Here is a 55,349-nt window from a genome sequence, read left to right as displayed (position 1 = left end):
ACGCCGGGAACGGGTCGAAACGCCGACCCGGTCGGGTGCATCCGTTCGGGGTCCCGCTGTGCTGCAATGAGCAGCTATCGGGCAAATCGGAGGTTTCGTTCCGCATGCCCGTTCTGGGCACGGACCTGTACGAGGGACTCGGGCTGGGGGTTGGGTGTCATGGATCGGATCGCACAGCCGTTCGAGAAGACGCAACCGTTCGAGACAGCACGACCGTTCGGGGAGCACCCGTTCGGAGAGCAACCGTTCGAGGCGGCACGACCGCTCGGGCCCGCGCGGGAGGCCGGGCCCGCCGTGCTGCGGCCGCCCGAGGCGGACCGCGGGCCCACCCTGATCGGCTCCGTCCAGCGGGCGCTGCGGCTGCTGGAGGCCGTCGGGGGCTTCCGGCGCGGCGCGACCGCCAAGCAGCTGGCCCGGGCCGCCGAACTGCCCCTCGGCACGGCCTACCACCTGCTGCGGACCCTGGCCCACGAGGGCTACCTGCGGCGCTCCGAGGGGCGCTTCTTCCACGGGGAGGCGCTCGACGGCATAGCCCGCTCCCGCGGCCGGTGCGGCGACCCCGACCTGCGGACGCGGATGCGGTCCTTACGGGACGAGCTCGGCGCCGCGGTCTACTTCGCGCTGTACCGGGACGGCGAGGTCCACGTGGTGGACGTGGCCGAGGACCCGAACCGCCCGGCCGTCGAGCCCTGGGCGGACTTCCGGGCCACCGCCCACGCGCACGCCATCGGGCAGTGCCTGCTCGGCCAGCTGCCCGAGGAGGAGCGCCGCGACCACCTCGCCCGCCACCCGCCGGCCGGGCTCACCCCGTCGACCCTCACCGGCGAGACCGCGGTGCTGCGCCGACTCGCCTCGCTGCGGCCGACCATGCCGGTGCTGGAGCGTCAGGAGTACGCGCTCGGCACGGTCTGCGCGGCCGTCCCGATCACCATCGGCCCGGTGGTCGCCACGATGGCCCTGTCGCTCCCGGTCGAGCGGGCCGACCGGCTGGTCTCCGTCGCGTGCCAACTGCGGCGCGGGGTCGGGGCGATGAGTCCGTCGTTCATCTTCTGACACCACTTGGTCTGGACCTGCTCCGGCTCGTTCACCATTTGAAAAAGCACGCCTTGTCCACTACATCCCCAAACATGGACGATGATGATCGAACGTGGATTGGTTGCATAAACCGTCACAAAAACCGTCGAAAACATGTCCGCCGCCATCGGACCAAGCGAACCGACGGCGCGGGCAGAACGAGAGGTACTGGCGCCATGCAGCACAGCACAGTCCAGGGTCACCTGGTGATGAACCTCGTGGTCTCGCACGAGCTCTCCTTCCGCCTCCCGGTGGACCTGGCGTACGAGGCCGACGACCCGTACGCCGTCCGGCTCACCTTCCACCTGCCCGGCGACGCCCCGGTCACCTGGTACTTCGCGCGGGAGCTGCTGCTCGACGGGATCAGCGGACCGGCGGGCGAGGGCGACGTGCACATCCGCCCGGTCGGCGACGAGCTCTCGGAGGTCCGCATCGTGCTGCACTCCCCCGACGGGGACGCCTTGCTGTGCGCCTCGTCCGCGCCGCTGATCGCCTTCCTGGCGCGGACCGACCGGCTGGTGCCGATGGGGCAGGAGTTCTCCGGGCGGGACATCGACGCCCAGCTCGCGGACCTGCTCAAGGGGCGTGAGAACGCGGGGTGATCGCCCCGGCCGCGGTCGCACAGGAACGGCGAAGGGGCCCGTACCCGGTGGCAACACCCGGGTGCGGGCCCCTTTCGGCCGTCCGCACGGCACCGGTCAGTCGTCGTCCAGGGCCAGGTGCAGGCCCCACGCGACCAGGCTGATGATCAGTGAACCGACCAGCGCCGAGCCGAAGTTGGTCACGTGGAAGTCCAGGCTCAGCTTCCCGGAGGCCCAGGAGGTGAGCAGGAGCATCAGGGCGTTGATCACGAAGGTGATCAGTCCCAGCGTGAGGATGAACAGCGGGAACGAGAACAGCTTGACCACCGGCTTGATCAGCCAGTTCACCACGCCGAACACGACGGCGACGCCGAGCACCGTCAGCGCCTTGTGCTGCCAGTCGGCCTTGCCCTGGGCGAGTTGGATGCCGCTGACGATCCAGGCGGCGACCCAGATGGCCGCCGCGTTGATCAGTGTCTTGATGAGGAAACCCTTCATGCCGCCCAAGCCTGACAGGAACCACCCTCCCGGCGGAACCACCACACGGCGGGGTCGTGCTGAATGCCCCTGGTCCGGGAGGTGGACGGACGGGCCCGGGGACGGGGGAGGACGGCGGCACACTGGCCGGAGGACCGGCCGCCCCGGCGGTTAGGGTCGCGTCATGAGCACCAAGACGCTGACCGAAGAACTCTGGGCGGCCATCGAGCCGGTGTACGCCGAGATCCTCGCCCACCCCTTCCTGGCCGGGCTCACCGACGGCACCCTGCCGCGCGAGGCCTTCCGCCACTTCGTCGTCCAGGACTCGCACTACCTGCGCGACTACGCCCGCGCGCTCGCCGTCTGCGCCGCCAAGGCGCCCGGCGAGGAGGACGTCCGGGCCTTCGCCGACGACGCGGTCGGCGCGCTGGCCGCCGAGCAGGGCATGCACGCCGAGTTCCTGACCGCCTTCGGCGGCAGCGCCGAGGAGGCCGCCGCCGAGCCGGTGCTGCCCACCACCCGGGCCTACACCAGCTACCTGCTGGCCACCGTCTACGGCGGCTCCTTCGCCGAGGCGCTCGGCGCGGTGCTGCCCTGCTACTGGATCTACGCCCGGGTCGGCGAGGCGCTGCTCGCCCAGGGCTCGCCCGACCCGCTGTACGCCAAGTGGATCTCCACCTACGGCGACGAGGCCTTCCAATCGGTGGTCCGCCGGGTGCTGGCGCTCACCGACCGGCTGGGCGAGGAGCTGTCCGCGGCCGAACGCCGGAAGGTGGTCGGGCACTTCGTGACCACCTCGCGCTACGAGTGGATGTTCTGGGACGCCGCCTGGCGCGGCGAGCGCTGGCCGGTCTGAGCCGTCCGGGAACGTCCGCCCGCCGTCCGGGACGCCCCGGGCGACGGGCGGACGGTGCCTGGTCAGCCGGTGACGTAGTAGCCGTTCACGTCGGCGACGAGGTCCAGGTCGGCCCCGTGGTTGTAGACGGCGTAGGTGCCCGTGCTTTCGAGCACCTCGGCGGTCGCCGAGTTGGAGGTGGTCTGCCCCCGCACCACGTTGACGGTGGAGGTGCCCGTCTGCAGGTTCGGTTCGCGGGTCACCGCGAGGTAGCCGTCGGCGAGGACGTCGGTGGCCGTGATGTTGGCTTCGACGGCGAAGGCGTTCGGCACGGAGCCGTCGGTGGGGACGGCCTGGATCATCCGGGTGCCCGACCCCGGCACCGGTCCGCCGCCGAGCCGGGAGTCGAGGCTCCGCACCGGTGTCCTGAGCGCGCTGTACCGGCCCTTGCCGGACGGTCCGTAGTAGCCGACGATGTCGACCACGACGTGCACCGGGCCGACGTGGTTGTAGAGGTTGATCCTGCCGTCCTGGCCGACTGGCACCACGACGCGGTTCGCGACCGTCGAGCCCGCCGGGAAGTTGACGTTCGAGCCGGCGTCGGGCCGGGGTTCCCCGGCCGGGTACGCGGTCAGGAAGCCGTCCCGGTAGCCGTCGACCGCGGTGACGTTGAGGACCACCGCGGTGGCGTCCGTGGTCCCCAGCTCGGTGCGGGCGACGTGGTAGCTGCGCACCGAGTCGGTGTCGATCCGGCCGGTGGTGTCGCGGCGGCTGTCGGCGATCCGGCTCGGGTACAGCGGGCGGAACGTGTCGGTCGCCGCGGTCCGGAAGTAGCCGACCACGTCGAGGACGACGTCGGTGGTGCCCGCGTTGTTGTAGAGGGTGAGCCACGGGACGTCGTGGCTGACCGGGCCGGTCGCGACCGTGACCAGGTTCGAGACGGTCTGGCCGGGCCTGAAGTTGATGCTGGAGGTGGCGGGCTTGGTGCCCGGCGCGCCGGGGGCGGAGCCGAGCGTGACGAAGCCGTCGGCGGTCGGGTCGGTCACGGTCACGTTGACCACCACGGCCGTGGCATCGGTCGGGACGACGCCGAAGCACTCCTGCCGCGGGGGGTTGAGGCAGCCCGTGGCGATCGGGGTCGAGAAGTACTCGCCGGCCCGCAGCGGCCGCGCGGTGCGGGTCTCCGGGACCTTGCTGTCGTCGCGGGTGTCCAGGACCCGGATCGGGGACATCCCGACGTACCCGGCCGGTGCGGTGACGTCGGGTGCGGCGGTGGCGGCGGCCGGGGCGGCGACAGGTGCCGCGGCGGGTGCGGCGGTCGCCGGGACGGCGGCGAGGGCCGGGGCGGTGAGGACGAGCGCCGCCAGGGCGGCGAGGGACATGGCTGTTCTGGCCCGCATGATCGGATCCCCCCGGGGTCGACGGTGCTGGACGGGCTTGCTTCCAGTACTGGTTGGACGCATCGGGCCGCCCGGGGTTGTGTCCCTCCGGCGGAATTCCCGGCGGGGTGCCCGGACGCCGCTCGTCCCGGGCCCCGCCCGGCCCGCCGACCCGGGTGCTCCGGGGCCGGCGGGCCGGGCGGGATCGTGGCCGGCTCAGCCGGTGACGTAGTAGCCGTTCACGTCGGCGATGAGGTCCAGTCCGAACCCGTGGTTGAAGACGGAGAACCTGCCCTCGGGGGTCACCGCGGTGGTCGCCGAGTTGGAGGTGTCCCGCGCCGCCCTCACGTTGAGGGTGGAGGTGTTCGGCGCCTGGCCGGGCCCGGGGAAGACGGTGAGGTGGCCGTCCGCGAGGACGTTGGTGGCCGTCACGTTCGTCTCGACCCCCATGGCGTTCGGCACGGAGCCGTCGGTGGGGACGGCCTGGACCTGCACGGTCGACCCGGTGGCCACCGAGTAGCCGTTCCGGGTGTCCAAGGCTCGCACCGGGTTCTTGAGCGCGCTGAACAGGCCCTTTCCGGACGGTCCGTAGTAGCCGACGACGTCGACGATGACGTGCACCCAGCCGGCGTGGTTGTAGAGGTTGATCCTCCCGTCGGGCCCGACCGGCACCACGACGCGGTTCGAAACCGTCGTGCCCGCCGGGAAGTTGACGTTCGAGCCGTTGGTGGGCCGGATCGTCCCGGTCGGGTACGCGGTCAGGAAGCTGTCCCAGGTGCCCTCCGTCGCGGTGATGTTGAGGATCACCGAGGTGGCGTCCGCGGTCCCCAGCTCGGGGCGGGCGACCAGGTACGAGCGCATCTCGTCGCCGCGGAGCCGGCCGGCGGTGCCGTTGTCGCGGCTGTCGGCGATCCGGGTGGGGGTCAGCGGGCCGTACTTGTCGGTCGCCGTGGGGTTGTAGTAGCCGACCACGTCGAGCACCACGTGGGCGGTGCCCGCGTTGTTGTACAGGGTGAGCCACGGGACGAAGCGGTTGACCGGGCCGGTCGCGACCGTGACCAGGTTGGAGATGGTCTGGCCGGCCCTGAAGTTGATGCTGGAGGTGGCGGGCTTGGTGCCCGGCGTGCCGGGGGTGCCGCTGACCGTCACGAAGCTGTCGGCGGTCGGGTCGGTCACGGTCACGTTGACCACCACGGCCGTGGCGTCGGCCGGGACGACGCCGTAGCACTCCTGCGGGGGGTGGCTGTGGCAGCCGGTCGCGATCGGGGTGGAGAAGTACTGGCCCTCCTGGAGCGGCCGCGCGGTGCGGGTCTCCGGGACCTGGTTGGAGTCGCGGGTGTCCAGGACGCGCTTCGGGGCCATCCCGACGAATCCGGCCGGTGCGGTGGTGCCGGGGGCTGTGTCGGCGGCAGCGGTGGCGGCCGCCGGAGCGGCGGTCGCGGGCACCGCGGCGAGGGCCGCGACGGTGAGGCTGAGCGCCGCGAGAGCGGCGGTGGACATGGCTGTGCTGGCCCGCATGGGTCGGGTTCCCCCCTGGTAGACGGCGCCGGGAGGGCATGGTCCCGGCACTAGGTAGGACGTTCCGGAAGGCCGGGGGTTGTGCCGCGTCGGAGGAATTCTCGGGGGTCACCCGGGGGGTCGGGATCGGGGGGATCTCGGGGTTCTCTCCGGGCCGTTGGGCCTCGTTCCGGCACTCGCGCCACCGTACGATCGAAGTACCGAAAGCAAGCGGGATGCGGCACCGGACGGCGGCCGACCCGAGGGGAGAAGAGGAACCGACATGGCTGAGCTCTGGAAGTCGCTGCCCTCCTGGGTGCGCAACATCGTCATCCCGGTGCTGGTCCTGGTGCTGGCCTGGAACATCGTCGCCTTCGTGTTCGGCGTCGTCGGCGCACTGCTCTCGATCGTGATCAAGCTGCTGGTGGTGGTCGGCATCGCGGCCGCCGTGGTGGTCCTGGTGAAGAAGGCGGCCAAGAGCTGACCGGCCGCCCCGACCGCCGCCCTGAGGCCCGGCCCCCCGCGAGACGGGGAGCCGGGCCTCTGGCGTTCTCCGGTGTCCGGAGTGCTGCTACTGGTTGCGGTAGTAGCCGAAGAGGTCGGCGATGACCTGGGTGGTGCCGGCGTGGTTGGCGATGTCGAACCGGCCTCCGTCGTCGACCGGGACGGTGGTGTGGTTGGAGACGTCCAGCCCCGGGCTGGCGTTCAGGTTGCTGGTGTCGGGCTGGGGCGTCCCGGACGCCCACGCGGTGAGGTGGGTGGCCCCGGTGGTGCCGGTCGCCGTCAGGTTGACCACCGCGGCGGTCGCGCCGGAGGGCACGCCCCGGACCTGCTGGGTGGAGAACGGGGTGAAGGTGACGTTGCCCCGCGAGTCCAGCAGACGGGTCGGGGGGACCGGGGTGAACAGGCCCTTGCCGTCCGGGCCGTAGTAGCCGAAGACGTCGACCACGAGGTGCGAACTGGAGGCGTTGGTGAAGAGCTCGACGCTGCCGTCCGCGCCCAGCGGGACCACCACCTGGTTGGGGATGTTCCGGCCCGGGGCGGTGTTGAGGTTGGAACCGGCCGCGGGGCGCTGGGTTCCGCCGGGGTAGACGGTGACGAAGCCCGCCGAGGCGGACTCGGTGGCGGTCACGTTGAGCACCGCCGAGGTGGCGCCCGCCGGGACGCCGCCGGCGCCGGCCACCTGGAGCCGTCGGGGGGTGCCTCCGGTCAGCGGGGTGGCGTCGGAGCGGGTGTCGAGCAGCCGGGCCGGGGCGACGGAGGTGAAGCGGTCGGGGCTGACGGCCGTGAAGTAGCCGAGGACGTCGGCGACGGTGTGCACGTAGCCCGCGTTGTTGCGCACCACCACCCTGCCGTCCGGGCCGATCGGCACGGTCACCAGGTTGGCGACGTCCTGGCCGGGGCCGAAGTTCACGTTCGAGGTGGTCGGCCGGGCGGCGGCGGCCGGGTAGACGTCCAGGTGGCTGTCGGCGGTGCCCTCGGTGGCGGTCAGGTTGAGCACGACGGCCGTGGCGCCCGGGGGCACCAGGGTGCCGGCCGAGCCGGAGACGCGGTTGCGCAGGTCCAGGTCGATGGTCTCGCCGGGGCCGAGCCGCGGGTAGCGGCCGCCGGGCTGGCGGGAGTCCAGGATGCGGGTCGGCGCGATCGCGGTGTAGCCGGCCGGGGTGTAGTCGACCTTCCTCCACTGCACATCCGTCCGGCTGGCGCCGAACTCGTCGGTGGTCGTGAGCTGCACCCGGTAGTCGCCGGGCTTGGCGTACACGTGACGCACGGTGGGGCGGTTCGGCCCCGACGCGGTGGTGCCGTCGCCGAAGTCGTAGGAGTAGTCGGTGATCCGCGACGGGACGACGGGGTTGGCGTCGACCGTGACGGCCAGCGGGTCGGAGCCGGTCTCCGGGGTCACCTTGAGGTCGGTCTTGAAGGAGCCGACGACCTCGTACGCGCCGCGGTCGCGGAAACCGCCGTTCGGGCCGGTGTTGGGGACGTCCGGGTGGTCCGTCGCGCCGTGGCCGAGCAGGTCGACGGCCGAGACGCCGGGCACCTCGGGGCCGGCGGAGTCGATCACGCCGTTGGGCAGCCAGCCGAGGGCGGCCACCGGCATCGAGTACCCCCACAGGTCGGGGTCGAACTGCACGCTGACGTTGAGGTCGTGGCCGCCCTGGCCGGTCGCGGCCTTCAGGTTCTCGGCCCACTGGTACTTGGTGCCACCCCACTCGTAGGTGGGGATGTGGCCGAGCCCGGGGGGCTGGATGGTGTTGTAGTCGAGGACGGTGCCCTCGGTCGAGCCGGCCGACACCCGGACGACGGACATGTCGGCGAGGTTGTTCGTGATCGTCGCGTGGTGGGACGCGCCGGCCAGGTCGAAGGCGGTCGACACCGACCACTGGAACCGCACCGTGTTGTGGGTGATGACGGTGTTCGGCGCGTCGGTCAGCGACACGGCCGACCCGAACGTGGAGTTGAAGTCGTTGCCGGCGATCACTGTCCCGGAGATGCCCGGCCCGACCTTCACGCCGCCGCTGGCCAGACTGACGATCGAGCGCTCGACCCGGACGTGGTCGCTGGCGCCGGTGACGTTGACGGCCGGCCGGAGGACGTCGCCGTTCGGCTGCTCGATCAGGTTTCCGGAGAGCTCGACCCGGCTGACCCCGTCGAGTTCGAAGTGGGTCACGTCGAAGCCGGAGAAGACGACGTCGTGCTGGCCGGAAATCCTCACCGCCTGCTTCTGCGGACCGGCGATGACCGGAAGGGTCTTCTTCAGGGCGAGGCGGCCGGCGCCGCGGAAGGTGATCGGCCTGCCGGGCTCGCCGGAGCGCCGGACGGTCAGGTCCTCGGCGTAGGTGCCCGACGCGACCTCCACGGTCTGGCCCGGCAGCACCTGGTCGGCGGCGGCCTGGACGGTGCAGAACGGAACCGCCCGGGTGCCCGGACCGCTGTTCGAGCAGGCGGAGTTGGAGCCTTCGACGTACAGGACTGCGGCCGGTTCGGCCGCCACCGCGGGCAGTGGCAGGCCCACCACGGCGGAGACCACGGCGGCGCTCAGGCCGGCCGCGTGACGGATGCGCACGGAGTACTTCCCCCAAGAATCGTCAGAGCCGCGACACCCCGGGCCGGTCGCCCGCACGGAGGGGCCGTGCGCGACCCGGTGGAGTGCCTGCGGAGCATTCGTGAGCATTATGAGGGTGCGTTCGGACACTTTCGGCCACTGGGGTGCCGTCGAAGCGGACCCGCCGCCGGCCCGTGAGGCGCTCTGGACCTGCGGCGATCCGCTCGCTACGGTGTTGGGCGTCGTGTGCAGGCAACACCGCCTGCGACGCGGGAGCTCGGAGCACCGGGCTGAGAGGACGCTGACCGGGACGTCGACGGACGGACCGACGGCTGCGTCGACCGCAGGAACCTGACCGGGTAATGCCGGCGTAGGGAGTAGAGGTCAGATGACCACGTTCGAAGCACAGCCGCAGTCTGTCCGGAGCGCCCCCAGCAGCGAGCGCACCGGCTACCCGACCCCGGCCTGGCACAAGGCCTACCGCGAGGGATCGCGCCCCGACCTGCGCGTCCCGTACCGCGAGGTGCGGCTCACCAACGGCGGGACCGTCCCGCTGTACGACACCTCCGGCCCGTACACCGACCCGTCGTACGAGCCCGACGTGCGGCGCGGCCTGCCCGCGCTGCGGGACCCCTGGATCCGCCAGCGCGGCGACGTCGAGGAGTACGACGGCCGCGAGTCGCGCCCCGAGGACGACGGGATCAAGCACACCTCGCCGCGCGGCGGGAACCTGCGCAACCTGGACGCCGTCTTCCCCGGCCGCCCGCGCCGTCCGCTGCGCGGCCGCGGTGGTGCCGCCGTCACCCAACTCGCCTACGCCAAGCGGGGCGTGGTGACGCCGGAGATGGAGTTCGTGGCGCTGCGCGAGGGCCTGGCGCCCGAGTTCGTGCGGGCCGAGGTGGCCCGCGGCCGGGCCGTCATCCCGGTCAACGTGAACCACCCCGAGGTGGAGCCGGCCGTCATCGGCACCAACTTCCTGGTGAAGATCAACGCCAACATCGGCAACTCGGCCGTCACCTCCTCGATCGAGGAGGAGGTGGAGAAGATGACCTGGGCCACCCGCTGGGGCGCCGACACCGTCATGGACCTCTCCACCGGCCGCAACATCCACACCACCCGTGAGTGGATCCTGCGCAACTCCCCCGTGCCGATCGGCACCGTGCCGCTGTACCAGGCCCTGGAGAAGGTGGACGGCCGCGCCGAGGAGCTGAGTTGGGAGGTGTACCGGGACACCATCGTCGAGCAGTGCGAGCAGGGCGTCGACTACATGACCGTCCACGCCGGCGTGCTGCTGCGCTACGTCCCGCTCACCGCGCGCCGCAAGACCGGCATCGTCTCGCGCGGCGGCTCGATCATGGCGGCCTGGTGCCTGGCCCACCACCAGGAGAACTTCCTCTACACCAACTTCGAGGAGCTCTGCTCCATCCTCGCCTCCTACGACGTCACCTTCTCGCTCGGTGACGGCCTGCGTCCGGGCTCGATCGCGGACGCCAACGACGAGGCGCAGTTCGCCGAGCTGAAGACCCTCGGCGAGCTCGGCCGGATCGCCCGCGAGCGGGACGTCCAGGTGATGATCGAGGGCCCGGGCCACGTCCCGATGAACAAGATCCGGGAGAACATGGATCTCCAGAAGGAGATCTGCGACGAGGCGCCGTTCTACACCCTCGGCCCGCTGACCACGGACGTCGCCCCCGGCTACGACCACATCACCTCGGGCATCGGCGCCGCGATGATCGCCTGGTGGGGCACCGCGATGCTCTGCTACGTGACCCCCAAGGAGCACCTGGGCCTGCCCAACCGGGACGACGTCAAGACCGGCGTGATCACCTACAAGATCGCCGCCCACGCCGCCGACCTGGCCAAGGGCCACCCCGGCGCCCAGGCCTGGGACGACGCCCTCTCCGACGCCCGCTTCGAGTTCCGCTGGGAGGACCAGTTCAACCTGGCCCTCGACCCGGAGACCGCCCGCGACTTCCACGACGAGACCCTCCCCGCCGAGCCCGCCAAGACCGCGCACTTCTGCTCGATGTGCGGCCCGAAGTTCTGCTCGATGAAGATCTCCCAGAAGATCCGCGACGAGCACGGCGACGGATCCACCGCCGTCTCCAGCGAGTTCGACGCCGAGGCGCTGGCCGGCATGGCCGAGAAGTCCGCCGAGTTCGCGGCCCAGGGCAACAAGGTCTACCTCCCGCTGGTGGACTGACCCGGGACACCCGAGCGCCGCCCCGAAGTACCTCGGGGCGGCGCTTTCGCGGTCCTCCGCTACCTCCCGGCGTCGGGGCCGGCGACCGGTGCGGCGCCCTCCAGCGTGCGGCGGATCACCGCCGAACCGTGCTCGACGGACTCGGCGATCGGTGCGGCCAGGGCGTCGGGCAGGACGTCGGTGTGCCACACGAACCTCGTCCGGCCGCGGGCCTCCGGAAGGGCCTGCATGGACGCGTGGTGGTGGGACGGGTGGAGGCTGCCGCCGACGACCGTGTAGGCGACCCGCATCGCCTCGTGGTCGAGGTCGACGAGCCGTTCGAGCACGATCGTGCCGTCGGCGAAGGTGACGGTGCGCGTGTCCGAGCTCAGCACGGTGTCGGTGACGAACCCGGGCGCCAGCCGCTCGTGCACCGCGCCGTAGTCGCTGAGCACCGACCACACCGCTTCGGGGCGGGCGTCGATGACGAGTTCCTTGTGGATCGAGGCCATGGGTGGTCGACTCCTCGTCAGGCCGAAGCGATGCAGAACAGGTGGCCCTCGGGGTCGGCGAGAACGGTCCAATCGCCGTCGCCGGGCTGGAACTCCGGCCTGGTCGCCCCCGCCGCGAGCAGCTCCTGCACCGCGGCCTCGGGATCGGCGACGGCGAAGTCGAGGTGGGCGTGCTTCGCGGCGTCGGGCCAGCCGGGCCCCCGGTAGCCGGCGACCCGCTGGAAGGCCAACCGGACCGGCCCCGCGCCGAGTTGGACGAAGTCGTCGTCGGCCTGCCCCAGGTCCCAGCCGGTGACCTGGCGGTAGAACCCGGCGAGGGCCCGGGGGTCGGCGCAGTCGATGGTGATCGCGGTGAGCTCCGCGTGGACGGCCATGGATGGCTCCCTTCCTGTCGTCACGTGGGCCCCAGCATCCGGGGTGACGGCACCGGAGGTCTTGAAGATCCTTGCGGGCCGTCCTGTCGTACCCGGCGGGTACCGTCCGCGGCATGCTGTCCGCATCGACCCTCGCCGCCCGGCCGGAGTTCACCGTGACCGTGGTGGGGTGCCGCTCCGACCACACCCGGTGGTCGCGGCCGGAGAGCCGCGACGACCACCGCCTGGTGCTGGTGCGACGCGGCAGGTTCCGGCGGTCGGCCGACGGCACCGACACCGATCTGGACGCGACCACGGCCTACCTGGGCGCGCCCGGAGAGCAGGAGCGCTTCGCGCACCCGGCCGGCGGCGACGTCTGCACGTCGGTCAGGTTCGAGCCCTCCCTGCTCGGGCGCCCGCCCGCCGCGACGACGGTGTACGTCGACGCGCGCGTCGACCTCGCCCACCGCCGTCTGGTCGCCGCCGCGGGCACCGGCGACATCGACTACGCGCTGGCGGAGGAACTGCTCCGCCTCGTCGCGGCCGCGGCCGGTGAGCCGACCGTCCGCGCCCGGCGGGCAGGCCGGCCGGCCGACCGGGCGCTGGCCGCGGCGGCGCGCGAGGCGATCATCGAGGAGGCCCCGGAGGCCGGTGGGCTCTGCGCGCTGGCCGCGCTGCTGGAGGTGTCGCCCTACCGGCTGAGCCGGGTGTTCTCCAGGGAGACGGGCGTCTCGCTGACCCGCTACCGCAACCGCGTACGCGTCACCCGGGCCATGGACCGGATCGTCGAGGGCGAACCCGGCCTCGCCGCCCTGGCGGCCCAGCTCGGCTTCGCCGACCAGGCGCACCTGACCCGCGTCGTCCGCGAGCACGTGGGGCACACACCCACGGCACTGCGCCGGCTGCTCGCCCCGGGCCCGGGCCCGTCATGAGCCGGCGGGGCGGTGTCACGCGGGCACGGTGACGACCAGGTCGGTGGCGAGCAGGCCGGCGGCGCGGTCCGCGGTCAGTGCGCCGAGGATGTAGCCGTCCTCGTCGACGACGGGCCAGACCGCGAGGTGCTTGATCCGCATGGCGATCGCGGCCAGGGCCAAGCCCATGGTCGGCCAGGCGAACGGGCCTCGCTGGTGGGTGGTCGAGCTGATCGCGGTCCGCTCGGCGTACCAGGAGCGGGTGAGGAACGGATGGAGTCCGGTGCGGGTGACCAGCCCCTCGCAGCGGCCGTCGTGGCCGCGGACGAGCAGGTAGTCGAGGTGGGCGCCGCGGAGGACGTCGTCGGCCTGGTCGACGGTGCTGTCGTCGGCTATCTGGTAGTCGCAGGGGTCCATGGCATCGGCGACCGTGAGGCCGTGGCAGGGTCGTGCGGGCTGGGGCGAGTGAGTGGTCACGGCGTTCACCGCTTCCCGTCTCCGGCCGCCCGCCGGAGCGGGGCCTGCCGGGCTGTCCTTCACCCAGAACGAAGCCGGAACGGGACCGGGATGCGGGTTGCCCTGGATGTCTCCGAGGCTACTCCCCGGGCGGACGGGGCGGCGGGCGGTGCGCGGGACGGGGCGGAGAGCGGGGCGGCGGTCGGCCCGGGGGAGGCCGTGGCGGAGTAGCGTGGGAGGCAGCCAAGGACATTCCGCACACCGGCATCAGCGTCGACGTCGCCCTGGGTCATGACGGGTCCCTCGTGGACCGGACGGGCGGCCTCAGATGATGCCGATCCCCCTCCCCAACCCTTCGCCCACAGGGCCGTGGACGGTGCCCGGTGCGCCGCTGCTGCCGCGCCTGGAGCTGGAGCCGACGCAGTCGCGGGAGGGCGTCTTCGACGGGGCCTGGTGGCCCCGCTCGAACCAGGTCAGCACCGAACTGCCGGACCTGATCACCGCGCTCGGCGCCCACTTCGGGCGCATCCTCCGGGTCGGCCTCGACACCTCGGCGTGGGACGGTGTGCCCCGGTCCGTGATGGCGAACGGCCTGATGATCAGGATCAACTGGTTCCCGGGCAGCGACGCGACGATCAGCGTCACCCGGGGCCTCCAGGACCACTTCCTGCTGCTGGTGGTGCCGCCCGGCACCGACCCGACGACGGCCGCCTCGGCGATGGCCGGCGCCTCCGCGACCGGGAACCACACCCCGGCGGCGGAACTCCTGCTCGGCTGACGGCCGTCGGCGCTGCGCGGGCAGCGGGCAGCGGGCAGCGGGCAGCGGGCAGCGGGCAGCGGGCACCGGCTCCGGGTCAGGAGAGCTCGTCGGAAGAGCTCCGGAGAACTCGTCGGAAAAACTTTCGCGGGGAGCGATGAGTTCTCGGGGCGGTCCCGGTCTACCCCTGTGCAAGCGACAGACGTGACCACGGAGGAGATTCCGAGATGACCGAGAACCTGGGCGAGCTGACCATCACCCGCGAGCTGCCGGGCGCCCCCGCCGCCGCGTTCGAGGCGTACTTCGAGCCGGAGCAGTTCGTCCGCTTCTGGGGTCCGGTCGGCACCCACGTGCCGCTGGACACCGTGACCATCGAGGCGAAGGAGGGCGGGCGCTACGACAGCACCATGGTGGTCGACGAGACCGGCGACCGGTACCCGCTGAAGGCGGAGATCACCGAGATCCGGGCGGGCGAGTTCTTCGCGATGGTGGAGGAGGGCTCGGGCATGCGGTCCACCCTCACCTTCACCGGGCTCGACGAGGGCCGCACCCGGGTGGTGCTGCACCAGACCGGGGTGCCGGAGATGTACCGCGGCCCGGAGGCCGAGGCGGGGCTGAACTCCAGCTTCGACCGGCTGGTCGAGCACCTCGCCGGCCGGAGCTGACCCGGCGGCCGGCCGCGTGCCGTCCCGGCCCGGTGCACGGGCCGGGGGCGGCGCCGCTCGGCGGTCGGCGCCGCTCAGCGGTCGGCGTCCTGGGGGTACCAGCGGAGTTCGACGGTGTTGCCGTCCGGGTCCTGGACGTAGACGGAGGTCGCGGTGCCGCGGGCGCCGTAGCGGGGGACGGGGCCTTCGAGGACGGTGAAGGTGCCGGCGTCGATGACCTCCTGCCAGTCGAGGGGCTCGACGGTGAGGCAGAAGTGGTCGACGTTGGACTCGTGCCGGGGGCCGTGGACCAGGTCGATGATGGTCTCGGCGCCGACCCGGACGGACGGGAACGGCGCCCGGCCGGCCCGCCACTCGTCGACCCGGACGGGGGCCAGGCCGAGCAGGCCGGAGTAGAAGGCCAGCGAACGCTCGACGTCGGCGACGTTGAGGACCAGGTGGTCGAAGGCTACGACGCGCATGGGTGATCGGCTCCGCTCGGGTGCGACTGCTGGGGACGGGTTCCACGATCCTCCTGGCCGGAGGCCTGATCAACGCGTGATCGTCGTACGATCGTTGAGCCGCATTCAACGATCGAGGGGCGGGCGGGGCCGGGATGCTGGAGCGGCTGGAGATCGAGGTCGTCCTCGCGCTCGCCGAGGAGCTGCACTTCGGGCGGACCGCCGAGCGGCTGCACCTGACCACGGGGCGGGTCAGCCAGGTGGTGCGGAAACTGGAGCGCCGGATCGGCGCGCAGCTGTTCGACCGCACCAGCCGGTCGGTCCGACTCACCGCGGTGGGGCGGCAGTTGGCCGAGGACCTGGTGCCGGTGGCGGCGGCGACGGAGGCGGCGCTGCGCCGGGCGGAGGACGCCGCCCGGGGCGTCACCGGGGAGCTCCGGGTGGCGTTCCTCGGGGAGTGGACGGCGCCCGTGCTGCTCAAGGCGGCCGCGCTGTTCGGCGAGCGGTACCCGGACTGCCGGGTGGACGTGCGCGAGGTGCAGCTCTCCAACTCCCGGTCGAGCCTGGAGGACGGCTCGGTCGACGTCCTGATCGCCTCCTACCCGTTCGACGGCATGGCCCGCGGCCCGGTGCTGCTGACCGAGCGGCGGGTCCTCGCGGTGGCGGCCGGGCACCCGCTGGCCGCGGAGCGGTCGGTGTCGGTCGAGGTGCTCGCCGACCACCCGGTGGTGCAGTACCCGGCCGTCACCTCGGCGGGCTTCAAGCGCGACCGCACCCCCGACCGCACCCCGTCCGGCCGTCCGGTGCCCAAGGGCCCGTCCGGCGGCACCTTCTCCGAACTGCTCAGCCTGGTCGCGATGGGCCGCGGCGTCCTCCCGGTCGGCGAGCACTCCCGCCGCTACTACCCGCGCCCGGACGTCGCGTACGTGCCGATCCACGACGCGCCCCCGATCGAGCGCGGCCCGGTCTGGCTGGAGAGCAACACCACCGCCCGGGTCCGCGCCTTCGTCCGGGCGGCGACGGACGTCGTCGCGGAGCGGCCCGGGGGCGCGCCGCTCCGCGCGCCGGCGACGGACTGACCGCGCCCGCCCCGAAGCGGTTCAACTCGCCCTGCGCCGACGGTAGTAGTGCACGGTGAGCACGGCGAGGAGCGGACCCCAGGCGGCCGGCGGCAGGTAGCCGATCCAGAACACGACGGTCTGCCAGCCGTGGGTGACGACCCCGGCCACACCTCGCCCCAGCGGGCGACCAGGCCGAAGCAGAGGAGGGCCAGCGCCTCGCTGACCACGCTGAGCGCGAGGATGTACGCCCAGCCTCCGTCGAACGGGGCGGGGTCCCGCTCCGGTGGTGTCGGGCCGTGGTCGAGCAGCGGCAGGCCGACGATGAAGCCGCCGATCCGCCAGAGGCAGGAGGGGAGGACGGCCAGGGTGATCGCGTACCCGGTGCGGACCGCCCAGCGGGGCACGCCCGGTGCGGGGGTGCCGTGCAGTCGTGCCGCGATCGTCCGTGCGCCCATGGTTCCGCCTCCCGACCCGGGCGGACGCGGTCCGTCCGCCACCGGCTCCGACCCTCCCGGAGCGGGCCGGCCGGGGCGTCCTCATCCGGGCCGAACCCGCTCCCCCGGGCGAGGGAGCGGGCCGTTGCCCCGCTGGCGGGGGGTCAGGGCAGCAGCAGTCCCCAGGACAGGGCCCAGGGCAGGAACACCAGCCCGGCCAGCAGCAGGGCGCCCAGCCGCGCCCGGTCGGCCAGGGAGGCGGCGGCCAGGGCGGCCCGCTCCCGCCGGGCACCGGCCGCGGCGACGGCGGCCGCCCCGAGGGCGAACAGCGCGAGCAGCTGGACGGCCAGCCAGACCACCGGGCGGCCGAACAGGACCGGGCCGGGGAACATCGCGGCGGTGAGCATCAGGAAGAGCAGGTAGCCGAGGGCGCCCAGGAGGGCGGCCGTTCCGGCGAGGGCGGCCCAGCGGGCGGCCCGGGGCAGGGCGGCCGGGCGCGGCCGGTGGCGCAGGCGGCGGACGGCGCCGCTCAGCGCGTAGCCCGCGAAGCCGGTCAGGCAGAGCAGGGTGGCGACGACCTCGAACCAGGTGGACTCGTACCAGGGGAGCGGGTCGAGCGCGAGGCTGCGGGTGTCCTGGTGCGGGGCCGGGTCGGCGGAGGCGGCGGGGAGGCCGGTGGCGAGCCGCTGGATCCAGGCGGACTCGGTCCCTGCGTAGTCGGCGGGGAGCAGGTCGGGCCGGTCGTAGCCGTCGTCCCGGGTCAGGTGCAGGTTGTGCCGGACGTCGGGGACGGTCCGCAGCGTGTAGTGGGTGTTGCCGCCGCGGTCGAGGGCCCGGCGGATGATCGTCGCGCTCTCCTCGGGGGCGGCCTCGCGGTCGAGCGTGCCCCACTCGGCCAGGACGGGCTGCCGGACCCGCTCCCACACCGGTACCGGGTCGTAGTCGGCCTCCGGGAAGAGCCCGGCCGCCGAGAGCAGGCGGACGGAGGTGTCCGAGAGCGCGGTGACCAGCGAGCCGGAGACGCCGGCGTGGCGCAGGTAGCCCCGGTACGCCCAGGCCTGCTGGCGGGCCGGGGTGAGGCCGACGGCCCCGACGGTGACCAGGTACGCCGCCTCGGTGGTGCGGGTGGCGGCGAGCGAGGCCACCCAGGCGCCCTCGGACAGGCCCCACAGGCCGACCCGGTCCGGGGCGACCTCCGGCCGGGCGCGCAGCAGCCGGACGGCGGCCAGGGCGTCGTCGGCCAGCTGCCCGTAGTCCCGGTGGGTCGTCGAGTAGCCGTCGGTGCGCTTGTCGAAGACGAGGACGGTGACGCCGTGCCGCGCGTACGACTCGGCGGCGGCCCGCAGCTCGGCGAGCGGGCCCGGGCCGGCCCCGGGGAGCATGACCAGCCCGGGGCCGGGGGCGCCGGCCTTCGCGCCGGGCGCGGCCAGCAGCAGGCCGTGCAGGACGGTGCCGCCGGCGCCGGTGAAGTCGACCGGGCTGGGGACCGGATCGCCCGCCGCGGGCGCGTCGCCCGCCGCCTCGGCTGCGGCTGCTTCGGCTCCGACGCCGGGGAGCAGCCCCAGCAGGGCCGTCAGCAGGGCGGTGACCAGCAGCAGGGCCGGTCCGGTTCGGGCCGGTCGGACGGGTCCGGTGCGCATCGCTGGTCTCCCCCGGGTCGTGCTCCACTCGTGGGTTCCAGCCTGGCGGGCAGCGGGGCCCGGGACGATGGTGGCCGCCCCCGGACCGGGGGTGGGGATGTCCCCCGGTCCGGGGGCGCCGGCCGGGGAGCGGAGGGTTCAGCGGACCTCGTCGGGTCCGGTGAAGTCGGGTGGGGTGTACCCGGGGCCGGTGAAGTCGGGTGGGGTGAAGCTGGCCGGGCGGGGGACGCGGCCCTCGCGGTCGGTCAGTCCTTCGGCGCCGGGGCTGGTGAACGAGGGTGAGCTGTAGCCGGGGCCGGTGAAGTCCGGGCTGCTGAAGTCGGGACCGGTGCCGTCGGGGCGGCTGACGCCGGGTCGGGTCGCCGGGTCCGGCACCGGCGGCAGCGCGTCGAGCAGGTACGGGAGGAGTCCGCGCTCGCGCAGCGCGGTGCGCCATTCGCCGTGGGCGTCGCCGAGTTCGGCGGCGAGCTCCGGGTCGGTGCCGGCCGGGGCGGCGGCGGCGCCGTCGCGCAGGGCGGTGAGCAGCAGCCCGATGATGCCGATGGCCATCGCGGCGACCCCGGCGGCGAGCGCCACCCAGCCGGCCGTGACCAGGGAGCCGGCGAGGGCGAGGCCCGGCTCGGCGGCGCGCAGCAGGTAGCCGATCAGCAGCAGGAACAGGGCGGCGGCCCAGGCCAGGATCGGGGTGAGCACGGTGAGGACGGGGAACGGTCCGCCTCCGCCGCCGCCGGTGCGCAGCTGGGTGAGCAGCCCGGGGTTGGCGGGTTCGCCGCCGGGCGGTGGCGGGGGCGTGCTGTGCAGGGCCTCGCGCAGCCGGGTGTAGTGGGCGTACTCGGTGGCGGCCGCGGCGTTGACGCGGTCGGCGTCGCGCAGGGCGCGGAGGCGCAGTTCGGCGGTGGCGAGCGCGCCGGGTGCGCGCAGGGCGGTGAGGACGGTGCGGTCGCGCAGGGCTTCCGTGAGGAGGCGCTCGTACTCCGGGCGGTCCTCGGCGAGCAGGGGCGGGGGGTTGGTCATGGGGACCCCGTTCGTGCGGACCCCGTTCGCTCGGCCCCGGGGGCGCACGGCCCTCAGGACGCCGAAACGGGCGCGGAGGCGGGCCGCCGGACGGGCGGCCGGGTGTGGTGTGCCTCATGGTAGGGGCGGGCACGCCCGGGCTGACAGTCGGTTTCCGGAATTTCGCGCCCCCGGACGCGCGCGTGCGACGGTTCGGGCGCCGGGAACAACTGTTCTATGCCTGGCGTCAGTTGGCGTACGGCCGGGCGGTCGGGTGGCAGGCGGCCGGGCGGTCAGCCGATGGGCAGCCGGGCGACCAGCAGCCGTCCCTCCATGGTGACGCCGCCGTCCATCGCCACCGCGAGGTCGTCCGCGTACACGTACGGCCCGGGGATGTGCGGCGGCTGGCCGTCGTCGTTGTGCACCGCGCCGGTGAGGTACGGGATCGGGCTGTGCCCGTGCACGATCCGGCTGCCGCCGTAGGTGTCCAGCAGCTCGTGGACGGCCAGCGGCCCGGCTTCGCCGCGGAAGGCGAACCGCTTGGTGAAGCGGCGGAAGCAGTCCCACCACTCGTCCACGCTGCCGTCGGCGAGCAGGCTGTGCACCGCGTCGTTGACGTCGGGGATGGACTCGCCGTACTCCAGGTACGCGGTGGTGTCGGAGTGCAGCAGCAGGTGGCCGTCCTCCACCGCCATGGCGGGGAGCCGGGAGAGCCAGCTGATGTGGTGCGCCTCCAGGCGGTCCAGGTCGTTCTGCTGGCCGCCGTTGAGCCGCCAGGCGGCGAGGAAGGAGGCGGTGCCGGCGGTGGACTGGACGGGCTCGTCGCCGTACTTGGCGGCGCCGAGGAAGAGCAGCTCGTGGTTGCCCATCAGGGCGCGGCAGTAGCCGCCGGCCGCGGCGGCCTCGGCGGCCAGCTGCATGACCAGGTCGATGACGCCGATGCCGTCGGGGCCGCGGTCGGTGAAGTCGCCGAGGAACCAGATCCGGGCGCGGCCGGCGGACCAGTGGCCGTCGGCGTCGATCAGGCCCTGGTGGCGCAGCTCGGCGCGCAGCTCCTCCAGGTAGCCGTGGACGTCGCCGACGACGTAGACCGGGCCGGGGGGCTCGCCGGGGCCGGGGGCCGGGTACGGGTAGGTCGGCGCGGCGGGGTCGGGCAGCGGCGGGCCGAGCTCGATGGTCGGCGGGTCGTCGCGGCCGGCGAGCTGGAGCGCCGGGGAGGGCTGGTCGGGCAGGGTGGGTTCGTAGCCGCCCTGGTCCTGGCCTTCGTAGCCGCCCTGCTCCTGGCCGCCCTCGTACCCGCTCCGCTCCTGACCGTCGTACCCGCCCTGCTCCTGGCCCCCCTCGTACCCCGGTCCGTTCTCGTAGCCGCCCTGTCCCTGCTGCGCGAAGGCCGGGCTGTGGTCCATGCCGATCCCCTGGGCGTGCACGGTGTGGCCCTGGCCGTCGGCGGGCCAGTGCTGCTCCAGGTAGCGGGCTCCGCCGTAGCCGCTGTAGGTCTCCCCGTCGTGGGTCTCCCCGTCGTACGGGGCCGCGGGGTAGCCGGTGGAGGGATCGGGTTCGTAATAGGTGCCGTACGGCAGCACGTCGAGGTCCGGCTGGTGGCGGGGGCCTGAGTGGGGGTGCTCAGGCCCGGGGAAGCGGTCCTCGGGTGTCATTCGCCCATCATAGGAAGACCACTCTCCCGGCGTCGTCACCTGGTGGGTATCCAATCCTCCGGAGCGTCAGCCGGGCGGCCCCACAAGGTCCGTTTTGTCCCGGCTCGGTACGGTCTCGTCAGCTCTGCCCGGGCGCGGCGGCCCGGTCCCGGGGCCGCCGCGGCGCGGTGGTCTAAACCTCGCCAGGCGACCGGGGCGGGCTGACGGTGGTGCGCGGACTCCGGCGCTGGGAGGACGCGCGGACGATCAGTTCGGTCGGCATCAGGGTGCCCGGCGGCGGCCCGGTGCCGGCGGTGCGGAACCGGGGCGGGAAGAGCCGGGCGATGTCGACGCCCGTCCCGGAGTCCACGCCCTCGATCGCGTCGATGAGCAGGTTGACCACGGTGGTGCCGATCTTGCGCGGCTTGAGCGAGAGCGTGGTGATCGGCGGTTCGGTGGTCGCGTAGACGTCGCTCTCGCTGCAGCAGACCAGCAGCAGGTCGTCCGGCACCCGCAGGCCGTACCGGCGGGCGGCGGCCAGCAGGTCGGTGCCGTTGGGGTCGAACAGCCCGTAGACGGCGTCCGGCCGGTCGGGCCGGGCGAGCAGCCGGTCGGCGGCGACGGCGCCGGCGGCCGGGTCGTGCGCCGGGTAGGTCTCGTACACCGGCTCCTGGCCGACCTTGGCGCACCAGCCGAGGTAGGCCTCGGTGGAGAGCCGGGTGTAGGTGTCGGTGCTGGTGCCGGTGAGCAGGCCGATGCGGCGGGCGCCGGCCTCGGAGAGGTGGTCGAGGATGCCGAGCACGGCGGCCTCGTGGTCGTTGTCGACCCAGGCGGTGACCGGGCAGTTGCCGGGCTTGCCGTCGCTGACCACCGGGACGCCGGACCGGTACAGCTCGCTCACCAGGGGGTCCTGGTCGGGCGGGTCGATGACCACGGTGCCGTCCAGGGCGATGTTGCCCCAGACGTCGTGGCGGGAGGAGGCGGGCAGCACCACCAGCGCGTAGCCGCGGCCGAGGGCGGCGCTGGTGGCGGCCCGGGCCATCTCGGCGAAGTACGCGAACTCGGTGAAGGTGAACGGCTCTTCACCGTAGGTCGTGACGGTCAGGCCGATCAGGCCGGACCGTCCGGTGCGCAGGGTGCGGGCGGCCGCGGAGGGGCGGTAGCCGAGGCGCTCGGCGACCTCGCGCACCCGGCTGCGGGTCTCGTCGGGCAGGCGGCCCTTCCCGTTCAGCGCATCGGAGACAGTGGTGATCGACACTCCGGCGGCTGCTGCCACATCCCGGATGCCGGCCCGCTCCAGACGCCGTGAGGTGGTGGGACGCCGACCGCTCTGGTTGGCTGCTGCTGTCATGGCGGACCGATCGTATGGCTCCTGACAAGGGTCTGTGACCGGCGCATCGGGAGCCCGCAAAGATACGTTTCTCCACGAGTGAGCCGGGGTGCGCCCCTTCGATACCCGCCTGAAACCAGGCCTCTTACCTCTGACATGTGCCAAAGGAACCGGGCAGAATGGCTGATCTGCGCCTGTAACCCGACCGGGCATCTCACTCCTACGGGTGAGGGCGGTCGGTATCGTGCAAGGCACCCGACCGGGGTGGTCCGGACGCGTCACGAGGTCCCGGGCACGGCGGCGACCCCGTCCGTGGCGGGCGAGCGCACCGGAGAGTTCCGCAACTGGAAACGGAGTACGACCGTGAGCAGTGGTACGTCAGCGCAGGGCCCGCGGCTGCGGCCGACCCTCGACGGCATCCCCACGTACAAGCCCGGCAAGCCGGCCGGCGCCGACGCCTACAAGCTGTCCTCGAACGAGAACCCCTACGAGCCGCTGCCCGGCGTGCTGGAGACGGCGGTCAAGGCGGCCGGCTCGTTCAACCGCTACCCCGACATGGGCGTCACCGAGCTGACCTCGGTGCTGGCCGAGCGCTTCGGGGTGCCCGCCGAGCACATCGCCACCGGCACCGGCTCGGTCGGCATCGCCCAGTCGCTGGTGCTCGTCACGGCCGGCCCGGGCGACGAGGTGATCTTCGCCTGGCGCTCCTTCGAGGCGTACCCGATCGTCGCCACCGTCGCCGGGGCCACCCCCGTCCCGGTGCCGCTCAAGGCGAACGGCGACCACGACCTGGACGCGATGCTCGCCGCGATCACCCCGAACACCCGGCTGGTCTTCGTCTGCAACCCCAACAACCCCACCGGCAACGTGATCCACCGCGCCGAGCTGGAGCGCTTCCTGGACGCCGTCCCGGCCGACGTCCTGGTCGTGGTCGACGAGGCCTACATCGAGTTCATCCGCGACCCCGAGGTGCCCAACGGCATCGACCTCTACCGGGACCGCCCGAACGTCTGCGTGCTGCGCACCTTCTCCAAGGCGTACGGCCTGGCGGGCCTGCGGGTCGGCTTCGCGATCGCGCACGAGCCGGTGGCGGCCGCGCTGCGCAAGGTCGCCACCCCGTTCGGCGTGAGCCGGCTCGCCCAGGACGCGGCCGTCGCCTCGCTGCGCGCGGAGGAGGCGCTGCTGGAGCGGGTGGAGGCGCTGGTCGAGGAGCGCACCCGGGTGGTGGCCGGGCTGTGCGCCCAGGGCTGGGAGATCCCGGACTCGCAGGCCAACTTCGTCTGGCTCTGGCTCGGCGACCGCTCGCAGGAGTTCGCCGCCGCGTGCGCCGAGGCCGGTGTGATCGTGCGGCCGTTCCCGGAGGGCGTGCGGGTGTCGATCGGCGAGGCCGAGGGCAACTCGATCTTCCTGGCGGTGGCGGAGGCCTTCCGCAAGTCGCTCTGACTCTTCCCTCGGGGCCCGCAGGGGCGCGTCGGTCCTCCGGCGCGCCCCTGCGGCGTTTCCGCGCGGGTGCCGCGTGGCGCTGCGCGCTTCCCCGAAGCTCCCGGCAGCTCCTCGCGCCTCCGTGAGAACGTCCTCAGAACGCCCTCCCGGATGGCTGGAGATCGCTGGGAGCCCGCTGGGAGTTGGCCCAACGGCCGCCCACGGGACGGCCAAGGCGCCCGCGCGGGACGGGCGTTCTGTCCGCAATGCCCGGATCCGGCCGGTCAGGCTTCTCCCAGCTGCCGCCCAGCACGACGCAAGAGCCCGCCGGGAAGCTGTCCGCCATGAAGGTGCTCCCACGGCGGCGAGGCGCCGTCCTCGTCAACTCCGCGCTCGGCGTGGCCCTGCTGGGCGGCGCCGCCCTGGTGTACGCCACGGTCAGCGGCAGCTCGGGCCCGGCTTCCGCGAAGCCCGCGGCCCGTACCGCCACGGTGTCCAAGGGCACCGTCCTGGCCACCGTGTCCGGAACCGGCACCCTGGTCTCACCGACCGACGCCGCCCAGGACTTCACCACCGGCGGGAAGCTCACCGCGGTGAAGGTCTCGGTCGGGGACGCCGTGCAGAAGGGCCAGGTGCTCGCCACCGTCGACACCACGGCGGCCCAGCAGCAGGTGGACGCGGCCCAGGCCGCGCTCACCACGGCCCAGGCCAACCTCACCAAGGCCCAGGCCGGGGTCACCACCACGACCACCGAGCAGCTGCCGGGCGCCACCTCCGCCGCCACCCCCGGCGGCGGGGCCGGCAGCGGTGGACGCGGGGCGGGCGGGAGCAGTACGCCCGCCCCGCAGACCACCACCGTCACCACCACCAAGGTCGACGACGCGGCCGTGGCCCAGGCCCAGCAGCAGGTCGCCACCGCGCAGACCAACCTGGCCAACGCCCAGGCGGCGCTGACCGGCACCACCCTGACCGCCTCGGTGGACGGCACGGTCGCCTCGGTCTCCGGCAAGGTCGGCGACACCGTCGGGGCCACCGGCTCCGGCGCCTCCGCCTCGTCCTCCACCGGCAAGTCCACCGGGACCGGCACGGGTTCGGCGGCCGCCCCGAGCGGCTTCATCGTGCTCACCAACCCGACCGGGATGCAGGTCACCGCGAACTTCTCCGAGCTCGACTCGCTCAAGCTGAAGAAGGGCGAGGCGGCCACCGTCACCCTGAACGCGCAGTCCGACACCAAGCTCAACGCGACCGTCCTGTCGGTCAGTTCGCTGCCCACCGGCAGCGGCTCCGGCGGCGCGGCCGGCTCCGCCGCCGTCCAGTACGCGGCCACGCTGCAGATCACCGGCGACACCAGCACGCTGCGCACCGGCCTCAGCGCCACCGTCCAGGTGATCACCGGCGAGGCCGACAACGCGCTCTCGCTGCCCACCTCCGCGCTGTCCGGCACCGGCACCTCGCGCACCGCGACCCTGGTGCAGCCGGACGGCGCCTCCGAGCGGGTCACCGTCGGGGTCGGGGTCGAGGGCGACAGCACGGTGCAGGTGGTCTCCGGGCTGAAGGAGGGCGACAAGGTCGAACTCCCCACCACCAGCGGCGGGAACGGCTTCCCGAACGCCTCCTTCCCGGGCCTCGGCGGCAACCGGGGCGGGGCCGGCGGCGGGGTCTTCCCGGGCGGCGGTGCCGGCGGTGGCGGCGCCGGTGCCGGGGCCGGTCGCGGCGGCAAGGGCTGACTCGTGAGCATGCGTCACGTCATCGACAAGCGCGTCCCCGCGCACCCCGTCCCGGTGATCCGCATCCGCGGCCTCACCAAGGCGTACGGGCACGGCGACGCCACCGTGCACGCGCTGCGCGGCCCCTCCGACCCGGAGACCGGTGCGCCGCGGGGCGTCAGCCTGGACATCGAACAGGGCGACTTCGTCGCCGTGATGGGCAGCTCCGGCTCCGGCAAGTCCACCCTGATGAACATCCTCGGCTGCCTGGACGTCCCGACCGCCGGCCGCTACCTCCTCGACGGCACCGACGTCGGCCACCTGGACGAGCAGCAGCTCGCACTGGTGCGCAACCGCAAGATCGGCTTCGTCTTCCAGTCCTTCAACCTGGTGCCCCGCACCACCGCCCTCGCCCAGGTCGAGCTGCCGCTCGCCTACGCGGGCGTCCGGACCGCCGAGCGGCGCCGCCGGGCGATGGCCGCGCTGTCGCTGGTCGGGCTCGCCGAGCGGGCCGGCCACAAGCCCAACGAGCTCTCCGGCGGCCAGCAGCAGCGCGTCGCGGTGGCGCGGGCGCTGGTGACGGCGCCCGCGATGCTGCTCGCCGACGAGCCGACCGGCAACCTCGACAGCCGCTCGACGGAGGAGGTGCTGGCCCTGATCGACGGGCTCAACGCCACCGGCCGCACGGTCGTGCTGATCACCCACGAGGACGAGGTCGCCCGGCACGCCAAGCGGGTGCTGCGACTGGTCGACGGGCAGATCGTGAGCGATCTGCGGCAGGCGCCCGTGGAGGGGCCGCCGCCCTTCCTGGACGCGGCCTACGCGGAGCTCGCGGCGGGCCCGGCGGGCGTGGCGGGCGCGGAGGTGCCGGCGTGATCCTCTGGCAGACGCTCCGCTTCGCGGTCGGCGGCCTGGCCGCCAACAAGGTGCGCTCGGCGCTCACCATGCTCGGCGTGCTGATCGGCGTGGCCTCGGTGATCCTGCTGCTGGCGGTCGGCAACGGCTCGTCGGTGGCGGTGAAGGACTCGATCACCTCGCTCGGCACCAACTCCCTGACGGTCAGCTCCGGTTCGGCCAACGGCGGCTCCCGGGCCACCTCCTCGGTGAAGAAGCTGACGGTCGCCGACGCCAAGGCGCTGGCGAGCGACACCGACGCGGGGGCGATCAGGTCGGTCGCCCCGGTGGTCACCACCAGCGGCACCGCGCTGTACGGGAACATCTCGTACAGCCCCGGCTCGATCGTCGGCACCTACCCGTCGTACTTCGAGACCGCCAACCAGAAGGTCGCGCACGGCGAGTACTTCACCGACGACGACGTGCTCGACTCGCGCAAGGTCGCGGTGCTTGGCGCGACGACGGCCAAACAGCTGTTCGACACCGAGAACCCGGTCGGCAAGTCCGTGGTGCTGGGCGGCACGCCGTTCACCGTGGTCGGCGTGCTCCAGGCCAAGGGCGGCAGCGGCTTCACCGACCCGGACGACGTCGTCATCGCCCCGCTGCCGACGGTGCAGAACGCCTTCACCGGCTTCGGCTCCGTCAACCAGATCCTGGTCCAGGCCGCGAACGCGGACAGCACCACGGCCGCCCAGTCCGAGATCACCCGCGTCCTGCTCGGCACGCACGCGATCGCCGACCCCGCCAAGGCGGACTTCCGGATCACCAGCCAGGCCTCCCTGCTCACCGCGAGGGAGAGCACGACGAAGACCTTCACCGTGCTGCTCGGCGCGGTGGCCGCGATCTCGCTGCTGGTCGGCGGGATCGGGATCACCAACATCATGCTGGTGACGGTCACCGAGCGGACCAGGGAGATCGGCATCCGCAAGGCGCTCGGCGCCCCGCGGGCGGTGATCCTCGGGCAGTTCCTCACCGAGTCGACGCTGCTCTCGGTGATCGGCGCGGGGTTGGGCGTGGCCGCCGGAATCGCCGGTTCGCACTTCAGCATCGTCGGCATCAAACCCGTGGTGATCCCCGAATCGGTGCTCGGCGCCTTCGCCATCGCCGTCGCCATCGGGCTGTTCTTCGGCAGCTACCCCGCCAACCGGGCCGCCTCGCTGCGGCCGATCGACGCCCTCCGGCACGAGTAGGACTCCACTGTCATGAGCAAAGAGATCGCCACCGTCGGGCCCGGAACCCCGGCCGAGCAGGTCGCCCTCCTCGCCACCCCGCCGGACGCGCGGGACGTGAGCGCCGAACTGGCCGCGCCGCCGCGGCGGAAGCTGCCCTGGCTCAGCCTGCTGCTGGCGGGCGGCGTGATCGCCACCGGGGCGTTCGCGGGCGGGGTCTGGTACCAGCAGAACAATGGGCCGACGGGCGGCGGGAAGTCCTCCGCCCGGCCGGCTGCCGCCGCTGCTGCTCAGGGAGGTGGCTACGGGCAGGGGCAGGGCGGCTCCCGCCGTGGGGGCCAGGGCGCTGGGCAGGGCGCTGGGCAGGGCGGGCAGGGGCAGGGCGGGCAGGCCGGCTTCGCCCGGGGCACGGTCAAGGCCGTCGACGGCAACACCGTCTACCTGACCGACACCAACGGCAACACCATCAAGGTCACCACCGGCGACGCGACGAAGGTCCAGCTCAACAAGGAGGGCAAGGTCGGGGACCTGCAGCCCGGCCAGAGCGTGACGGTCGTCGGCACCCCCGACGCCAACGGTGGCTACACCGCCAGCCAGCTGGTCGAAGGCGCCGCCGGCGGATTCGGTGGTGGTGGTGGTGGTGGCTTCGGCGGCGGTGCCGGTGGCGGCACCCCCAGGAACCCGTCCGGCGGCTGACCCGGAGCCGACGGACGCCGGGAGGCCCTCGCCCCTTCGGTGGGCGAGGGCCTTCGCATGTGTTCAGCGCGGTTCGAGGAGGCTCACCGCTCCCACGCCGCCTCCCGGTCCAGGTCCCGCAGCAGGTGGAGGAGGTTGACGAGGGTGCTCACGGGCGCGTTGCCGAAGTCGACCAGGAGACGCCCGTCGAGGATCGTCTCGCCCGCCGAGGCCGAGCCCCAGAGCAGCCCGTACGGGAGGCCCCGACGGTGCAACTCCCCGAGCAGGCCGGTGATGTGCGGGGCGGCGAAGTTCCGCATCCGGGGGTCGTCGGGGGCGATCGGTTCGCGGGTCACGCGGCGGAGTCCAGCTCGTACCAGACCGTCTTGCCGCGCTCCTGGGGGTCGACGCCCCAGCGGTGGGTGAGCCCGGCGACGAGCTGGAGGCCCCGGCCGGACTCGGCGAGCAGGGACAGGGGCTTCTCCTGGGGGAGCAGGGCGCTCTCGTCCGCGACGCAGACCCGGAGGGTGTCGACGTCGAGGGAGAAGTAGACGACGGGCGAGGCGGTACCGGCGTGCCGCCACGCGTTGACGATGAGTTCGCCGAGGGCGAGTTCGGCGTTGAAGATGGTCTCGGTGTCCCAGGAGGCGCGGGTCAGGGCGCTCCGCAGGGCCTGCCGGGTGAGGGTGAGGGAGGGGGTGTTCAAGGTGCACACGGGAACCTCCGAGAGGTATGGGTGTGGAGGGGGAGAGCCGCGAGCCGGACCAGGGCGTGGCCGCTCTTCGGCCGGAGGGCAGCAGGCGCCTACTGCCCTGAACCAAGGCGTGTCTGACGATCCATGGGATCGTTCTGAGGGTGACGATAGCGTGAGGCGCCACAGATTTGTGGCGATCCACGCGAAGTTCCCCCGAACGGGGCTGGCAGACTGGACCCATGGCCCTTCGATCGAACCCGACGCTTCGCCAGTTGCGGTTGGGTGCCGAACTTCGCAGGATGCGGGAACAGGCCGGCCTCGGCGGCAGCCAGCTCGCCCGCGCACTGGGCATCAACCCCGCCCACGTGACGCAGATGGAGAGCGGCAAGACCGGCATCAGCGTCGAACGCCTGCGCACGATCGCGGCGTTGTGCATGTGCGTCAACGAGCCCCTGATCGACGCGCTCGCGGACATCATCACGGACCGCGACAAGGGAGGCTGGTGGGAGGAGTACCGGGGTCGTCTCTCGCAGGAATTCCTTGAGATGGCCGAGATGGAGAGTCGTGCTTACGCGCTCTCCACCTACACCATGGCCTTCATTCCCGGGCTACTCCAAACCACTGATTACGCTTCTGCGGTCTTCGCCCGAGGGTTCCCGCCTCTTCCCCAGCATGAGGTTGACCTGAGGGCCGCCTTCCGTATGCATCGGCAGAACGTGGTCCGCTCCGGTGAGATTCCGTACTCGGCCTTCATCCATGAGGCGGCGCTGCGTATGCAGTTCAGCGGCCCCAAGGTCCAAGCCGAGCAGCTTGGCGGCCTCATCGAGGACTCCGAACGGTCGACCATCTCACTCCGAGTCGTCCTGTTCGATGTGGATACTCTTCCGGTCAACCAGGAAAACTTCACGTACGTTGAAGGCCAGATCCCTGAGCTTGACACCGTGCAGATGGACTCAGGCCTCGACAGTGTGCTCTTCGATGCGCCGGCCCACATCGCCCAGTTCCGGTCCCGGCTCGACCGGCTCGATTCGGCGGCTCTCTCGCAGGAGGAGTCTCGGGAGTTCATCCGATCCATCAAGAAGGATATGGAAAGTAAATATGTCTGACTCCACTTGGCAGAAGTCCAGCTACTCGGCTGCCAACTCCGAATGCGTTGAGGTTCGTACCGCTGGTGGTGTGATCGAACTCCGCGAGTCCGACGAGGGCGAGGTCATCGTCCGCACCATCGCCCCCAAGTTCGCGGCCTTCCTCCAGGGCGCGAAGGCGGGCGAGTTCGACCACCTGGTAACCGTCGGCGCCTAGCGAACTCTTCCGGCGGCGTGGCCCCTTGTTCACCAGCAACCACCGCGGATAGGTCGTGGCAACCATGAGTAGCCTCTTGTGGCAGAAGTCCAGTTTCTCGGGCTCGAACGCAGACTGTGTTGAGGTGCGAGCCGATGCTGGTGTGATCGAACTCCGGGAGTCCGACGAGGGCGACGTCATCGTCCGCACCACCGCCCGCAACTTCGCCGCGTTCCTCCAGGGCACTCAGGCGGGCGAGTTCGACCACCTGGTGACCACCACCGCCTAGCGAACCGTTCCGGCGGCCCCTTGCTCCTCCGCAAGGGGCCGCCGGCGTGCTTCAAAAGTGGTCGGGGCCCGACCCTGCCACCGCGAACTCCACTCCGCCGTCGACCAGTTCGGCGTCCCGGGCCGGATGACCCCCGATCCAGGCCGGGGTGCGGTCCGTCCCTCTCCCGTGCCTACGGCTGGATCACGAAATACACCACGAAGCCCGCGGTCACGCACAGGAAGAACTGCACCATGAAGCCCCAGGTGAGCGGCACTTCGTTCCTGTCGCCCGCCTCGTCGGCCGCCAGCTGCAGGCGCGCCATACGTCCGAGGTGCCCGGCCGTTCCCAGCGTCAGCGACAGCATCGCCAGCGCGTACATCGACAGAGCGCCGGCCGAGGTCGTCCCGTTCATGTGGGAGCGCCCGACCAGGAAGAGCGCTCCGACCAGCGGCGCCAGGGCCACCATGATCCGGTACTGCCGGGTCACCTGCGGCGGTATCGCCATCGCCCAGAACAGCACCGTCGTCAGCGCGACGATCCACCACCAGGTGGCCACGCTCAAGCCCAGTGGAGTCATGCCCCCACCCCCCCACATCACGGACGTTCGCTCACGTCCACTGACGATCACACTATTCAGACCAGCCCCCGCCCCGCGCCGCCCGGACCCCGCAAGATCCCGCCCGGTCCCCTGCCGGTTCCCGGCAAGAACTCGATAAGACCCTGCGTAGGAAGTCGGCCGGCCCGACTTCCTACGCACCGCCTCCGCCCCGGCGGCCCCTCCTGCCGGTGCCGCTACGGTTCCGGCATGGGAAAGCGGGAGCCGTACTGGCGCAGACTTGGCACTCCGGCGATGCTCGTCCTGTACCGGACCCCGAACCGGTGGCGGTACGCCGTCTACTTCACCGGACCGGGCGGCATTGCCGACGGGGGACTCGACGAACCCGCGCCCTCCTGCGAGCCCGTGATCGCGCAGACGGCCATGCACCGCAAGGCCGAGGAGCTCACCCACCGCACACTCGGGGTCACCTGGCAGGAGGCCGACCAAGACGGCTGCTGGACCGGAGTCATCACCAACCCGGGTCCACTGCCCGCTTCATGAGTGGGGCTGGACCCACCCCCTTGTGGGGCTGGACCCATACTCGGCCGCGCGTCCGCTCCGTAGCGTCGTTCCCACAACGACACGGAGGGGAAAGAACCATGGCGCCCACGGCCCACCAGTCCACCTTCACCACGGTGAAGAAGTGCATCACGCTCTTCGGCCTAGCCGGTGCCATCGTCCTCGGCACGGTCGCCGTGATGGCGTCCATCGGCCACCCGACGACCCCGTTCATGTGGATCCGCGGCGTCATCTTCCTCGCCGTCGCCCCGTACCTCCACCGGCTGGCCACCCGCGCCGCCGACGGCTCCGCCAAGGCCTTCGACCGCGTCCGCACCCTCTCCACCGTGATGCCGATCGCCATCATCGCCGTGGACCTCATCCCCGGCCTCTGCCCGCCCTGGTACGCCGTCCTCCAGGGCCTCTCCGCCCTCGCCCTCCTCGCCGTCGCCGTCCTCACCCGCACCCCCGCCCTGCGCGCCGCCTTCCCCAACGCCGACTGAACCCCCACCCCCACCCCGACTCGGCGCAGGAAGTCGGCCGTTCCGACTTCCTGCGCCGGTAGCCCTACCCGGCGGCTCCTCGCTCCCCGCAAGGAACGCCCGACTTCTGGATGTTCGACAACCAGGTCGTCGGAGCGATGGGCTACGACGACCACGGGAAGTACCTCGGCACGGACTTCACCGCGAGCGAGCGTCTGCCGGCGTTCAAGGCCTGGCGCGACATCGCGCTCGCCCACGCCGAGCTGCTCGCCAACTGGTGGGCACGCCACGGTGAGTGAGCTCTGAACCCTCGGCGCTGTGTCTATGCGGGAACGTGAATGATCTTTGTCCGTTTCCCGCGCGGGAGGTTGGGGAACCCCGGCGGTGTTCAGGCGGTGCTCAGTCGAGGCAGAACTCGTTGCCCTCGACGTCCTGCATCGAGAGGCACGACTCGTTCTCCTCGTCGGCGACCAGCAGCTGGACGCGGGTCGCGCCGAGGGCTACCAGTCGGGCGCACTCGGCCTCCAGGGCCGCGACGCGCTCCGCGCCGACCAGGCCGGTGCCGGCCCGTACGTCGAGGTGCACCCGGTTCTTGACGACCTTGCCTTCGGGGACGCGCTGGAAGTACATGCGCGGGCCGGCACCCGTGGGGTCACTGGCGGCGAACCACGAGCCCCGCTTCTCGGGCGGCAGCGAGCGCTGGTAGTCGTCCCAGGTGTCGAACCCCTCCGGCGTGGACGGCGGGACGTACCCCAGGGCCTCGCACCAGAAGCGGCCGACGCGCTCGGGCTCCGCGCAGTCGAAGGTGACCTGGAACTGCTTGATCGATGCCATCGGGCCACCATAGCCATGACAAGAAAGTCACACCGCTCAATTTCCGGCACCGCACAGGGGGGAGAGAACGACGCCGCCCCGCCGAGCCGGTGCTCGACGGGGCGACGTGCGAGGCGACGCGCGGGGAACGGGGCGTCAGGGCTGCTGGTCGTTCTCGGTGGTCGCCGGGCCCGCCGGGGCGGTCGCCTGGCCCCCGGGGGTGCCGGTGCCGGTGCCGGACGGGGTCTTGTTCGGGTCGGTCCGGGGGGCCGGGTCGGGGATGTCGGCCATCGGCAGGGACTGCTTGGGGGTGCCGCGCAGGGCCTGGTTCATGGCGTCCCGCCAGATCGGGCCGGGGCCGTCGGCGCCGAACACCTCGGCGCGGTACTTCCCGTTGATGGTGATGTTGCGCATCTCGACGCCGCCCTGGGGGCCGCCGATCCAGACGGCGGTGGCGAGTTGGGGGGTGTAGCCGTTGAACCAGGCGGCCCGCTTGCGGTCCGAGGTGCCGGTCTTGCCCGCGATCTGCCGGTTGTCGTCCAGGCTGAGCGCCGCGCCGGTGCCGTTGTTCTCGGTGACGCCGTTCAGGACGGTGTTCAGCGCCCGTGCCGTCGAGTCGGAGAACGCCTTCTCGCACTGGGAGGACGGGACGGGGACGTCCTTGCCCTCCACGGTGGTGATCCGGTTGATGGCGACGGGGGCGCAGTGGGTGCCCTGGGCGGCGAAGGTCGCGTAGACGTTGGCCATGGTCAGAGGGCTCATCTCCTCGACGCCCAGGGCCATCGCGGGGACCTCCTCCAGGGGCTTGCCGCTGGCCTTGGTGGTGATGCCGAGCTTGTTGGCCATCTGCTTGACCGCGCAGAGGCCGATCTCCTGCTCCATCTGGATGAAGTAGGTGTTGACCGAGAGGGCCATCGCCATCTTCAGCTGGTACGGGCCCTTCTCGCTCGCGGACTCGTTGGGCACCACCGTCCTGGGCCGGGCCTCGTTCTTCCAGGTGCCCTCGCAGGTCTTCATCGTCGGGTACTCGAGCTTGTTCGGGGACGAGTACTCCTGGGTCGCCGGCAGGCCCGCCTCCAGGGCCGCGGCCGCGACGACCGGCTTGAAGGTGGAGCCGGGCTGGAAGCCGTTGCCGCCGCCCATCGCCGCGTCGACGTTGAGGTTGACGACGGTCTGGTTCTGGTTGGTGTCCAGGCCGTACGGGCGGGTCTGGGCCATGGCGAGGATCTTGCCGGTGCCGGGTTCGACCATGGAGGCGGCGGCGGAGACGCTGTCCGTGACCCGGACGTTGCTGCTCACCGCGTTCTGGGCGGCGGCCTGCTTCTCCGGGTCCAGCGTGGTGTAGATGTTCAGGCCGCCCTGGTTCCAGAACTTCTTGCGCTCGTCGGAGCTCTGGCCGAAGGCCGGGTCCTGCTTGACCACGTGGCGCACGTAGTCGCAGAAGAAGCCCATGCCGGCCTGGGCGGTGATGCAGCCGTTCTGCGGCGCCTTGTAGTTCAGGCCGAGCGGGGCGGCCTTCGCCTCCTTCGCCTGCTCGGCGGTGATGTGCTTGTTCTCCAGCATCTTGTCGATGACGGTGTCGCGGCGGTTCTGCGCGGCCTGCGGGTGCAGCTTCGGGTCGTACTGCGACGGGTTCTGCACCAGCCCGGCGAGCGTCGCCGCCTCGGCGACGGTGAGGTCCTTGTTGCTCTTGCTGAAGTAGCGCTGGGAGGCGGCCTCGACCCCGTAGGCGCCGTTCCCGTAGTACGTGATGTTGAGGTAGTTGGTGAGGATCTGCTCCTTCGGCACCTCCTCCTCCAGCTTGATCGCGACCTTGAGCTCCTGGATCTTGCGGCCCAGGGTCTTGCGCTGGGCCTCCAGGACGGCGTCCCGGTCGTCGCCCGCCTGCTCGACGTTGACGTTCTTGACGTACTGCTGGGTCAGCGTGGAGGCGCCCTGGGAGGCGGTGCCGCTCTCGGCGTTCTTGCTGATCGCGCGGAGGACGCCCTTGAGGTCGACGGCGCCGTGCTCGTAGAAGCGGGCGTCCTCGATGTCGACCTGGGCCTGGCGCATGAACGGCGACATCTGCTCGGCGGTGATGACGGTGCGGTCGCGCTCGTAGACCTTGGCGATCAGGCCGCCCTTGGCGTCGAAGATCTGGGTCGCCTGGGTGAGCGGCGGGGTCTTGAAGTCGGACGGGACGTCCTCGAACCCCTCCGCCGTGCTCTTGGCCGTCAGCCCGATGCCGCCGGCGACGGGTAGGACGAGGCCTGCCAGCAGCACACCGGACACGACGCTCACCCCCAGGAAGGTCGCACCGAGGCGGGCCAGCCGGAGCGGGGCCTTGCGGGACGGCTGGAGGTCCGCGTTCTCGGAGGAACTCCATATCGGGGGGAGGTTCGATGCCATTCCGGAATGCTAACCCTTGGAAGTCTCCGGTCGAACGGTTTTTCGCGTGCGGCTGTCACGGCTCTGCAACAGGCTCCGGGGTCGATTCCCGGGAGGTGAATCGCATACGTACCGAATGAATTCGGGGGAATTCGGCGGCCGGCCTCCGACTCGGTCCGCCCCGCCCCGTCCCCGGCCGCCCTGGTCCGCCCCGTCTGCGGCGCCCCTCCCGTGGCCCGCCCCCTACCAGGTTGATGCCGTGAGCGGGCCGAAAGGTTGCGGCGCCCGGACGGTCAGGTGCCCCGGACTGGCAGCGCCGCCACGGCCGGGCCAGGCTGGTGGGGACGGACCGCCCAGCCGAGGAGGCAGCTATGACCGGCGAGCCGATCCCGGGAATCGACCCCGCCGCGGTGCCCAGCGGCGACGGCTGCGCGGAGTGCCTGGCCGGCGGCGGATGGTGGTTCCACCTGCGCCGCTGCGCGGCCTGCGGCCACATCGGCTGCTGCGACTCCTCCCCCGCCCAGCACGCGACGAAGCACGCGCGCCAGGCCGGCCACCCGTTCCTGGTCAGCTTCGAGCCCGGCGAGGAATGGTTCTGGAACCTGGAGACCGGCGAGTACTACGAGGGCCCGCCGCTGGCACCCCCCACCGCCCACCCGGTCACCCAGCCCACCCCGGGCCCGGCCGGCCGGGTCCCCGCCGACTGGCAGTCGCAGCTGCACTGACGGTCCCCACCGCGACGGCCACCGCCTCCTCCCCGTACGAGGCGGTCGGCCGACGGTGACCGCACCGTTCCGGCGGCCCCTCGCACCGCGCAGGGGCCGCCGACCCCTGTCCGCCGTCCGCCCGGACACCGGCCGTCGTCCGCCCGGACACCGTCCGCCGTCCGCCCGGACACGAGGGAAAACCCCGCGACTCCCACGGGCTTGATCCTCTACGGTGAACGCGCCCAGGGCGGCCGTTTACCGCCCGTCGACGTGGCGCGACCAACGCGCCCGCAAACCCGGGGAGTTCCCTGTCATGACGCGCACCCTTGTCGCCGAGCTGCCCGCGCACCTGGAGGAGACGGTCACCGTCTACGGGTGGGTGAACACGCTCCGACTCCAGCGGCGCATCCAGTTCGTCCTGGTCCGGGACCACACCGGTCTCGTGCAGGTCACCCACCTCCGGGGTGGGGAGGACGACGTCATCGAGGCCGCTTTCGAGGGCGTGACGGTCGAGTCCGCCGTGAAGATCACCGGCCGGGTGGTCGCCAACCCGCAGGTCAAGCTCGGTGGTCTGGAGATCGTCCCGACCCGCGTGGAGGTCGTCTCACCGGCCGAGCCGAAGCTGCCGATCGACGAGAAGACCGGGATCGACCAGCGCCTGGACTGGCGGTTCCTCGACATCCGGCGGCCCTCCCAGCAGCTGGTCTTCGACGTCCAGACGACCGTCGAGCGGGCGATGCGGGAGGTGGCGGCCGAGGAGGGCTTCACCGAGCTGCACACGCCGAAGCTCATGGGGACGGCCTCCGAGTCGGGCGCCGAGGTGTTCGAGGTCGGCTACTTCGGCCGGACCGCCTACCTCGCCCAGTCCCCGCAGTTCTACAAGCAGATGGCCATCGCGGGCGGCATCGACCGGGTCTTCGAGATCGGGCCGGTGTTCCGCGCCGAGCCGTCCTTCACCTCCCGGCACGCCACCGAGTTCACCGGGGTCGACGTCGAGATCGCCTGGGTCGACGGGGTCGAGGACGTGATGGCCTTCGAGGAGCGGATGCTGCACCGCGTCCTGACCGCGGTGGCCGAGCGCCACGGCGCGGCGATCGCCGAGCACTTCGGCACCCGGGTCGTCGTCCCGGAACTGCCGTTCCCCCGGATCACGATGGCCGACGCGCTGGCCCGGCTCCGCGCCACCGGCTGGGACCCGGAGGGCGTCAAGGAGGACCTCGACCCCGAAGGCGAGCGGGCGCTGTGCGGCCTGATCGCCGAGGAGACCGGGCACGAGTTCGTCTTCGTCACCCGCTTCCCGGCCGCCGTGCGGCCGTTCTACCACCTGCGGCCGGAGGACGACCCGACCGTCACCGAGTCCTTCGACCTGCTGTGGAAGGGCGTGGAGATCACCACCGGCGCCCAGCGCGAGCACCGGTACGACCGCCTCGTCGCCCAGGCCCGGGAGAAGGGCATGGACACCGGCCCGCTCTCCGGGTACCTCGACTGCTTCCGCTACGGCACCCCGCCGCACGGCGGGCTCGGTCTGGGGCTCGGCCGGCTGCTGATGCTGGCGCTCGGCCTGCCGTCGATCCGCGAGGCGACGTTCCTCTTCCGGGGCCCGCACCGCCTCGAACCGTAGGGCGTCGAACCGTAGGCGGGGGACCGGAAGACGGAACGGGCCGCGCCCGAGGAGATCCTTTCCTCGGGCGCGGCCCGTTCCGTCCGTTGCTCTTCGGCCGCGCCGCTGGCGGTCAGCTGCGGCGGAGGGCCTCGGTGAGCCGGTTGGCGGCCTCGATGATGGCCTGGGCGTGCAGGCGACCCGGGTGGCGGGTGAGCCGCTCGATGGGGCCGGAGACGGAGACGGCGGCCACCACGCGGTTGGACGGCCCGCGGACGGGGGCGGAGACGGACGCGACGCCCGGCTCGCGCTCCCCGATGGACTGGGCCCAGCCGCGGCGGCGGACGCCGCTGAGCGCGGTGGCGGTGAAGCGGGCGCCCTGGAGGCCTCGGTGGAGGCGCTCGGGCTCTTCCCAGGCGAGGAGGACCTGGGCGGCGGAGCCGGCCTTCATCGGCAGGGTGCTGCCGACGGGGACGGTGTCGCGCAGACCGGAGAGTCGTTCGGCGGCGGCGACGCAGATGCGCATCTCGCCCTGGCGGCGGTAGAGCTGCGCGCTCTCCCCGGTGACGTCGCGCAGGTGGGTGAGGACGGGGCCCGCGGTGGCGAGCAGTCGGTCCTCGCCGGCGGCGGCGGAGAGTTCGGACAGGCGGGGGCCGAGGATGAAGCGGCCCTGCATGTCGCGGGTGACCAGGCGGTGGTGTTCGAGTGCGACGGCGAGTCTGTGGGCGGTGGGGCGCGCCAGACCGGTGGCGGCGACCAGCCCCGCCAGTGTGGCGGGGCCCGACTCCAGTGCGCTGAGCACCAGAGCGGCCTTGTCGAGAACGCCGACGCCGCTAGTGTTGTCCATAGCATGATATTGCAGTCTCAGGTAGCGAGACGCAAGTCTGTTTCGATGTCCGCCATCCTCTCAGATGCCCGCAAAGCACCACTTCCGGGACTCGGCGTCTCGGATGGCGGACGCGCCGCTGCGGGCGGGTCGGCGCCCGCACTGGAGGCGGGGAACGGCCGGGGAACGGCCGGAGAAACGCAAAAAGCCCCTGCCGTGTCTCTTTCGAAACACGGCAGGGGCCGTAAGAAGAATTCGGCGGCGTCCTACTCTCCCACAGGGTCCCCCCTGCAGTACCATCGGCGCTGAAAGGCTTAGCTTCCGGGTTCGGAATGGAGCCGGGCGTTTCCCTCTCGCTATGACCACCGAAATGATCGGGCCGGGCAATTGCTCGAAAGCACTGCCTGCGCCTCGCTGTAAATCATAGCAGGAGGAAAAGCGAACGGATTCCGCGGTCCCGAGGGGCCGGTCGCGTCCGAGGGGCCGCTCGCGACCGGGGGTCGGGCCGACCGGCGGGCGGTGTCCACCCGTCGGCTCCCGTCGACCCGCTCGGAGGGGGAGCCAGCACGCCGAGGGGGCGCGTCACGCAGCGTGCGCGCCCCGTCCGTCGTGTCCACGCCCGTGCGCACACCACCGACCCCACCCCTGTGCGCCGATCGCCCAAAAACCGACCGATAAGGTGTTAATCCAACATTCATCCATGCCGCATAGCCTCCGGGGGCTAGCCTCATGCTGAACGTCATCGTCCGACCGGGAGGCGAAAGCCCCGTGCAAGGCACTGTCACCACACCAGGCGGTTCCACGGTGCCCGGCGGCCAGGGCGAGGCGTTCCTGCTCGTCGTGGACGACGAGCCCAACATCCGCGAGCTGCTCTCCGCCTCGCTGCGCTTCTCCGGCTTCCGCGTCGCCTCCGCCGCCACCGGCACCGAGGCGCTCGAACTGGTCGCCGCCGAGCGCCCGGACCTGGTCGTCCTCGACGTGATGCTCCCTGACCTCGACGGCTTCACCGTCGTCGAGAAGCTGCGCGAGCGCACCAGCCGCGGGCAGATAGCCGGGCCGGCCCACGGGCACCCCGCCGACCACCTGCCGGTGCTCTTCCTCACCGCCAAGGACGGCGTCGGCGACAAGGTCCAGGGCCTGGCCGCCGGGGCGGACGACTACGTCACCAAGCCCTTCAGCCTGGAGGAGCTGATCGCCCGGATCCGCGCCATCCTGCGCCGGGCCGGCGGGCCCGCCGAGGACGGACGACTGGTCGTCGCCGACCTCAGCCTCGACCCGGTCGCCCACGAGGTCACCCGGGGCGGCACCCCGGTCTCGCTCTCCCCGACCGAGTTCAAGCTGCTGCACTACCTGATGGCCAACGTCGGCCGGGTGGTCTCCAAGTCGCAGATCCTCGACCACGTCTGGGCCTACGACTTCGGCGGGGACCTCTCCATCGTCGAGTCGTACATCTCCTACCTGCGCCGCAAGCTCGACTCCGGCCCGGCGCACGGCCCCAAGCTGATCCACACCGTGCGCGGCATCGGCTACGCCCTGCGCCGCCCCCCGCAGGGCTGACCGGACCCGCTCGTGCCCGCCCGCTTCTCCTCCCGGCTGTCGCTGCGCGCCCGGCTTCTGGTGCTCGTGTTCGCGCTGGTCGCCACCGGGCTCGCGGTCAGCGACACCTTCGTGCTCGGCGCCGTACGGACCCAGCTGGTGGAGCAGCTGGACGAACAGCTCCAGCGGTACGGGCTGCCGCTCTCCCGCAAGCCCCCGAGCCAGGTGGTCGCGCCGGCCGCCGGGAAGCCCCTGGTCGCCGGGCGGCGGGTCAGCCTGCCCAGCCAGTACCTGGTGCAGTACCTCTCCTCGGACGGCAAGGTCCAGGCGCTGATGCGCCAGCCCGTCTCGGACAGCGACCCGGCGCCCCAGCTGGCCGGACTGGACCCGACCCGGACCGCCCCCGACGTCCCCTTCGACCTGCCCGACCAGCGGGGCCGGCACAGCTGGCGGGTGCTGGTGCTGCCGCTCCAGGCCCCCCGCGGGCAGGCCGCCAACCCCAGCGCGTACGCCTCGCCCGCGGTCACCCCGACCTACGTCATGGTGGCGGTCTCCCGCGAGGACATCGACGCCACCATCGGCAGGCTGAGCACCTCCTTCCTGGCCATCGGCGGCGGCGTCCTGGTGCTGATCGCCGCGCTCGGCTTCTTCGCGGTGCGCGCCGGGCTGCGGCCGCTGCGCCGGATCGAGGCGGGCGCCGAGCGGATCGCGGCCGGCGAGCTGTCGCACCGGATGCCGGAGCTCTCCCCGGGCACCGAGGTCGGCCGGCTGTCGATCGCGCTCAACGGGATGCTCACCCAGATCGAGGCGGCCTTCGCGGCCCGCGCCGAGTCCGAGGCCCGGATGCGGCGCTTCGTCGCGGACGCCTCGCACGAGCTGCGCACCCCGCTGGCCGGCATCCGCGGCTTCGCCGAGCTGTACCGGATGGGCGCGCTGCCCACCGAGGCCGACGTCAAGCGGACCATGACCCGGATCGAGAGCGAGGCCGACCGGATGGGCGCCCTGGTCGAGGACCTGCTGGTGCTCGCCCGGCTGGACGAGGAGCGCCCGCTCGACCTCGCCCCGATGGACCTGCGCACCCTCGCCGCCGACGCGCTGCACGACCTCACCGCCCTCGACCCGAGCCGCCCGGTCGCGCTCACCGGTCCGGCTGGCACCGGCGCGCCCGGCGCGGCGCCCGTCCTCGGCGACGAGGCGCGGCTGCGGCAGGTGGTCACCAACCTGGTCGGCAACGCGGTCAAGCACACCCCGGCCGGCACCCCGGTCCGGATCGGGGTGGGCGCCGGCCCCGGCGGCGTCTGCCTGCTGGAGGTCGCCGACTCCGGCCCGGGCCTCACCGAGGAGCAGGCCCAGCGGGTCTTCGACCGGTTCTTCCGGGTCGACGCCTCCCGCAGCCGCGACAACGGCGGCGGCGCCGGCCTCGGCCTCGCTATCGCCACCGCCCTCACCCGCGCCCACGGCGGCACCCTCACCCTGCACACCGCCCCGGGCGAGGGCGCCACCTTCCGCGTCGAACTCCCCCGGCAGCGCTGACCGGATTCCCGCAGGGCCGAATGCCGCCAATTCGGCCCCGCAGACCCGAATGCCGCCAATTCGGGCGTTCGGGGCGTGCTTTTGCCCCGGCTTTGTCGACTCGTCAATTCCCCGGCGAACCCGGAAGGTTCGGCGCCCGGTCATTGCCGGAATCCGGCATGGAGCGTTAAGAATGCGTGTGCCTATGATCGGCGTCGTCCGGCCGTGAGGAACCCTCCGGCCGTGACCCTTGCTTTTCCTTTCGACCCGAAAGGGGTCATCGTGAACCTCCGCCGTTCGCTGGTCTCGGCCGTCCTCGTCGCCGCCGTCGTCTCGCCCGCCGCCGTGCTCTCCGCCGCGCCCGCCTTCGCGGAGTCGGCGTCGGTGACGCAGACCCGGAGCGACAGCGGCTCGATCGCCGAGCTGGAGCAGGCCGCCGCGGCCGCGGCCAAGGCCCACACGGCGGCCGTCGCGAACGAGGCCGAGGTCACGGCCGAGGCCACCGCGTTCCTGAAGGACCCGCAGCCCTACCAGGGCAGGCTCCAGGAGGCGCGGGCCGCCGCCAAGCAGGCCGCCGCGACGAGGGAGACCACCGACAAGGAGGCCGAGGAGGCCGCCCGGGCGTACGGCACCGCCAAGGAGGAGGACCTCCCCAAGGCCAGGGAGCGGATGCTGAAGGCGTTCGAGGCCGCCAACGCCGCCACCGCCGCGGACGAGAAGGCCAAGGCCGCCGTGACCGCCGCGGGCAAGGCCCTGGACGACGCCAAGGTCGAGGCGTTCCGGCGGATCTCCACGGCCCAGGAGGCCACCAAGGCCGCGGCCGCCACCAAGGCCGCCGCGGACAAGGCGCTCGCCGACGCCCGGGCCGCCGCCGCGAAGCCGGTCGAGAAGCCCGTCGAGAAGCCGGCCGAGCAGCCCGCCGCCGGCACCCCGGCCTCGGACACCGCCGCGACCAAGGCGTCCACCGCGACCAGGGCCACCACCGCCTCGAACAGGTCGACCACCTCGACCAGCACCGCGACCGCCACGCAGGCCGCCACCACCGGCTCGGCCACCGAACTCGCCGACACCGGTTCCAACCCCGCCACCCCGTACCTCGCCCTGGGCTCCGGCCTCGCCCTCGGCCTCGGCGCCGCCGCTCTCTACGTCTCCCGCCGCAAGCCGGCCCGCTCGGCTTCCTGACCCACCAGGTCCGCGCCCGCCCGAAAGGCGGGCGGGACCACCCCCGAACCGCAGGACAGGCCCCGGCCCGTCCTGCGGTTCCGGCGTTCCCGGCCCCGAAACTCCTCGATCGAGTGAACCCGTTGCCGTTCACCCGGCCGACCCCCAGGTCGCGTGCGACCGTGCTGCCGTTGCTCGCGCGGGCTCGCGCGGGCTGATCACTGGACGGGAAATTGGGGTGTTCCGATGAGCGCGGTTGCTGTTGAGGAGACCGGCGTGGACCTGGACCAGGCGCTGTGGGAGATGTGGAAGTCCATGGACGTCCCCGAGGGCATCCATGTGGAGATCATCGAGGGGTTCGACGCCGTCACCGTCCTCACCGGCCCCGACCCCGAGCGCCGTGCCTATGCGACCTCGACCCGGGTCCCGTACAGCAAGGAGGCCGTGATCCCCGAGGGCCCCGCCAAGGGCTTCGTGATCGGTCCCGAGATCACCGGTGAGCGCCGTGGCTGAACGCGGCGCGTCGTTCAGGCGGGACCTGTCGGAGTGGCGGATCGTGCTGGTCGCGTGGCGGCTGCTGGTGCTGCAGGCGGCGGATCCGGTGGTGGCGGCGGGGATGGCGGAGCACTCGACGTACCGGGCGCACCCGTGGCGGCGGGTGGAGCACACGCTGGGCAGCGGGCGACGGCTGTTCTACCAGGACGCGGACGCGCTGCGCCGGGAGGTCGCGCGGCTGGAGCGGGCGCACAAGCGGATCCGGGGGACGGGGCCGGACGGGCGGCCGTACGACGCCGGGGACGCGGCGACCAGGGCGTGGGTGCTGCTGACGCTCTTCGAGGGCGTGGTCGCGATGCGCCGGCTGGGCGGGGACCGGTACGACGCGGGGGAGTTGGCGCAGGCGTACGCGGAGTTCCGGGAGGCGGTCGCCGTCTTCGACCTCCCGAAGGGCGAGATCCCGGAGACCGTGGGGGAGTTGCCGGCCTACTTCGCCCGGTACGCGCGGGAGCGGCTGGAGCACACCGAGGCGGCGCGCCACCTGTTGGACGACCTGCTGCGCGAGGCGCCCGCGCCTCGCCGGCTCCGGTTCCTCGGCGACGCGGGCTGGCGGGTGGTGCGGGTGGTGGTCGCCCGGGCGATCCGCGAGCTGACGGTGGCGGACCTGCCGCCGGCGGTGCGGGAGCGGTTCGGGCTGGTCCGTACCCGGCGGGCCGCGCTGCTGTCCGCCGTGCTGCACCGCGGCGTGGGCGCGGTCGTCCCGCTCCTCCCGGACCGGCTGCGCTACCGCTCCCCGGAGGAGCACCGGGCGCCGAAGCGCCACCGCCCGCACCGGGACGGCCGGGGGCCCCGGCTGGACCGCTTCTTCCGCGAGGTGCTCGACCAGACCGGCGACGGCTTCATCACCGCGCACGACCTGCGGGCGATGGCGCACAACGTGTGCTGGCAGCTGGAGTTGGACGAGGCGGGCGAGGCCCGGGTGTACGAGGCCTTCGACAGCTGGTGGGAGCAGCTGCGCGCGGTGATGGACGCGAACGGGGACGGGAGGGTCAGCCGGGAGGAGTTCGTGGCGGCGACCCTGGCCGGCCTGGACCGGGACGAGGCCTACCTGGAGCGGGGGCTGCTGCCCGCGCTGCGGGCGGTGTTCACCGCGGCCGACACCGACGGCAGCGGCTTCCTGGAGTTCGACGAGTACCGCGCGGTGTTCGGCGGGCCGCGCGTGCACCCGGCGGAGCTGTCGCACGGTTTCCGCCGGCTGGACGCCGACGGGGACGGGCGGATCACCCGGGAGGAGTTCCTGGCCGGATTCACCGGGTTCTTCACGGCCCGCGCCGATTCCGTCCCGGGCACCGAGCTGCTCGGCCGCCCGTAGGACATGGCCCGCGGGTCCCGGCCGACTCGGCCAGACCCGCGGCCCCGGCGGCGGCCCGCAGACGCGAGTCCGAAGACAGGCCCTAGCACGCGGATCCCGTCGGGGCGACCGGGTCGCGGGCCTGTCAAGCGCCGGTTCGGCCAACAACGTCCGGCCATCCGCCCGGTCGTTCGTTGCCCCGGCCCGCGGTGGATCCGCAGACTGTGCGGACCGCGCCGCGGCCCGTGACGCAGCGCACAGCCTGTCAATCCCACCCCACCTGCGGTTCCCCCGTAAGGATGGTGGATACTGCTCCTTGTGAACGTGTTCACGTTCACAAGCGGACAAGCTTGCGTGGTTGAGCAACGGTCTACGGCTATAGATGAAGTTTGTCCGGAAGATGCCCGTCGTCACGCGGGCAGGTTGGGAGAGAGGGCGACGTGGAACTGGCAATCGCTCACGAAACCATCGCGCGATGGCAATTCGGCATCACCACCGTCTACCACTTCCTCTTCGTCCCGCTCACGATCAGCCTGGCCGCGATCGTGGCCGGTCTGGAGACCGCCTGGGTGCGGACGAACAAGGAGAAGTACTTCCACGCCACCAAGTTCTGGGGAAAGCTCTTCCTCATCAACATCGCGATGGGCGTGGTCACCGGCATCGTCCAGGAGTTCCAGTTCGGCATGAACTGGTCCGACTACTCCCGCTTCGTCGGCGACGTCTTCGGCGCCCCGCTCGCGATGGAGGCGCTGATCGCCTTCTTCTTCGAGTCCACCTTCATCGGCCTGTGGATCTTCGGCTGGGACAAGCTGCCGAGGAAGATCCACTGCGCCTGCATGTGGATGGTGGCGCTGGGCACCGTGCTCTCGGGCTACTTCATCCTGGCCGCCAACTCCTGGATGCAGCACCCGGTCGGCTACGCGATCGACCCGGTCACCGGCAAGGCCCAACTGACCGACGTCGTCCGGGTGCTGTTCCAGAACACCACCCTGGTGGTCGTCTTCCACACCCTGACCGCCGCCTTCCTCACCGGCGCGGCCTTCGTCGTCGGCATCGCCTCCTTCCACCTCTGGAAGGCCAAGCGCAAGCCGGAGACCGCCGACCCGAAGAAGACCGCCGCGATGCGCACCTCGCTGCGGCTCGGCCTGGTGCTCGCGGTCGTCTTCGGCGCCGGCACCGCGCTCAGCGGCGACACCCTGGGCAAGGTCATGTTCGAGCAGCAGCCGATGAAGATGGCCGCCGCCGAGGCGCTGTGGGAGACCCAGGCGCCGGCGCCGTTCTCGGTCTTCGCGGTCGGGGACGTCAGCAAGGGCCACAACTCGGTCGCCCTGGAGATCCCCGGGATACTCTCCTTCCTCGCCCACAGCGACTTCAGCTCGTCCGTCCCCGGCATCAACGACACCGCCGCCGCCGAGGCCGCCCAGCACGGCGGCGATCCCAAGGACTACATCCCGAGCATCTTCGTCACCTACTGGGGCTTCCGCCTCATGATCGGCTTCGGGATGACCTCCTTCCTGGCCGGCCTGATCGGCCTGTGGACCACCCGGAAGAAGCTCTTCCTGCACCCCGAGTTCCGCACCGGCGAGACCGAGGTGCCCCGGCTGATGCTCACCCCCAGGCGCGAGCTGGGGCCGCAGCTGACCAAGTGGAGCTGGCGGATCGGCATCCTGACCATGGGCTTCCCGCTGATCGCCAACAGCTTCGGCTGGATCTTCACCGAGATGGGCCGTCAGCCCTGGGCCGTCTTCGGCCTGATGACCACGGCCAGCGCGGTCTCCCCCAACGTCAGCGTCGGCACCCAGATCGGGGCGCTGGCCACCTTCACCACGCTGTACGCGATCCTCGCCGTCATCGAGGTCCGGCTGCTGGTCAAGTACGCCAAGGCCGGCCCGGTGGTGACCGAGCAGCCGCCCACCAAGGACCCGTCGTTGCGCGGACCGTCCTCGGACGAGGACGCCGACAAGCCGCTCGCCTTCGCCTACTGAGGCGCCGGGACACCGGGGAACTGAGGATCTGACATGCAACTCCACGACGTCTGGTTCGTGCTGATCGCGGTCCTGTGGATCGGCTACTTCTTCCTGGAGGGCTTCGACTTCGGGATCGGCGTGCTGACCAAGCCGCTGGCCCGCAACACCGCCGAGCGGCGGGTGCTGATCAACACCATCGGCCCGGTCTGGGACGGCAACGAGGTCTGGCTGCTGACCGCCGGCGGCGCCACCTTCGCGGCCTTCCCGGACTGGTACGCGACGCTCTTCAGCGGCTTCTACATCCCGCTGCTGGTCATCCTGGTCTGCCTGATCGTCCGCGGGGTGGCCTTCGAGTACCGGGCCAAGAACGACGGCGCCCGCTGGCAGCGGAACTGGGAGGAGGCCATCTTCTGGACCTCCCTCCTCCCGGCCTTCCTCTGGGGCGTGGCCTTCGCCAACATCGTGCGCGGCGTGGACATCGACGCGCAGAAGAACTACGTCGGCACCCTCTGGGACCTGCTGAACCCGTACGCCCTGCTCGGCGGCCTGGTGACGCTCGCCCTGTTCACCCTGCACGGCTCGGTGTTCGCCGCGCTCAAGACGGTCGGCGAGATCCGCGAGCGGGCCCGCAGGTCCGCCCTGGTCTCCGGCCTGGCGACCGCCGTGCTGGCGCTGGCCTTCCTGACCTGGACCCAGGTGGACCACGGCAACGGCCGCAGCCTCGCCGCGATGATCGTCGCGGTGGTCGCCCTGCTCGGCGCCCTGGCGGCCAACCAGCTCGGCCGCGAGGGATGGGCGTTCAGCCTCTCCGGGGCGACCATCGTGGCCGCGGTCGCGATGCTCTTCCTGGCGCTCTTCCCGGACGTCATGCCCTCCACCCTGAACCCGGAGTGGAGCCTGACCGTCGCCAACGCCGCGTCCTCGCCGTACACGCTGAAGGTGATGACCGTCGTGGCGGCGATCTTCACCCCGCTGGTGCTGCTCTACCAGGGCTGGACGTACTGGGTGTTCCGCAAGCGGATCGGCGTCCAGCACATCCCCGGGCACAACCCGGCCGCCCCGCTCGACCAGGCCTGACGCCGTGAAGCCGGTCGACCCCCGACTCCTCGGGTACGCCCGCACCACCAGGGCCTTCCTCGCCGGATCCGTGCTGCTCGGCGCGGTCGGCGCGGCCCTGGTGGTCGCCCAGGCGAGTCTGATCGCCGAGATCGTCGTCCGCGCCTTCCAGCGCGGGGCGACGCTCGGCGAGCTGACCACGCCGCTGCTACTGCTCGCCCTGACCGCGGTCGGGCGCGGGCTGGTCGGCTGGCTCACCGAACTCACCGCCCACCGGTCCGTCGCCCGGGTGAAGTCCACCCTGCGGCGCCGGCTGCTCGACCACGCCACCGCGCTCGGCCCGTCCTACCTGGCGGGCCGGCGCACCGGCGAACTCACCACCCTCGCCACCCGCGGCATCGACGCGCTGGACGACTACTTCGCCCGCTACCTGCCGCAGCTGGCGCTGGCCGTGGTCGTCCCGGTGATCGTGCTGCTGCGGATCGTCGGCGCCGACTTCACCTCGGCCGCGGTCATCGCCGGGACGCTGCCGCTGATCCCGCTGTTCATGGTGCTGATCGGGATGGCCACCCAGTCCCGGATGGACCGGCAGTGGAACACCCTGTCCCGGCTCTCCCACCACTTCCTCGACGTGGTCGCCGGACTGCCCACCCTCAAGGTGTTCAACCGGGCCCGCACCCAGGCCGCCACCATCGCCCGGATCACCGCCGACTACCGCCGGGCCACCCTGCGCACCCTGCGGATCGCCTTCGTCTCCTCCTTCACCCTGGAGCTGCTCTCCACCCTGTCCGTCGCGCTGGTCGCCGTCACCGTCGGCTTCCGGCTGGTGGACGGCACGCTCGACCTGGAGACCGGGCTGCTGATCCTGGTGCTCGCCCCCGAGGTGTACTTCCCGATCCGCCAGGTCGGCGCGCTCTACCACTCCAGCGTCGAGGGGCTGACCGCCGCCGACGAGCTGTTCCGGGTGCTGGAGACCCCGCTGCCCGCCGCCGGCACCACCCCGGCGCCCGACCTCGCGAGCGCCGTGATCGCCGCCGAGGGCCTGGTCGTCCGGCACCCCGGGCGCACCGAGCCGGCGCTGGACGGCGCCGCGCTGACCCTGCGCCCGGGCTCCAGCACGGCGCTCACCGGCCCCAGCGGCGCTGGCAAGTCCACCCTGCTGGCCGTGCTGCTCGGCCTCACCGCCCCGTCGTCGGGCACCGTCCGGATCACCGCCGCCGACGGCCGTACGACGTACGACCTGGCCGAGCTGGAGCCGGAGAGCTGGCGGCGGCAGATCGCCTGGGTGCCGCAGCACCCGCACCTGTTCGCCGGGACGGTCGCCGAGAACCTGCGGCTCTACCGGCCGGAGGCCACCGACGAGCAGCTCTGGACGGCGCTGCGGGCCGCGCACGCGCTCGACTTCGTGACCGACCTGGCCGCCGTCCTCGGGGAGGACGGCGCCGGGCTCTCCGCCGGGCAGCGCCAGCGCCTCGCCCTCGCCCGGGTGCTGCTCGCCGAGGACCGGCCGCTGGTGCTGCTGGACGAGCCGACCGCCAACCTGGACGGCGCCTCCGAGGCGGCCGTGGTGGACGCCGTCCGGGCGCTCGCCGCCGACCCGGCGCGCACCGTGCTGGTGGTCGCGCACCGGCCCGCCCTGCTGGCCGTCGCCGACCGGCGGGTACGGCTGGCGGGAGCCCCGGCGGCCGCCGCCCCGGCCGCCCCGGTGGCGCCGCTCGCCCACAGCGGCCGCCCCACGCCCGCCCCCGCCGTCGCCGAGGAGCCCCGGCCCGAGGGCGGCGGCACCCCCCGGCTGGCGCTCTCGATCCTGCTCGGCGCGCTCGCCCTCGGCTGCGCCGTCGCGCTGATGGCCACCTCCGGCTACCTGATCTCCCGGGCCTCCGAGATGCCGCCGGTGCTCTACCTGATGATGGCCGTCACCTCGGTACGGGCCTTCGGCATCGGCCGCAGCGTCTTCCGCTACGCCGAGCGGCTGGTCTCGCACGACGCGGTGCTGCGCACCCTCGGCACCCTGCGGGCCGCCGTCTACCGGCGGCTGAGCGCGCTCGCCCCGGCCGGACTGCCCGCCTTCCGGCGCGGCGACCTGCTCTCCCGGCTGGTCGCCGACGTGGACGCCGTCCAGGACCACTACCTGCGCTGGCGGCTGCCGGCCGCGGTGGCCGGCCTGGTCGCGCTGGCCTCGACCGCGGCGATGGCCGCCTTCCTGCCGGCCGCCGGGCTGGTGCTCGGCCTCGGACTGCTGCTCGCGGGCGGGCTGGTGCCCGCCCTGGCCGCCCGCTGGTCGGCCGGCGCCGAGCGGCGCCAGGCCCCGGCGCGCGGGCGCCTGGCCACCGCCGTGGTGGACGCCTTCACCGGCACCGCCGAGCTCACCGTGGCCGGCGCGCTGCCCGGCCGGCTGGCCGCCGTCCGTAGCGCCGACGCCGCGCTGACCGGGCTGGCCGCCCGCTCGGCCGCCACCACGGCGCTCGGCACCGGGCTGATCGCCCTGCTCACCGGGCTGACCGTGACGGCCGCGGCCGCCGTCGGCGTCCAGGGGGTGCGCGACGGGGTGCTGGCGCCGGTCTGCCTGGCCGTGGTGGTGCTGACCCCGCTGGCCGCCTTCGAGGCCGTCACCGGGATGCCGCTCGCCGTCCAGGCCCGCCAGCGCAGCCGCGCCGCGCGGGCCCGGCTGGACGAGGTGCTCTCCGCCGAACCCCCGGTCGCCGAGCCCGCCGAACCGGTGGCACTGCCCGAGCGGCCGCTGCCCGTCGCGGTGCGCGGGCTGACCGTACGGCACCCCGGGCAGACGGTGGACGCGCTCGTCGGGGTGGACCTCGACCTCGCGGCCGGCCGCCGGATCGCCGTGGTCGGCCCGTCCGGCTCCGGCAAGACCACCCTCGCCCAGGCGCTGCTGCGCTTCCTGGAGCCGAGCGCCGGGACGGTGCGGTTCGCCGACGGCCGCCCCGAGGCGGTGGACAGCCGCGCGCTGGCGGGCGAGTCCGTCCGCCGGGTGATCGGGCTCTGCGCCCAGGACGCCCACGTCTTCGACAGCTCGCTGCGGGAGAACCTGCGGCTGGCCCGGCCGGCGGCGGGGGAGGAGGAGCTGCGCGCCGCGCTGGCCGCCGCCCGGCTGCTGGAGTGGACCGAGGGCCTGCCGGACGGCCTGGACACCATGGTCGGCGAGCACGGCGCCCGGCTCTCCGGCGGCCAGCGCCGGCGGCTGGCGCTCGCCCGGGCGCTGCTCGCGGACTTCCCCGTGCTGGTCCTGGACGAGCCCGCCGAGCACCTCGACCTGCCCACCGCCGACGCCCTGACCGCCGACCTGCTGGCCGCCACCGAGGGCCGCACCACCGTGCTGATCACCCACCGGCTGGCCGGGCTGGACGACACCACGGTGGACGAGGTGCTGGTGCTGGACGGCGGACGGGTGGCCGAGCGGGGCCGCTGGTCGGAGCTGGTCGCCGACCCGGACGGGCGGCTGCACGCGATGTGGAGGCGGGAGCGGGAGGCGGACGGGCTGCTGGAGCCGGTTCCGGCCGTCGCCGGCCGGGCCGTCACCCGTTAGTCGCGCCGTCCTTCGGCTGAAAAGCGTACAAACGTAGGCTTTCTTCATGGACCCCACGCCGGACCTCCCGCCCGACCCCGCTCCGGGCCTCCCGTCGGACCCCGTTCCGGGCCTTCCGTCGGACCCCGCTCCGGGCCTCCCGTCGGACCTCCCCGGGGCCGCCGCCGAGCAGACGCCCCACCAGGTGCCGGAGATCGCCTCGCTCGGGCTGGACACCCTGGTCACCGAGGTCGCCGAGCGCCTGCAGTCGGCCGCCGCGGTCACCGACCGGATGCAGCGGCTGCTGGAGGCGGTGGTCTCGATCGGGGCCGGGCTGGACCTGCACGCCACCCTGCACCGGATCGCCGTGGGCGCCGCCGAACTGGTCGACGCCCGCTACGCGGCGCTCGGCGTGATCGCCCCCGGCGGCACCGGCCTGGCCGACTTCATCCACGTCGGGGTCGACGACGAGACCGCCGCCGAGATCGGCGAACTGCCCGCCGGCCGGGGCATCCTCGGCGCGCTCATCGACCGCCCCGAGCCGCTGCGGCTGGCCGACCTCCGCACCGACCCGCGCTCCTCCGGCTTCCCGCCGCACCACCCCTGCATGAGGACCTTCCTGGGCGTGCCGATCCGGGTCCGCGCGGAGGTGTTCGGCAACCTCTACCTCACCGAGAAGAAGGGCGGCGGCGCCTTCACCCCCGAGGACGAGCAGGTGGTGCACGCGCTCGCCGCGGCGGCCGGCGTGGCCATCGAGAACTCCCGGCTGTACGAGGAGGGCCGCCGCCGCGAACGCTGGATCGCCGGCGCCGCCGCCGTCGCCACCGCGCTGCTCTCCGCCGAGCAGGCCGAGAGCGCGCTGACCGTCGCCGCCGAGCAGGTACGGGAGCTGGCGGACGCCGCGCTCGGCATGATCCTGCTGCCGACCGGCCCGGAGGGCGGCGGCGAGGGCGACGGGCAGATGCGGGTCGCGCACGCCTCCGGCGAACTGGCCGAGTACGTCCGCGGCGAACTGCTGCCCCGGGAGAGCTTCGCGGCGCGGCTGCTCGCGGGGGAGAGCGTCTACCTGGACGACATGTCCAGCGACCCGACCGTGGTGATCCGGCTCGCCCGCCGCTTCGGCCCGTCCATGGCCGTGCCGATGGTCGCCGCCGGGCGGGTGCTCGGCGGGCTCTGCGTCTGGCGCCCGCACGGCGCGGTGCCGTTCACCGACAGCGAGAAGCAGCTCGCCGAGACCTTCGCCTCGCAGGCCGCGCTGGCCCTGCGGCTCGCCGAGGGCCAGCGCGACCAGCAGCGGCTGGCCGTCTTCCAGGACCGCGACCGGATCGCCCGCGACCTGCACGACCTGGTGATCCAACGGCTGTTCGCCACCGGGATGATGCTGGAGAGCGCCGCCCGGCGGGCCGTCGTCCCCGAGGTCAGGGTCGGCATCGGCAAGGCGGTGGACGAGCTGGACGCCACCATCCAGGAGGTCCGCACCACCATCTACGCCCTCCAGCACGACGACCACGGCGACGCGCCGGACACCCTGCGCACCCGGGTGCTGCGGGAGGCCAGCCAGGCCGCGGCCGCGCTCGGCTTCAAGCCCTCGGTGAGCTTCGTCGGGCCGGTGGAGAGCCTGGTCGGGGAGAAGACCGGCCGTCAACTGCTCGCCGCCCTGCGCGAGATGCTCTCCAACACGGCCCGGCACGCGCGCGCCTCCCGGGTCGGCGTGGAGATCGACGCGACCACCCACCTGGGCGAGGACGGCCGCCCGGTGGGCGGCGACCCGGACTCGCTGGACCGGGGCGGCCGGCCCGGCGTGCTGCTCACCGTGACCGACGACGGGGTGGGCATCCCGGCCGGCGGCCGGCGCAGCGGCCTGCTCAACCTCACCCGGCGCGCCGAGGCGCTCGGCGGCGACGCCTGGCACGAGAGCGGGCCGTACCGCAAGGGCACGATGGTGCGCTGGACGGCCCGGCTCTGAGGGTTCCGACCGGGACTACCACCAAGAACCGGTGAAAGTTAAACGAGAGAGAACTTCCCGACCAACAGCGCAAGTTGTGAACGTTCTGGGCTTTCGGGGGCTCCGTGTGCACACATAGCTTTGCTCCGCTCGGAGGGGAAACCGGAGGGCAACCGGACGGAGGGGGCAGTGAACGCTGCCGGCCGCGGTCACACCGCAGCAGGGGCAAGTCGAGGGGGTTTCCGCGCCGAACGGGCAGCGGACGGGCGCTACCGCTGGCAACTGAAGGCGTCCAACGGCCGGGTGGTCGCGATCACCCCGGCCGCGTTCGAGACGGCGGGCGAGGCCGAGCGGGGCTTCGACGGCCTGCGCGCCGCGGCGCCCGGGCTCACCGCGCGCATCACCCACGTACGGGAGGGCATCGGCTGGATCTGGGTCGTCCCGGGCTCGCGCGCCCTCCCCGAGGTGCGCTCCAGCCGCGCGTACGAGCGGTACGCGACCTGCCAGAACGCCTTCCGGCGGTTCGTGGTGCTGCTCTCCAAGCAGCCTCCGCACGAACTCCCGGAGCCCGCCGTACCGTTGAGACGCACCGATGGCCGCTGAGCGACGCGGCCCGCGACTGCTGATCGTGCCGGCGGCCGACCGCTGCCTCGGCTGGGCACTGCGGGCCGCCAACGGGAGGCCGCTCGGGGTCGGCGTACGGACGTACCGCAGCGAGGACGAACTCGCCGAGGCCGTCCGGGTGCTGCTGATCGAACGGGCCGCGCTGCGGTGCTCGGTCGGGCAGTCCGAAGGACGTCAGTGGGTCTGGGCCGCCTACCTGCCGGTGCGCAGCACCCGGCCGGGGGCGGCCGACGCCGTCCCGGTCGCCCGCAGCGCCCGGGGATACCTGCGCCGGGACCAGTGCCAGGCGGGGATCGAGGGGTTCCTGGCCGGACTGCAGTGGGTGGGGCAGGAGTTGCGGCGATCGGGGCGGGACGGCCGCCGGCCGCTGTAGGAGACCGCGTGCGTGGCGGTCCGTCGAACGCGACGGACCGCCATGTCGGCATGTCCGGAGGCGTGTCCGGGGCGTATCCCGGGCGTATCCGGAGCATGTCCGGGGGCGGGTCCGGAGGCGGCGGTTCCGTCCACGGCCCCCGTCCGTGCAGTTCCGGTGAAGGGCAGGTTTCCGGCAACACCCCGAGCAGCTTCCTGGAGAAGAACGTCGACCGGGTTCGGAGGGCCGGGAGTGCCCCTGTCACGTGCACGCTGACCAGTGGCTAAACCTCGCTGAACCGATGAGTCGACATTCCCCGGCCGGACCCGGCCTCCCTTCCGGCGGAACCTCCCCGCCGGACAGGATCGGCACTGCCGGCGAGGCCGCAGCGGACGCGGCCACACGGCCCCGAACTCCCGAACGGAGTACGGGTTTCACGCGATGTACGTCTCTCCCCCGGAGGAAGAGGAACATGCGTAAGACCGCTGCCAAGCTGCTCACCGTCGCCGCCCTGGCGACCTCCATCGCGACCGTCGCCGGCGGCACCGCCGTCGCCGACCCGGCCGCCGGCGTGACGCCGCGCGCCATCGACTTCGTGGGCACCGGCTCCGACACCACCCAGGCCGTCGTGAACCAGCTCGCCGCCGACTACAACGCGTCGCTGACCGACCCGAACGCCCCCCGCGTCTACAGCTGGGACGCGACCCCCACCGGCACCACCATCACCCCCAAGGCCGGTTCCGCCGCGATCGCCCGCCCGAACGGCTCCGGCGCCGGCATCAAGGCGCTGGCCACCTACACCAACACCACGGTGGACTTCGCCCGCTCCTCGCGCGGCCCGCAGTCGAGCGACCCGAGCAGCGACTACTTCGTCAGCCTGGCGAAGGACGCCGTCGCCTGGGCCGCCCCGGCCACCGGCAACGCCCCGGCGAACCTGACCACCGGGAACCTGAAGGACATCTTCACCTGTGCGGTGACCAACTGGCACGACATCGACGCGTCGCTGCCGAACGCCACCATCAAGCCCTTCCTGCCGCAGACCGACTCCGGCACCCGCTCCTACTTCCTGACCACCATCGGTGGCGGCGTCGCGGTCACCCCCGGTGGCTGCGTCACCAGCGGCACCCAGGAGAACCAGGGCAGCGACTCGGTCCTGGCCGACCCCAACGCGCTGGTCCCCTACTCCGTGGCCCACTACATCGGCCAGGTCTACTACGGCCAGGGCAGCGGCACCGACGTCCAGGGCCCGCTGACCATCCGCAACGTCAACGGTGTCCTGCCGGTGGACACCACGGCCAAGACGATCAGCGCCGCCTTCGCGGCCACCCCGTACTCCCGCGTGGTCTACAACGTCTTCCGTGACACCGAGTGGAACTCGAACGCCACCCTGCGCGCCATCTTCGGCAAGGGCGGCTGGCTCTGCAACAACGGCGCCAACGACCTCAAGAGCTACGGCTTCCTGCCGCTGTCCGCCTTCGCCTGCGGCGCCGTCACCCACTCCAACGCCAGCAGGTCCCGGACGATCCGCCCCTTGGTCGCCTTGTTGAAGTGGCTGACCACGCTGCGC

The 55,349-nt window shown here is 72.7% G+C and carries 51 protein-coding genes, 1 rRNA gene and 2 pseudogenes; 34 read left to right on the top strand and 20 right to left on the bottom strand.

The genetic code is table 11. The annotated features are described in order from the left end of the window. Nucleotides 1-159 precede the first annotated feature (159 nt). Together ACWDCZ_RS12930 and ACWDCZ_RS12925 are read left to right on the top strand one after the other, a co-directional pair. Nucleotides 160-1,053, top strand: a complete 894-nt coding sequence (locus tag ACWDCZ_RS12930) for an IclR family transcriptional regulator (protein ID WP_387970851.1) — start codon at nt 160-162, stop codon at nt 1,051-1,053. Nucleotides 1,054-1,250: 197 nt separating this feature from the next. Further along, complete coding sequence (locus ACWDCZ_RS12925) at nt 1,251-1,676, top strand: SsgA family sporulation/cell division regulator (protein WP_049653243.1); 426 nt, start codon at nt 1,251-1,253, stop codon at nt 1,674-1,676. Between the two features lie 96 nt (nt 1,677-1,772). Here the strand turns inward: ACWDCZ_RS12925 and ACWDCZ_RS12920 are convergent, their stop codons facing one another. After that, nucleotides 1,773-2,153 carry a phage holin family protein gene (locus tag ACWDCZ_RS12920; protein ID WP_049653241.1) on the bottom strand — a complete coding sequence of 127 codons (381 nt, stop codon included), beginning with the start codon at nt 2,151-2,153 and terminating at the stop codon, nt 1,773-1,775. Between the two features lie 163 nt (nt 2,154-2,316). Here ACWDCZ_RS12920 and tenA point away from each other — a divergent pair, with 163 nt between their 5' ends. Continuing rightward, nucleotides 2,317-2,988 carry a thiaminase II gene (gene tenA, locus ACWDCZ_RS12915; protein ID WP_049653239.1) on the top strand — a complete coding sequence of 224 codons (672 nt, stop codon included), beginning with the start codon at nt 2,317-2,319 and terminating at the stop codon, nt 2,986-2,988. Nucleotides 2,989-3,050: 62 nt separating this feature from the next. On the opposite strand, the gene ACWDCZ_RS12910 is transcribed toward tenA, so the two are convergent. Continuing rightward, nucleotides 3,051-4,367: a hypothetical protein gene (locus ACWDCZ_RS12910; RefSeq protein ID WP_449815972.1), complete on the bottom strand. Its 1,317-nt coding sequence runs from the start codon at nt 4,365-4,367 to the stop codon at nt 3,051-3,053. A gap of 195 nt (nt 4,368-4,562) precedes the next feature. Further along, nucleotides 4,563-5,864 (bottom strand): hypothetical protein, encoded by a 1,302-nt coding sequence (locus tag ACWDCZ_RS12905; protein ID WP_449815971.1) that lies wholly within the window; start codon nt 5,862-5,864, stop codon nt 4,563-4,565. Nucleotides 5,865-6,126: 262 nt separating this feature from the next. Here ACWDCZ_RS12905 and ACWDCZ_RS12900 point away from each other — a divergent pair, with 262 nt between their 5' ends. Beyond that, nucleotides 6,127-6,327 (top strand): DUF5326 family protein, encoded by a 201-nt coding sequence (locus ACWDCZ_RS12900; protein WP_049653234.1) that lies wholly within the window; start codon nt 6,127-6,129, stop codon nt 6,325-6,327. Nucleotides 6,328-6,414: 87 nt separating this feature from the next. Here ACWDCZ_RS12900 and ACWDCZ_RS12895 read toward each other — a convergent pair whose 3' ends face one another. After that, nucleotides 6,415-8,910: a PKD domain-containing protein gene (locus ACWDCZ_RS12895; protein WP_449815970.1), complete on the bottom strand. Its 2,496-nt coding sequence runs from the start codon at nt 8,908-8,910 to the stop codon at nt 6,415-6,417. A 367-nt stretch (nt 8,911-9,277) separates the two neighbouring features. Between ACWDCZ_RS12895 and thiC the strand changes: the two genes are divergently transcribed. After that, a complete protein-coding gene (gene thiC / locus ACWDCZ_RS12890; RefSeq protein ID WP_375876532.1) occupies nt 9,278-11,092 on the top strand; it encodes a phosphomethylpyrimidine synthase ThiC in 1,815 nt (604 codons plus the stop codon). 59 nt (nt 11,093-11,151) lie between these two features. Here thiC and ACWDCZ_RS12885 read toward each other — a convergent pair whose 3' ends face one another. Further along, nucleotides 11,152-11,583: an SRPBCC family protein gene (locus ACWDCZ_RS12885; RefSeq protein WP_449815969.1), complete on the bottom strand. Its 432-nt coding sequence runs from the start codon at nt 11,581-11,583 to the stop codon at nt 11,152-11,154. A gap of 17 nt (nt 11,584-11,600) precedes the next feature. Next, nucleotides 11,601-11,957: a VOC family protein gene (locus tag ACWDCZ_RS12880; RefSeq protein ID WP_117488799.1), complete on the bottom strand. Its 357-nt coding sequence runs from the start codon at nt 11,955-11,957 to the stop codon at nt 11,601-11,603. Nucleotides 11,958-12,070: 113 nt separating this feature from the next. Here ACWDCZ_RS12880 and ACWDCZ_RS12875 point away from each other — a divergent pair, with 113 nt between their 5' ends. Continuing rightward, a complete protein-coding gene (locus ACWDCZ_RS12875) occupies nt 12,071-12,868 on the top strand; it encodes a helix-turn-helix domain-containing protein (protein ID WP_449815968.1) in 798 nt (265 codons plus the stop codon). Nucleotides 12,869-12,883: 15 nt separating this feature from the next. Here the strand turns inward: ACWDCZ_RS12875 and ACWDCZ_RS12870 are convergent, their stop codons facing one another. Beyond that, nucleotides 12,884-13,324 carry a CBS domain-containing protein gene (locus ACWDCZ_RS12870; RefSeq protein ID WP_449815967.1) on the bottom strand — a complete coding sequence of 147 codons (441 nt, stop codon included), beginning with the start codon at nt 13,322-13,324 and terminating at the stop codon, nt 12,884-12,886. A 307-nt stretch (nt 13,325-13,631) separates the two neighbouring features. On the opposite strand from ACWDCZ_RS12870, the gene ACWDCZ_RS12865 reads away from it, so the two are divergent. Both ACWDCZ_RS12865 and ACWDCZ_RS12860 read left to right on the top strand, forming a co-directional pair. Continuing rightward, nucleotides 13,632-14,081, top strand: coding sequence for a DUF5994 family protein (locus tag ACWDCZ_RS12865; RefSeq protein WP_375876529.1), 450 nt, complete (start codon nt 13,632-13,634; stop codon nt 14,079-14,081). 206 nt (nt 14,082-14,287) lie between these two features. Further along, nucleotides 14,288-14,725: an SRPBCC family protein gene (locus ACWDCZ_RS12860; protein ID WP_049659222.1), complete on the top strand. Its 438-nt coding sequence runs from the start codon at nt 14,288-14,290 to the stop codon at nt 14,723-14,725. A gap of 74 nt (nt 14,726-14,799) precedes the next feature. Here the strand turns inward: ACWDCZ_RS12860 and ACWDCZ_RS12855 are convergent, their stop codons facing one another. Then, complete coding sequence (locus ACWDCZ_RS12855) at nt 14,800-15,186, bottom strand: VOC family protein (protein WP_074001979.1); 387 nt, start codon at nt 15,184-15,186, stop codon at nt 14,800-14,802. A 134-nt stretch (nt 15,187-15,320) separates the two neighbouring features. Here ACWDCZ_RS12855 and ACWDCZ_RS12850 point away from each other — a divergent pair, with 134 nt between their 5' ends. Beyond that, entirely contained in the window at nt 15,321-16,244 is a 924-nt protein-coding gene (locus ACWDCZ_RS12850; RefSeq protein WP_449815966.1) for a LysR family transcriptional regulator, read from the top strand. Nucleotides 16,245-16,265: 21 nt separating this feature from the next. Here the strand turns inward: ACWDCZ_RS12850 and ACWDCZ_RS12845 are convergent, their stop codons facing one another. From ACWDCZ_RS12845 to ACWDCZ_RS12825, 5 genes are all read right to left on the bottom strand, one after another. Then, a complete protein-coding gene (locus tag ACWDCZ_RS12845; protein ID WP_388048459.1) occupies nt 16,266-16,394 on the bottom strand; it encodes a hypothetical protein in 129 nt (42 codons plus the stop codon). Nucleotides 16,395-16,824: 430 nt separating this feature from the next. Then, the gene (locus ACWDCZ_RS12840) at nt 16,825-18,300 is read right to left on the bottom strand and encodes an alpha/beta hydrolase family protein (protein ID WP_449815965.1); all 1,476 of its coding nucleotides are present in this window, start codon (nt 18,298-18,300) and stop codon (nt 16,825-16,827) included. 138 nt (nt 18,301-18,438) lie between these two features. Further along, nucleotides 18,439-19,314, bottom strand: a complete 876-nt coding sequence (locus ACWDCZ_RS12835) for a hypothetical protein (RefSeq protein ID WP_449815964.1) — start codon at nt 19,312-19,314, stop codon at nt 18,439-18,441. Between the two features lie 272 nt (nt 19,315-19,586). Further along, nucleotides 19,587-20,699 carry a metallophosphoesterase gene (locus ACWDCZ_RS12830; RefSeq protein WP_380777913.1) on the bottom strand — a complete coding sequence of 371 codons (1,113 nt, stop codon included), beginning with the start codon at nt 20,697-20,699 and terminating at the stop codon, nt 19,587-19,589. Nucleotides 20,700-21,120: 421 nt separating this feature from the next. Beyond that, a complete protein-coding gene (locus tag ACWDCZ_RS12825) occupies nt 21,121-22,278 on the bottom strand; it encodes a LacI family DNA-binding transcriptional regulator (RefSeq protein ID WP_074001983.1) in 1,158 nt (385 codons plus the stop codon). 342 nt (nt 22,279-22,620) lie between these two features. Here ACWDCZ_RS12825 and hisC point away from each other — a divergent pair, with 342 nt between their 5' ends. The 5 genes from hisC (at nt 22,621) to ACWDCZ_RS12800 (ending at nt 28,144) form a co-directional block, all read left to right on the top strand. Next, nucleotides 22,621-23,700: a histidinol-phosphate transaminase gene (gene hisC, locus ACWDCZ_RS12820; RefSeq protein ID WP_449815963.1), complete on the top strand. Its 1,080-nt coding sequence runs from the start codon at nt 22,621-22,623 to the stop codon at nt 23,698-23,700. Nucleotides 23,701-24,023: 323 nt separating this feature from the next. After that, a complete protein-coding gene (locus tag ACWDCZ_RS12815; RefSeq protein ID WP_449815962.1) occupies nt 24,024-25,406 on the top strand; it encodes an efflux RND transporter periplasmic adaptor subunit in 1,383 nt (460 codons plus the stop codon). Nucleotides 25,407-25,415: 9 nt separating this feature from the next. Continuing rightward, nucleotides 25,416-26,261, top strand: a complete 846-nt coding sequence (locus ACWDCZ_RS12810; protein ID WP_449815982.1) for an ABC transporter ATP-binding protein — start codon at nt 25,416-25,418, stop codon at nt 26,259-26,261. After that, nucleotides 26,258-27,469: an ABC transporter permease gene (locus ACWDCZ_RS12805; RefSeq protein ID WP_380781635.1), complete on the top strand. Its 1,212-nt coding sequence runs from the start codon at nt 26,258-26,260 to the stop codon at nt 27,467-27,469. The genes ACWDCZ_RS12810 and ACWDCZ_RS12805 overlap by 4 nt, the downstream gene beginning before the upstream one ends. Before the next feature lie 12 nt (nt 27,470-27,481). Then, nucleotides 27,482-28,144: a DUF5666 domain-containing protein gene (locus tag ACWDCZ_RS12800; RefSeq protein ID WP_449815961.1), complete on the top strand. Its 663-nt coding sequence runs from the start codon at nt 27,482-27,484 to the stop codon at nt 28,142-28,144. 83 nt (nt 28,145-28,227) lie between these two features. On the opposite strand, the gene ACWDCZ_RS12795 is transcribed toward ACWDCZ_RS12800, so the two are convergent. Beyond that, the gene (locus ACWDCZ_RS12795) at nt 28,228-28,479 is read right to left on the bottom strand and encodes a hypothetical protein (protein ID WP_049651245.1); all 252 of its coding nucleotides are present in this window, start codon (nt 28,477-28,479) and stop codon (nt 28,228-28,230) included. After that, nucleotides 28,476-28,829 (bottom strand): ATP-binding protein, encoded by a 354-nt coding sequence (locus ACWDCZ_RS12790; RefSeq protein ID WP_380743920.1) that lies wholly within the window; start codon nt 28,827-28,829, stop codon nt 28,476-28,478. Before ACWDCZ_RS12790 ends, ACWDCZ_RS12795 begins: the two co-directional genes overlap by 4 nt. A 227-nt stretch (nt 28,830-29,056) precedes the next feature. Between ACWDCZ_RS12790 and ACWDCZ_RS12785 the strand changes: the two genes are divergently transcribed. The 3 genes from ACWDCZ_RS12785 to ACWDCZ_RS12775 all read left to right on the top strand — a co-directional run bounded on the left by ACWDCZ_RS12785 (nt 29,057) and on the right by ACWDCZ_RS12775 (nt 30,387). Continuing rightward, nucleotides 29,057-29,923 (top strand): helix-turn-helix domain-containing protein, encoded by an 867-nt coding sequence (locus ACWDCZ_RS12785; protein ID WP_449815960.1) that lies wholly within the window; start codon nt 29,057-29,059, stop codon nt 29,921-29,923. Then, nucleotides 29,916-30,119 (top strand): DUF397 domain-containing protein, encoded by a 204-nt coding sequence (locus tag ACWDCZ_RS12780; protein WP_117488828.1) that lies wholly within the window; start codon nt 29,916-29,918, stop codon nt 30,117-30,119. The genes ACWDCZ_RS12785 and ACWDCZ_RS12780 overlap by 8 nt, the downstream gene beginning before the upstream one ends. Before the next feature lie 64 nt (nt 30,120-30,183). Next, nucleotides 30,184-30,387, top strand: coding sequence for a DUF397 domain-containing protein (locus ACWDCZ_RS12775; RefSeq protein WP_449815959.1), 204 nt, complete (start codon nt 30,184-30,186; stop codon nt 30,385-30,387). A gap of 172 nt (nt 30,388-30,559) precedes the next feature. Here ACWDCZ_RS12775 and ACWDCZ_RS12770 read toward each other — a convergent pair whose 3' ends face one another. Next, the gene (locus tag ACWDCZ_RS12770) at nt 30,560-30,946 is read right to left on the bottom strand and encodes a hypothetical protein (RefSeq protein WP_449815958.1); all 387 of its coding nucleotides are present in this window, start codon (nt 30,944-30,946) and stop codon (nt 30,560-30,562) included. A gap of 228 nt (nt 30,947-31,174) precedes the next feature. On the opposite strand from ACWDCZ_RS12770, the gene ACWDCZ_RS12765 reads away from it, so the two are divergent. From ACWDCZ_RS12765 to ACWDCZ_RS12755, 3 genes and pseudogenes are all read left to right on the top strand, one after another. Further along, nucleotides 31,175-31,468 (top strand): hypothetical protein, encoded by a 294-nt coding sequence (locus ACWDCZ_RS12765; RefSeq protein WP_449815957.1) that lies wholly within the window; start codon nt 31,175-31,177, stop codon nt 31,466-31,468. A 98-nt stretch (nt 31,469-31,566) separates the two neighbouring features. Then, the gene (locus tag ACWDCZ_RS12760) at nt 31,567-31,968 is read left to right on the top strand and encodes a hypothetical protein (RefSeq protein WP_117488834.1); all 402 of its coding nucleotides are present in this window, start codon (nt 31,567-31,569) and stop codon (nt 31,966-31,968) included. Nucleotides 31,969-32,060: 92 nt separating this feature from the next. After that, nucleotides 32,061-32,246, top strand: a pseudogene (locus ACWDCZ_RS12755) (DUF6879 family protein); the annotation flags it as partial. Between the two features lie 100 nt (nt 32,247-32,346). Here the strand turns inward: ACWDCZ_RS12755 and ACWDCZ_RS12750 are convergent. Further along, nucleotides 32,347-32,781, bottom strand: a complete 435-nt coding sequence (locus ACWDCZ_RS12750; RefSeq protein WP_074001997.1) for a VOC family protein — start codon at nt 32,779-32,781, stop codon at nt 32,347-32,349. Nucleotides 32,782-32,916: 135 nt separating this feature from the next. After that, nucleotides 32,917-35,148 (bottom strand): transglycosylase domain-containing protein, encoded by a 2,232-nt coding sequence (locus ACWDCZ_RS12745; protein WP_449815956.1) that lies wholly within the window; start codon nt 35,146-35,148, stop codon nt 32,917-32,919. Nucleotides 35,149-35,498: 350 nt separating this feature from the next. On the opposite strand from ACWDCZ_RS12745, the gene ACWDCZ_RS12740 reads away from it, so the two are divergent. Both ACWDCZ_RS12740 and aspS read left to right on the top strand, forming a co-directional pair. Further along, on the top strand, nt 35,499-35,852 hold the full coding sequence (locus ACWDCZ_RS12740) for a UBP-type zinc finger domain-containing protein (RefSeq protein WP_449815955.1): 354 nt from the start codon (nt 35,499-35,501) through the stop codon (nt 35,850-35,852). Between the two features lie 295 nt (nt 35,853-36,147). Beyond that, nucleotides 36,148-37,455, top strand: a complete 1,308-nt coding sequence (aspS, locus tag ACWDCZ_RS12735) for an aspartate--tRNA(Asn) ligase (protein WP_380782366.1) — start codon at nt 36,148-36,150, stop codon at nt 37,453-37,455. 112 nt (nt 37,456-37,567) lie between these two features. On the opposite strand, the gene ACWDCZ_RS12730 is transcribed toward aspS, so the two are convergent. Then, a complete protein-coding gene (locus tag ACWDCZ_RS12730) occupies nt 37,568-38,281 on the bottom strand; it encodes an IclR family transcriptional regulator (protein ID WP_030246527.1) in 714 nt (237 codons plus the stop codon). Nucleotides 38,282-38,513: 232 nt separating this feature from the next. Beyond that, a 5S ribosomal RNA gene (rrf, locus tag ACWDCZ_RS12725) occupies nt 38,514-38,630 on the bottom strand. Between the two features lie 398 nt (nt 38,631-39,028). On the opposite strand from rrf, the gene ACWDCZ_RS12720 reads away from it, so the two are divergent. From ACWDCZ_RS12720 to ACWDCZ_RS12665, 12 genes and pseudogenes are all read left to right on the top strand, one after another. Continuing rightward, nucleotides 39,029-39,817 (top strand): response regulator transcription factor, encoded by a 789-nt coding sequence (locus ACWDCZ_RS12720; protein ID WP_304414264.1) that lies wholly within the window; start codon nt 39,029-39,031, stop codon nt 39,815-39,817. A gap of 12 nt (nt 39,818-39,829) precedes the next feature. After that, nucleotides 39,830-41,329: a sensor histidine kinase gene (locus ACWDCZ_RS12715; RefSeq protein ID WP_117488840.1), complete on the top strand. Its 1,500-nt coding sequence runs from the start codon at nt 39,830-39,832 to the stop codon at nt 41,327-41,329. Between the two features lie 261 nt (nt 41,330-41,590). Continuing rightward, on the top strand, nt 41,591-42,490 hold the full coding sequence (locus ACWDCZ_RS12710; RefSeq protein ID WP_380743247.1) for an LAETG motif-containing sortase-dependent surface protein: 900 nt from the start codon (nt 41,591-41,593) through the stop codon (nt 42,488-42,490). 255 nt (nt 42,491-42,745) lie between these two features. Next, on the top strand, nt 42,746-42,982 hold the full coding sequence (locus tag ACWDCZ_RS12705) for a hypothetical protein (RefSeq protein ID WP_449815954.1): 237 nt from the start codon (nt 42,746-42,748) through the stop codon (nt 42,980-42,982). After that, a complete protein-coding gene (locus ACWDCZ_RS12700) occupies nt 42,975-44,336 on the top strand; it encodes an oxygenase MpaB family protein (RefSeq protein WP_380743244.1) in 1,362 nt (453 codons plus the stop codon). The genes ACWDCZ_RS12705 and ACWDCZ_RS12700 overlap by 8 nt, the downstream gene beginning before the upstream one ends. Nucleotides 44,337-44,755: 419 nt before the next feature. Beyond that, complete coding sequence (locus ACWDCZ_RS12695; protein WP_049651270.1) at nt 44,756-46,300, top strand: cytochrome ubiquinol oxidase subunit I; 1,545 nt, start codon at nt 44,756-44,758, stop codon at nt 46,298-46,300. Nucleotides 46,301-46,333: 33 nt separating this feature from the next. After that, nucleotides 46,334-47,359, top strand: a complete 1,026-nt coding sequence (gene cydB, locus ACWDCZ_RS12690; protein WP_049651271.1) for a cytochrome d ubiquinol oxidase subunit II — start codon at nt 46,334-46,336, stop codon at nt 47,357-47,359. A gap of 4 nt (nt 47,360-47,363) precedes the next feature. Beyond that, entirely contained in the window at nt 47,364-50,882 is a 3,519-nt protein-coding gene (gene cydD / locus ACWDCZ_RS12685) for a thiol reductant ABC exporter subunit CydD (protein WP_449815953.1), read from the top strand. Nucleotides 50,883-50,928: 46 nt separating this feature from the next. After that, the gene (locus ACWDCZ_RS12680) at nt 50,929-52,827 is read left to right on the top strand and encodes a GAF domain-containing sensor histidine kinase (RefSeq protein WP_082345964.1); all 1,899 of its coding nucleotides are present in this window, start codon (nt 50,929-50,931) and stop codon (nt 52,825-52,827) included. A 168-nt stretch (nt 52,828-52,995) separates the two neighbouring features. Continuing rightward, a complete protein-coding gene (locus ACWDCZ_RS12675) occupies nt 52,996-53,409 on the top strand; it encodes a DUF1508 domain-containing protein (protein ID WP_074002007.1) in 414 nt (137 codons plus the stop codon). Next, nucleotides 53,399-53,803, top strand: coding sequence for a hypothetical protein (locus ACWDCZ_RS12670; RefSeq protein ID WP_049655595.1), 405 nt, complete (start codon nt 53,399-53,401; stop codon nt 53,801-53,803). The genes ACWDCZ_RS12675 and ACWDCZ_RS12670 overlap by 11 nt, the downstream gene beginning before the upstream one ends. 280 nt (nt 53,804-54,083) lie before the next feature. Then, nucleotides 54,084-55,133 (top strand): annotated as a pseudogene (locus ACWDCZ_RS12665) (PstS family phosphate ABC transporter substrate-binding protein); the annotation flags it as partial. Nucleotides 55,134-55,349 lie beyond the last annotated feature (216 nt).

The sequence above is a fragment of the Kitasatospora sp. NPDC001225 genome, assembly GCF_053597855.1.
This window is presented reverse-complemented; position numbering and strand designations above follow the sequence as displayed.

Excerpts from the sequence above, each read along its gene's own strand:
- ACWDCZ_RS12930 (WP_387970851.1), top strand. The coding sequence starts at position 160 with ATGGATCGGATCGCACAGCCGTTCGAGAAGACGCAACCGTTCGAGACA.
- ACWDCZ_RS12925 (WP_049653243.1), top strand. The coding sequence starts at position 1,251 with ATGCAGCACAGCACAGTCCAGGGTCACCTGGTGATGAACCTCGTGGTC.
- ACWDCZ_RS12920 (WP_049653241.1), bottom strand. The coding sequence starts at position 2,153 with ATGAAGGGTTTCCTCATCAAGACACTGATCAACGCGGCGGCCATCTGG.
- tenA (WP_049653239.1), top strand. The coding sequence starts at position 2,317 with ATGAGCACCAAGACGCTGACCGAAGAACTCTGGGCGGCCATCGAGCCG.
- ACWDCZ_RS12910 (WP_449815972.1), bottom strand. The coding sequence starts at position 4,367 with ATGCGGGCCAGAACAGCCATGTCCCTCGCCGCCCTGGCGGCGCTCGTC.
- ACWDCZ_RS12905 (WP_449815971.1), bottom strand. The coding sequence starts at position 5,864 with ATGCGGGCCAGCACAGCCATGTCCACCGCCGCTCTCGCGGCGCTCAGC.
- ACWDCZ_RS12900 (WP_049653234.1), top strand. The coding sequence starts at position 6,127 with ATGGCTGAGCTCTGGAAGTCGCTGCCCTCCTGGGTGCGCAACATCGTC.
- thiC (WP_375876532.1), top strand. The coding sequence starts at position 9,278 with ATGACCACGTTCGAAGCACAGCCGCAGTCTGTCCGGAGCGCCCCCAGC.
- ACWDCZ_RS12885 (WP_449815969.1), bottom strand. The coding sequence starts at position 11,583 with ATGGCCTCGATCCACAAGGAACTCGTCATCGACGCCCGCCCCGAAGCG.
- ACWDCZ_RS12880 (WP_117488799.1), bottom strand. The coding sequence starts at position 11,957 with ATGGCCGTCCACGCGGAGCTCACCGCGATCACCATCGACTGCGCCGAC.
- ACWDCZ_RS12875 (WP_449815968.1), top strand. The coding sequence starts at position 12,071 with ATGCTGTCCGCATCGACCCTCGCCGCCCGGCCGGAGTTCACCGTGACC.
- ACWDCZ_RS12865 (WP_375876529.1), top strand. The coding sequence starts at position 13,632 with ATGATGCCGATCCCCCTCCCCAACCCTTCGCCCACAGGGCCGTGGACG.
- ACWDCZ_RS12860 (WP_049659222.1), top strand. The coding sequence starts at position 14,288 with ATGACCGAGAACCTGGGCGAGCTGACCATCACCCGCGAGCTGCCGGGC.
- ACWDCZ_RS12855 (WP_074001979.1), bottom strand. The coding sequence starts at position 15,186 with ATGCGCGTCGTAGCCTTCGACCACCTGGTCCTCAACGTCGCCGACGTC.
- ACWDCZ_RS12850 (WP_449815966.1), top strand. The coding sequence starts at position 15,321 with ATGCTGGAGCGGCTGGAGATCGAGGTCGTCCTCGCGCTCGCCGAGGAG.
- ACWDCZ_RS12840 (WP_449815965.1), bottom strand. The coding sequence starts at position 18,300 with ATGCGCACCGGACCCGTCCGACCGGCCCGAACCGGACCGGCCCTGCTG.
- ACWDCZ_RS12835 (WP_449815964.1), bottom strand. The coding sequence starts at position 19,314 with ATGACCAACCCCCCGCCCCTGCTCGCCGAGGACCGCCCGGAGTACGAG.
- ACWDCZ_RS12830 (WP_380777913.1), bottom strand. The coding sequence starts at position 20,699 with ATGGACCACAGCCCGGCCTTCGCGCAGCAGGGACAGGGCGGCTACGAG.
- ACWDCZ_RS12825 (WP_074001983.1), bottom strand. The coding sequence starts at position 22,278 with ATGACAGCAGCAGCCAACCAGAGCGGTCGGCGTCCCACCACCTCACGG.
- ACWDCZ_RS12815 (WP_449815962.1), top strand. The coding sequence starts at position 24,024 with ATGAAGGTGCTCCCACGGCGGCGAGGCGCCGTCCTCGTCAACTCCGCG.
- ACWDCZ_RS12810 (WP_449815982.1), top strand. The coding sequence starts at position 25,416 with ATGCGTCACGTCATCGACAAGCGCGTCCCCGCGCACCCCGTCCCGGTG.
- ACWDCZ_RS12800 (WP_449815961.1), top strand. The coding sequence starts at position 27,482 with ATGAGCAAAGAGATCGCCACCGTCGGGCCCGGAACCCCGGCCGAGCAG.
- ACWDCZ_RS12785 (WP_449815960.1), top strand. The coding sequence starts at position 29,057 with ATGGCCCTTCGATCGAACCCGACGCTTCGCCAGTTGCGGTTGGGTGCC.
- ACWDCZ_RS12780 (WP_117488828.1), top strand. The coding sequence starts at position 29,916 with ATGTCTGACTCCACTTGGCAGAAGTCCAGCTACTCGGCTGCCAACTCC.
- ACWDCZ_RS12775 (WP_449815959.1), top strand. The coding sequence starts at position 30,184 with ATGAGTAGCCTCTTGTGGCAGAAGTCCAGTTTCTCGGGCTCGAACGCA.
- ACWDCZ_RS12770 (WP_449815958.1), bottom strand. The coding sequence starts at position 30,946 with ATGACTCCACTGGGCTTGAGCGTGGCCACCTGGTGGTGGATCGTCGCG.
- ACWDCZ_RS12765 (WP_449815957.1), top strand. The coding sequence starts at position 31,175 with ATGGGAAAGCGGGAGCCGTACTGGCGCAGACTTGGCACTCCGGCGATG.
- ACWDCZ_RS12760 (WP_117488834.1), top strand. The coding sequence starts at position 31,567 with ATGGCGCCCACGGCCCACCAGTCCACCTTCACCACGGTGAAGAAGTGC.
- ACWDCZ_RS12750 (WP_074001997.1), bottom strand. The coding sequence starts at position 32,781 with ATGGCATCGATCAAGCAGTTCCAGGTCACCTTCGACTGCGCGGAGCCC.
- ACWDCZ_RS12745 (WP_449815956.1), bottom strand. The coding sequence starts at position 35,148 with ATGGCATCGAACCTCCCCCCGATATGGAGTTCCTCCGAGAACGCGGAC.
- ACWDCZ_RS12740 (WP_449815955.1), top strand. The coding sequence starts at position 35,499 with ATGACCGGCGAGCCGATCCCGGGAATCGACCCCGCCGCGGTGCCCAGC.
- aspS (WP_380782366.1), top strand. The coding sequence starts at position 36,148 with ATGACGCGCACCCTTGTCGCCGAGCTGCCCGCGCACCTGGAGGAGACG.
- ACWDCZ_RS12730 (WP_030246527.1), bottom strand. The coding sequence starts at position 38,281 with ATGGACAACACTAGCGGCGTCGGCGTTCTCGACAAGGCCGCTCTGGTG.
- cydB (WP_049651271.1), top strand. The coding sequence starts at position 46,334 with ATGCAACTCCACGACGTCTGGTTCGTGCTGATCGCGGTCCTGTGGATC.
- ACWDCZ_RS12680 (WP_082345964.1), top strand. The coding sequence starts at position 50,929 with ATGGACCCCACGCCGGACCTCCCGCCCGACCCCGCTCCGGGCCTCCCG.
- ACWDCZ_RS12670 (WP_049655595.1), top strand. The coding sequence starts at position 53,399 with ATGGCCGCTGAGCGACGCGGCCCGCGACTGCTGATCGTGCCGGCGGCC.